Source organism: uncultured Roseobacter sp. (assembly GCF_947501835.1).
Lineage (GTDB): Bacteria > Pseudomonadota > Alphaproteobacteria > Rhodobacterales > Rhodobacteraceae > Roseobacter.
Genome location: NZ_CANMXR010000001.1, coordinates 678,233 through 734,780 on the forward strand (window position 1 = coordinate 678,233; position 56,548 = coordinate 734,780).

The window sequence follows — 56,548 nt, forward strand, 5'->3', positions numbered from 1 at the left end:
GTGGAGCTGCTGGGCAACCCTCTCAAGTTTTCGCGCACACCGGTGCAATACCGGCGACCACCACCGCGTTTCGGTCAGGATACGAATACGGTTTTTGAAATGTTTGACATCAAGCCAAAGACAGATTGAAACAACTGCCGAAAATCAGCTTATTTCCGCCGGTTTTTGCGCGCTAATCCTGAAACATATGCAGAATCTTAACACGCGCCTTCACGTTGGCGTGTAACAACGCGCCCGAGCCTTCGCGCATGCTGATATTGCGGTAAAGAATTGTGCAATTCGCAGAATAAAGGCGCCATCTCAATGATGTATGATATTTGTAACTGCCCTGTTTCGCTCACCGATCCTGAAGCGCTGGATCACTGGAATGGCATGATCCGCGCGTTTCTGGCGCACAGCACTGCGACGCCAACCCATCTGGCCGCGGTGCTGGCCAGCCATCCGGATTTCGCCATGGGGCATGCGGCACGCGGGCTCTTTTCGCTGATGCTGGGCCGTGCGGAGATGGTTCAGACCGCCAAAGAGGCGGCGGTTGCGGCGCGTGAGGCCTGTGCAAATTCGAGACCGTCTTTCCGGGAGGCCGCTTGGACCTGTGCGCTGGATCATTGGCTGGAGGGGCGCCCCTCGAAAGCGGTGGCCGCCATGGAAGGCGTGTTGACGCGGCACCCCGAAGACACGCTCTCCGCCAAGGTTAGCCACGCTATTCGGTTCGTTCTAGGGGATGCCAGCGGCATGCGCTCTTCCATCGAACGGGTGCTGGCGGCGCATGGCGACGACCATGCCTGTCGCGGATATGTCCTGGGATGTCACGCCTTTGCGCTGGAGGAAACCGGCGCCTATGATCAGGCGGAGGCCGCCGGGCGCGAAGGTTTGCTGCTGGCGCCCGACGACGCCTGGGGTCTGCATGCCATCACCCATGTCTATGACATGACCGCCCGCCCAGACCTCGGAATAGACCTGATTGAAAGCCACACAAGTGCCTGGGATCATTGTAATAACTTCCGGTACCACGTCTGGTGGCACAAGGCACTGTTGCACATGGACCGTGGTCAGCTGGATGTCGCCCTGGGCCTCTATGACGCGCAGATCCGAGCGGACAAGACCGATGACTACCGCGACATCTCAAACGCCACATCGCTGCTGATCCGGCTGGAGCTGGAGGGTGTGGATGTCGGCCCGCGCTGGGAAGAGCTGGCGGATCTGGCGCAGAAGCGCACGGACGATGGCTGCGTCGTCTTTGCCGATCTGCACTACATGCTGGCCCTGACCGGCGCAGACCGTCCGGACGCCAAGGCGGCCATGACGCGCCGCTTCGCGCGGGATGCGGCGAAGCCCGGCGAGATGCCGCAGCGCTATGCCGATCCGGGTTGCGCCGCGCTGTCCGGCCTGAATGCCTTTGCCGAAGGGCGTTACGATGCCGCCTTTGCTGATCTGACCGCTGCGCGACCTGCAATGCAGACAATCGGCGGCAGCCATGCCCAGCGCGACGTTTTTGAACGGATCACAATTGACGCAGGATTGCGCGCAGGACGTTACGAACAGGCTGAGGCGGTCATATTGGACCGTCTGGCACGCCGCGCCGGCCGCGAAGATCGTTTTACCACAACACGTCTGGCCACTATTCACGAGGCCCGGCGGATCCCCGCACAATAGCATAGCCCGCATAATGACATTTCTTTGGACAACGCATAAAGACCGGCCATGACACTTGCCGACCCAACACAAATAACGCCCACCGCTGCCGCTTCTGCGGCACAAGCGGCACCTGTGGCAAAGCAACGTGATGTGCGTCTGGATTTCTTCCGGGGCATCGCGATGTTCATCATTCTGTTCGCCCATACGCCGGGCAATTTCTTTACCTCCTGGATCCCGGCGCGCTGGGGCTTTTCAGACGCCACGGAGATTTTTGTTTTCTGTTCCGGCATGGCCTCGGCCATTGCCTTCGGCAGGGCCTATGACACAGTTGGCTGGCGACTGGGAACGGCGCGGGTCAGCTTCCGCGTCTGGCAGGTATATTGGGCGCATATTGGGCTGTTTTTTGCCGTGGCCACGCTGCTTGCCGCCATCGACATGACAGGGGCCTACGACAAGGTCTATATCGGCTCTCTGAACCTGTGGAAGTTCTTTAACGAGCCGGGACCGCCGCTCGTGGGGCTGCTGACATTGACCTATGTGCCTAATTATTTCGACATCCTGCCGATGTATATGGTTGTGCTGCTGATGATGCCGCTGATCATGGCGCTCTCCCGCGTCCATCTGGGTCTTGTTGCGCTTTTTGTGATCGGCGTCTGGCTCTTTGCGCAAAACCTCGTTCTGGCGAAGGTCGGTCTCGAAAATTATCACCTGGGCCTGCCCGCCGAACCCTGGTCTGACCGCAAGTGGTTCTTCAATCCATTTGGCTGGCAGCTGGTCTTCTTCACCGGCTTTGCCTTCATGCGGGGATGGCTGCCCAAGCCGCCGGTCACGCCGATGCTGATCGGTCTGGCGACGGCCCTTGTGCTGATCATTGTGCCGCTCTCCAATATCGGTGTGCGCGAATTCGGCTTTGAATGGGCGCGCGACTGGCGCATTGCCAACAAGGTCTGGATCACCAAGTCCGATTTCGGCTTGCTGCGCTATGTGCATTTTCTAGCGCTGGCCTATCTCTGCTGGGTCGCCGCAGGAGACAAAGGCGCAAGACTGCTCGCCCATGGCACCAGCTTTCTGGCGCGGACCTGGCAGAATATTCTGGCGATCATCCTCAAGGTTGGCCAACAATCGCTCGCCGTTTTCATCGTCAGCATGTTCACCGCGCGCGTCAGTGGTTTCGTGATGGACAACATCGGGCGGGATACCTGGACCGTGGTTGCAGTCAACTTTGCGGGGATGGGCGTGCTGGTCCTGACGGCCTATGGCGCGGGTTGGTACAAGTCGCAACCCTGGCGCAAGAAAGCGGTGCACTGATGCTTCGTCGTGATGTTCTGAAATCCCTCGCCGCGCTTGCCGCTATTCCCTCAGCCGGGTTTGCCAAGGAACCCGGCCTGCAGCTGGGCGATGCGCAACCCTTTGACGCAGACACCGTACGCATGCGAGCCATGGAACTGGCGGCGACCGATTACACGCCACGTCCGCTGATCCCGGAAAGCTGGCGCAACCTGAGCTATGACCAGTACCGCAAGATCTGGTTCGACGGTCGCAATGCCCTGTGGCAAGGATCAGACAAACCGCAGCGCGTTGATGTCTTCCCGCCCGGCCTCTATTTCCCGCAGGCGGTGGAAATCAATGTGGTGGAAAATGGCGCGGCTCGACCGTTGGCCTTTGACATGGGCGTTTTCGACTCCACCGACAAATTCCCTGAAGTCGAGATCGATGCCACGCTGGGATATTCCGGCCTGCGCCTACGTGCCGAACTGAAACAGGCGGGCATCTTTCAGGAATATGCAGTGTTTCAGGGCGCCAGCTATTTCCGCGGCATCGGCACCGGCGAGACCTACGGCCTCTCCGCCCGCGGCCTCGCGCTCAAGACCGGCGATCCGATGGGGGAGGAATTCCCCGATTTCACCGCCTTCTGGATGGAAACCCCTCAGCCCGGCGCTGGCTCCGTTGTGCTGCACGCGCTCTTGGACAGCCCCAGCTGTACAGGTGCCTACCGCTTCGACATCGCCCATGGCGATACGCTGCGCATGTCCGTCTCCGCCGAGGTTTTTGCCCGCGCGGACATGACCCATGTGGGGATCGCGCCGCTGACCTCGATGTTTCTGTTTGACGAAACCATGCGCCATCGATTTGACGATTTTCGCCCCGCCGTGCACGACAATGATGGCCTGCTAATCCACAATGGCGCCGGCGAGGTGATCTGGCGCCCGCTGGCCAATCCGCTGACGCTTCAGATCAGCGCGTTCTCCGACACCAACCCGCGTGGCTTCGGCCTGATGCAGCGACCGCGCAAGTTCAGCGATTACGCCGATCTGGAGGCGCTTTATCACTCGCGGCCCGCCGCCTGGATCACCCCGCAGGAAGACTGGGGGCAAGGCTCGGTGACACTGGTCGAAATCCCGGCCGATCTGGAAATCTACGACAACATCGTGGCCTACTGGCGCCCATCGGAGCCAATATTGGCGGGCCAAAGCCACAAGATGAGCTATTTGCTCGATTGGGGCGAAGATCCGGCGCCCAAGCGCGATATGCCCCTGCGTGTGCTCAGCACGGCCATTGGTGGACGCCCCGAGGGCGGCAAGATCGTCACAATCGATTTCGAAGACGGTGCGCTGGTGCCCGAAGACCTCAATCGGCTGGATATCGTCCTGCGCGGCAGCGGCGGTTCGCTCACGCCCGGCCTGGTGCAAAGAAACCCTGAAACCAATGGGCCGCGACTGGCGTTTACATTCAAACCGGAGGACGCTCGTTACATCGAATTCCGCGCGCAACTGCGTCTGGATGGCGCGCCTCTGAGCGAAGTTTGGCTATACAGGTGGACAACTGGGTGAAGGATAGTTCGGACAACATAGACACGGTCGCCATGACCATGCCGCCTCGCGCGCCCTTGAGCATGCGGGTGCAGGACCTGTCCGCCTGTCCGGAAGACAACCCCTCGCGCATGTCCGAGCATGCCTTTGGCTGGCGTGTGGCGCTGTTTGTGCCTGCGCTGATCGCAACGCTGCTTCTGGTCTCCGGCATGCACGGATGGTTGGCGGAAATGGGCATGACCGGGCTCGAATGGGTGCTTTTGACCCTGATTGGCATCACTTTCATCTGGGTCACCCTGTCGGTCAGCACGGTTGGGGTGGCCATTGCGGGCCTGTTGGCGCGCGAGACGGCGCAGACCCGCCGACGGTCCGAAGTCGTGCCGATGGATGTGGCTCTCTTGGTGCCGATCTATAACGAAGTCCCCTGTGACGTCTTTGGCAACGCCACCGCGATGCTGGATGACCTGGCGCGCCGCGGCAGTCCACACCGCTATACGCTCTTTGTGCTGTCCGACACCCGCGACGACATGATCGCGGAGGATGAGCTGCGCGCCTTTGCCGCTCTGGAGGCCTCCGCGCCCGCAGGTTTTGCCGTCCACTACCGCCGTCGGGAGACCAATTCCGACAAGAAGGTTGGCAATCTGGTCGATTGGATCACCGGTTGGGGCGCGGCCTACGAGGCCATGCTGGTACTGGATGCCGACAGCCTCATGACCGGGCGGGCCATTGACCGGCTGGCCGACGAGTTGAGCGTCGATCCGCGCGCCGGCCTGATCCAGACCTTCCCGATGCTGATCGGGGCGGAGACGGTGTTTGCCCGGTTGCAGCAATTCTCCAACATTGCCTATGGCTGGTTGCTGGCCGAAGGTCTGGCCAATTGGGCGCGCAGCGAGGGCAACTACTGGGGTCACAATGCGATCATCCGGACAAAGGCCTTCGCCGCATCCGCCGGCCTGCCCTATCTGCAGGGCCGCAGGGGCAAGGCGGAACTGATCCTGAGCCATGATTTTGTCGAGGCCGGGCTTTTGCGCCGCGCAGGCTGGTGCGTCCGCTTCCTGCCGCGCGTCACCGGCAGTTTCGAGGAAACCCCCGGCACGCTGATCGATTATGTGCTGCGCGACCAACGCTGGTGTCGGGGTAATCTGCAGCACCTTCGCCTCCTGCGCACCGCCGGGCTGCATCCTGTCTCGCGCTACCACCTCTTCCACGGCGCCGTCAGCTATCTGTTGTCGCCAGCGTGGTTCTTCCTGCTGGTCGTCTGGGCCCTGCTGGGCGTGGATTCCGAAACAAATGTGGTGCGCTATTTCAACGAGACCAATCCGCTGTTCCCGGACTGGCCGCCCGAGATGAGCCATATCGATTCCGCCGTGTTCCTGATCATCATGTACGCGATGTTGCTGACGCCCAAGATGGTGGGCGCAGGGATCATTGCGCTGCATCCCAAGGCCACGCGGGTCTATGGCGGGCGCGGCGCCTTCCTGATGGCATTTGTGGTCGAGATCATTCTGTCGATCGCCTACGCCCCCATCCTGATGATCCAACAGACACGCGCGGTGCTGCGGGCATTGCTCGGACGGTCCGATGCCTGGGTGGCGCAATCGCGGCATGCCCGGGCCTATCCGCTCGGCACATTGGTCCGGTTTCATTGGGCCGAGACAACCCTTGGCCTGCTGCTGCTGAGCGGGCTGGCGGCGGGTCTGGTGTCTTACTGGTTGATCCCGATTGTTGTCAGCCTGTGCCTCGCCGTACCCCTTTCGGCGCTAAGTGCTGTGCCGCTGTCGCGGTCCCTGCCCGGGGGTCTGCGCATGCAAAGCCCCAATACCATTCGTGAACCGGCCATTGTCGCGCGCGCGCGTGTGGAGCGGTCACGCCTGCGCGATTTGTTGAACGCATCCCGGTTTCCGGCTGAATAATCCTCCGGCCCCAAATTCGGCCCAATTGCGCTTGTTCAACCGGTCTTGCGCAGTGCGTCACGATCATGTTCGCGCGTGATATGACTTAGAAAGCGAGTCCGTAAGGCGCTATAAAGATGGCGCTTTGGTCAGAGCCCCTCATACCAGTCCAGCATCATATCCGCCCAGCCCTCCGGCACCACATGCCCGCCGGGAAACAGCGCGAACTCCAGCGCCGAGCCTTCGCTGCAACGATCCCAGGCCCGGCGCATGAAGTCCCCTTTGGTGACATATCGGTCCGCGCGAAGCTGGTGACACGCATTCACCTCGCGCCACATCCGAAGGGTGTAGAAGATGTCGCCCTGCATCAGCGCCTGCGGATCGGTCGCATCGTCACCCCGCAGCACACGGCCCTCCAAAGGCACCGTGCTGTCCGTCCATCCATGCGTGTGCAACAACCGCACAGGTCCCGCACAATCGGTCGGGTGTGGTCGCCAGAACCCGCCCGCGACGGGCGCATAGGCGGCGAAGCTTTCTGGCCTGCCACAGGCCAGATAGGAGGTCATCGATCCGCCGATGGAGAAGCCACTGAGGATCACCTGATCGGCAGAGAACCCAAACCGTGCGGCGGCATCGTCGCGCACCGCACTCAGAAACGCAGGCTCATCGCGCAGTTTCGGGCGCCCCGGGATAAAAGACCATCCGCGCCCCCGGCCTTCGGCGTAAGGCAAGCCATCCGGTGCGATCAGCACGTAGCCGCGGTCAAGCGCGGTATCGACCCAATCGTTCGGGCGCAGCGCGCCATTGCCCGTGCCACCAAACCCATGAAGATAGAGGATCGCCCCTTTGACCGGACCATCCGGCACGCGCGCGTGGTAGGTGCCCAAATCGACCGCGCAGGCGTCGGCGCTCTCGCCGCACCCGGCCTGCGCAGCGCCCGCCGCGTTGATCATCGCAGCGGCAAACAACGCCAAAAATCGGTTCACGTCAGCTCTCCTTGTGCAGCGGCAGACCGCGCTTGATCCAGCCGGGACCCGCGCCCGAGCCCAACATCCCTTCGGGCACATCGATGATACGGGTGAAGCCCGCCTCAGCTAACCGGGCCCCGAGGCGCCGCGACCGGACGCCCCGTGCGCAGATCAGCGCAATGGGGCGCGCGTGGTCACCGTCCACCCGTCCGCTGACATCGGCGATGAAGTCCTTGTTGCGCATGTCGATGGGGACGGCTCCCTCCCCCACGCCGGTTAGCGCCCATTCGTCAGGGCGTCTGATGTCGATCAGCAGGATTGCACCTGACACCGCAGCCTCATGCGCCTCCGGCGCGCTTAGCGCACCTTCTCCGGTCTCCGCCCAGATGTTGAACCAGCGCGCCGCCCCGGCACCAACCGTCACGGCACAAACGCCTCCCAGCAGCAAAAAGCCCCGCCGCGACAAGCGCGCCGGAGCCTTTGCAGGGCGAGAAGGCATGTCCTTCTCAATCATTGTCATTCAACCGGGGCAGAGCTTTCGAACTGCGGAATTGGGCGGTCGGAAGCGGGGTCCGCTTCGATGTTGACCCAATTGGCTTCAGACAGCTGGATGTTGCCCGGAATGTCCTCTTCCCAGAACCCCACCACATTTTCGGTGATGTTGAGATAAAGCTTGCCATCAAGGATCCGCCACAAGTTCGGGTTACCGGGGACTTTACCACCCTTGGCCACGCCGTAGGCACAGTGACCATCGTATTGTGGCAGATATTTCTCCGGGTTGGCCTCAAATTCCGCCTTGTTGGCTTCGGTCGAGAACGCAAAGGTTGCGCCATTGTAAGTGGTGGTGATGTCCTTGTCACCTGGCACCGCCGCAGGCTGCGCGGAGCCGACCGGGTTCTGCTCCAGGTCAAAATAAGCAACCACATCATAGCCGGATACGGCAAAGCCGGTGGGATCGACGTATTGGTCACCTGCCCAGGCTTGCGACGCCATGGTCAGGGCAATGGCAACACCGGCGATTTTCAGAGGGAAGCGGTTCATTTAAAACTCCAATTTTCTTAGGCACGCTATGTGGCGGTTTCTCTTGCCCCCAACACTTAGGGTGCAAAAGCCGCCCTGTGCACCCATTGAAGCATGCTCTCGCGGCCTTGTGAAAATCGGCGGGCTCCGCGTGATCACCCGTGATTTTTGGGCAGTGGGGTTATCGCAGACGGGGCGGTTTGTCCGGGTCCGATCCCGGCGCGGCAACCGGGTGCAGCACGGGCTCCTGCGCTTGCGGCAGATCGAACCGCAGACCGACCCGCTCCATGCTGGCGGTCAGCAGATCAGAGGCACGGAAAAACCCCACATCCATTGCGCCTGCTTCGATGCCTGAAAACGTCAGCGCTTCTGCCGCCGCTTTCGCCAGGGCCTCCTGCGCTTCCGGGACGGCGCCAACGAAGGCCAGCAGGTGACCGCGCGCCCCGCTGTCATATGCTATGCCAACCAGATACGCGCAATGCGCCAACCCCATGGCCGTCGCCAGCTTGCCATCAAGGGCGGAGATCAGGCTTTCCGGCAGGCCTGCGGGCGGAAAGACCTCTGCAATATGCGCGGCCACTTCGTCGGGCGTGTGATCCAGCGTGTCTTTCAGCCAGGCAACGGCCGTGTCGGGCAGCAGGATCGCGGACGGTGCCACGTCGAGGTTCACCCCAAGCCCAATGCCCTGCCCCGCAAGCATGCCCGCGATGACACGCCCCGAGAGCGCAACATAGGGCGTCGGTTGGCCGGCAAAACGCGACAGCCGTTCTTCGCGGTCAAAGACCAGCACGTAACGCGCGTCGCCCAGATCAAAAACTTCGGGCGTGATCTGATCGTCGTCTGAGGCGTCCTCCGCCAACATCAGAAACAGCTCACTTTCCGCCAGCCTTTCGAAAAACCGCAATCGGGCCGAGTCATCCTCTGGCGCGGCCTCCATCCCGGCATGGGCCTGATCGAGCGGCGTGATTTCCGTCATCTCAATACCTCTGCCACCCGGGCGCTCAACCGTGGCAGCACGTCCTGCTCAAACCAGGGGTTCTGCTTGAGCCACCGGTTGTTTCGAGGGCTTGGATGCGGCAGCACAAAGACGCCGTCTTTTCCCTCCGCAGCGCGCCTGACCGCCTCGACAACCGATTTGCCTTTGAGATCGGGGAGGTGCCAGGCGATTGCATAGGCGCCCAGAACCAAGGTCAGTTCAACCTTTTCAAGCCTGTCCATAACAGGCTGGCGCCATGTGGTTGCGCAGACTTTGGGCGGCGGATTATCCCCGCCAGCCCCACCGCCTGGAAAACACAACCCCATCGGGAAAATGCCAACTCTGGGATCCGAATAAAACGTCGTCCGATCGATCCCCAACCAATCGCGTAGGCGGTCTCCCGAAGGATCGTCAAACGGGCGTCCCTTATGGTGCGTAATGCGGCCGGGCGCCTGTCCGACGATCAAGATCCTGGCGTCCTGGTCCAGCTGAAAAATCGGATTGGGGCCAAGCGGCAGGTCCTGGCAAAGGGTGCAGGCAAGCATTCCAGATTTCAGTGTTTCCAAATCTTCCATCACACCCAGCTCTCAAGACGCCCCTTGCGTTACATCCAGTCTTTAGTTTCAATTTTGGGCGCGCTCGGCAAGCTGCTTCAGATCACTTCTGTTGTTTTCTGAAAAGTGATTACGCGTTTTGGTCGCTTGCGGCACATTGGAGGGCCAAATCCAAGCGCATGGGCACGCCACGAGGCCGCCCATGCGTTTAATGGATGCATCTGAAGCTGTTTTTCCGCTTCAAGCCAATGAAAAACCTCATTTCATTGAGCTGATGCCAAACATGTTTCCTTCCGTGTCCAAACACAGGGAGACCCACCCAAACTCGCCAATGGAAAACTTCGGCCTTGCGACCTTGCCGCCCGCCGCTTCAACGCGCGCCTCTTCAACGGCGCAGTCTTCGGCGGAAAAATACACTACGGTGCCGCCGACCCCGGGCGACGCATGCGCCGATTTGGACAGGGCGCCGCCAGCACCATAGGCGCTCATATCCGCAGGAAAGCTCATCATCTGGTTTTCGCCGGTGGGATCGCCAATGGGTTCACATTTGCATCCCAGCACAGTTTCATAAAACGTAACCGCCCGGTCCAATTCGTCCACATAGATATCAAACCATCCAACCGCGTTCATCTTCGACATTTTTCCAACTCCTGTTTTTTGTCGCCAATGCCGATGATCTACCAAGCCGATCCGGGCCCGTATTGTAGATATCAGACATCGAACTTTTTGGAGTATCTTGCCGGGGTGTATCCCGTCGCCTTCCGGAAAGAGTGGATGAAATGGGACTGATCCGCGTAAGACAGGGAGGGCTCGCCAAGCAACGATTGCTGCAAGCGAAGGACCTTGAGAAAATCATGCGGCGCAAAACCCGTCGTGTTTTTCAGCACCCGTTGCAATTGACGTGGTGACAAACCTGCCGCTGCCGCCATATCGGCAACCGAATGAATTTCATCCATCTGCCTGAATATTTTCTGCGTGACGGGGTTGGCGATCACGATTTCGCGTGAGAGCAGATCCTCCACAAAATGAATGAGCGTGGACTGGAGCGCCGCGAAATCCTGCCCCAAAAGGGATTGGTTGAGCGCGATCAGGGGCAGATCGCCTGAATAGGCCTCTTCCACCAAGCCATGAGACACCTGCGCGCGGTCCCCCTGCCAAACGCCCGGGAGGAACCGAATATTGATGAAGTGAAAACTCCTGCCCAGATTGAGTTCCTTTGAAGAGGCGCGGAGCCGCGTGACCCCGGCAACTTTCGGATTGAGCTGATCCAAGATCACATAGGTGCAGGCATCCGGCAGGGCATGAAACCGATAGTCTTCCTCCAAAGGCACTTGGGTCTTCAGGTCGAGGAACCGATGCACGACGCTCCGGAGATGCTGGGGCGGTTCAACCTCAAGAAATTGCACCGTATCGACCCTGCGCTCTTTGCCGTTTCCCTTTGGATCGTACATCTGTGTCGCACCCGCCTCATTCGTGATCCCCTGCCGGTCACAGATCTTAAAGGTTTGATACTGAAAGAAAAGGCTTGTGGGTTTTGGTGGCCCGTCGCCTTGGATCTGCAAAGCAGACACGCCTTCGGCAGGCCATACCTGCTGGCTCCTTGCCGCGCTCTTACGGCTTTAGTCGGTTGCAGTCGGTCAGCCCAAATGGACGTTGGCTTTAGAGGGAGGCGATGAATACGGGGCTTGGTTGTCACCACGGAGGTGTTATAGCTCCGTGCGTGAACCACAAATAAGCAGCAGAGCCGGGGCGACTTCTCCATGACAGCCAGCAAACGCATCGTACTTTCCAGCGATCACGCCGCCATTCAGCACAGGCAGGCCGTTGCCGCTCATATTGCGGCGAAGGGTTGGGAAGTGGTCGATATCGGACCGACAACGCCGGAGAGCACGCATTATCCCAAGCATGGCGAAGCTGCGGCGCGGCGTGTTGCTTCCGGCGACTGCCAGCTTGGCATCATCCTGTGCGGCACCGGCCAGGGCATCATGATGGCGGCAAATAAGGTGAAAGGCATCCGTTGCGGCGTCTGCACCGATACATTCTCGGCCCGCATGATCCGCGAGCACAATGATGCCAACATGCTCTCACTCGGCGCGCGCGTGGTGGGCGAAGGGCTGGCGCTGGACATCGTGGATGCCTTCCTGGCCGCCCGCTTCGAGGGTGGACGGCATGCGCCGCGGGTAGAGATGATTAAGGCGCTGGAAGGGTAGCGCCCCCCTCTGTTTTCGCATTTGGTTGAATTCAGGCAGCAAGTTGTCCTTGGAAGATGATGCACTCGAATATGCCCATGCGTTCCCCTGAATTTGGTCGCTTACATAAGGTGAGCAGTTTTGGAGGTCAGCGTTAAGGCCACTAAACCAAACGGCTTTGGCAACCCGTCGAAATTACCCCATGGGAAGAAGCCAGGGCAACTTTCAGGTAGCGCTGGAAAAACAGTCGCCCACAAATCGGGGGCGGTCAAACCGGACTGTCTTCTACCGGTTCGCTTGCAGGGCTGGTGAAATAGCTTGAAACATACGAAAGAGCCCCTCCAACAACCTGCCACGACCAACTCTTCGGCTCTGACGACGCATCGCTGCTGCTCTCGCTGCCCATAGCACTTGCATAGCTATCCTCACTTCCTGACGAACTGTCTAAACTGGCACCGCTTTCTGAAGCGCTTGGGTCGTCGCCGCCGACACCTAAAGCGCTATGATAACTGCCGCTGGCGCTGGACGCGCCCTCAAGATCGCTTTCGGAGCCATTTTCGCTGGCCCCTTCGCTGCCTGAGCCACCATTGTCGCTCGAAAAACTATCGTAATTCATGTCACTACTCGAAGCCCCACCGGAACTGCTATCATCGCTGTCCGGCAAAGGCGCAGGCGGGTTCAGGGCGGCGCGCGCCGAACTGATGCTTGCCTCAAAGGGATTTGGCGGCAGTGCCGATGATCTGCCAGCCCAACCATCGACAGCCTTTTGAACAAGCGGCGCGAATACCGTCAGCAGCGCAAGCAGCGTCGAAAAATCCGGGCCAAAACTTGTGCGCCAACTATCATGTTCAAGTGGGAAAGCTAAAATGGCTGCATAGGCCAGCATGACCCCCGCGCCGCTGGCAATCACAGAGGCAACTCCCGCCTTTTGTGTTTTTATCACTTCGACAAGCTCTGCATAGACCCTCTGACCCTCATCGCGGATATCGGATGCGATGGCCAGATCGGCATCATTATGGAGATGGTTCAAAAGCGCGGTATTGTAGCTTTGGGCCAGTTGCCGGAGCCGTGCCTTTTTCCGGCTCACCAAATCAACCGATCTATACGCCACCCGGGCGTTTTTCATGAAATAGGACAGCTGGGCCGCAAATCCTATGATCGCCGGTATGATCGTGTTCTCTCCGGCAGGTCCCTCGCCGAAGTAGTTGTTTATGCCCCAGATCGCTGTTTCGATCGCCAGGGCCAGCGCCGTCAGACTTGCAAAGGTCATGCCCACCAATTTGCTACCAGCGGCAAAGGCCCCGTATTTGCGGACATCCCCGAGGAATTTGCCCAGAGCCCCCCAGCCAACGCCGTCGCCATCCTCGTCCCGCTGCAGCACATCCACGGATTTGCGCTGTGTCAGGATCGACGACCCGCGCAAAGCCGTTAGGTGATCAGGGCGGTTCGCGGCGTTAAAGGGCTGCACCGCGGGCCAAAGCGCGGCGGAGAAAGCCGCACGGCGCAGTTGATGAACCGTATCGCCCGGGCTGCGCCATGGGTTGGTCACTTCACCAGCAAGGCCCGTTTCCATCCCATCCGAGGAGCGCGACTTAACGCTGCCTGGGCTCCGCTCCGGTTGCAGACGGTCGCCTTCATCCTGCTCTCGATCAGGAACGTGGCGCTGAAAATCCGCCGTCGCTGGCGCAAGCGCTGCACTGGTTGCGCGGCGTTGCAACGCGGCCAGTTCTTGAACCTGGGCGGTCGTGTCTGCAGCATCCTGATAGCCCGCGAGCCGCGAAGTTGGTCGAGAGACAAGTTCCGAAGGCTGTTCGCCAAGTGACCGCGACGCTGGGTGCTTGTGGTCAGCCCTTGGCTTCAGCGGTGCCCTGACGGGTTCAGAAGCGACGACCATAAGTGGCACCTCCCAATATTTTTTTGACCGATCACTTAGGCGCCGAAGATTGCGACACTCGAAAAAAAGATGCGACGTCAAACCTTGTCAAACAAAGTGCTTTATCGATGGGCAGGACTCAACTCACCGAAATCAGATTGTCCGAAATACAAACACATTTGTCCCAAATCATACAAATCAACTTGCGGGCTGCGAACCGCGACATGGTTTTAGATCCTACACGAATTTCAGGGCACCGGCATCTTCTTGCGGCCAAAACGCTGCCACCTGCTGTTTCGCACTGGTCGACCGGGATCTTTTTTGATGGAGACGGCGGGCGCGACAATCACGAAAGGACCGCATGTGACCTTCGTTCAACAAAGTGAGACACAGAGCCAAGGAGATCCGGAAAATCTATCCCAGATATCATCTTCCAAAGATTGATTTGATCGCGCCGACCATGTCGGCAATGGGCCAACTGCCGGTGTTCCAGTTCTTGAACGCCCGTGCAGAGAACCCGCTTGATGACGCCGGGTGCCAGTGTCGATGCGATACCTGCTGACCCCGGACCACCAGCTCGCCCAAATTATTCTGCCGCTCGATCAGCTGTTTCACCGAGCGCCGCCCCGACCGTTTGATGAACTGGGTTTGCATCAGGTAGTAGGGCGAGGACTTATATCTTCGGTTGAAAAAGTCGTTCGCGTGGTCGTTCGTGGCTGTATAGGCAATCGGACCGTCGGTCTTGCCCTTCTCCTTGAGGTCCCAGAAACCGAAAGCCGCGACGGACTCCCCAAAAAGGCTGATGATCCTGAAAAAGAACTTGTCCACCCCGATGACCTCATTCTTCATTGCGCTGGAACAAAGCTGCAGAAATGGCACGGAGTGGCTGGTTGTGGAAATGCGTCCGACCACCTCGAAACCGTAATGCACATCCCCTGACAAAACGATCAGCGGACTGGACCCCGCGTCCAGAAAGAGATCGAAAGCATCGATGAAATTGCGCGGATTACTGGACCAGCCTTCCAGATCTGCTGTGGTTGCCGACACGCCGCCGATCTTACGCTGAACCCATTCCATCGGCGGGAAGCCAAAAATCGGCGCCGCAGCGACGATGATGAGCGGCTCACCCGAGGTGGCGTGTTTTGCAATCATTCCGCTGAGCCGGGCGCGTTCGTCCCCATCCAGAAGGCGGGGCGCCTCTTTGTTGCGACGGGTCGACAACGATATCCCCTCAATCACACGGGTGCCGACCCGGTCAATATCCGAGACCGTCGGGGATGCCTCGCGTTTGGTCCGCGTATCCAGAAACACAGCAGGCGGTGACGTTGGTGCCACGAAGGACCAATCGGTCTTGATAAGGGCCGACCACGCGTTTTGGGTGCCCTTGCCACGCGATTCCGCAAATCCTCCTATTGTCGCGCGGTAGGTCTCGTCAAAGGCCGCCGGGTCATTGCCCCACCCCTGGAAGGCCCAATAGGCGGCCATGCCATTGGTGAGGATGCGCAGCCCGGAGTCGAATTTCGTCGCGTTCAACTGCCATTCCGGGTTGAGAAACCAGTCGTCCGTCACCTCGTGATCATCGAAGATCATATAGCAGATCGTGTTTGCCAGCACCCGCCGGGCACTTTTTGCACCCTGCGCCCCATCGAGGACTCTCTGGCCGATGATCCGGTTCGAGAAATCCGCGCTGCCCAGATCTGAAAACCGACCCGCTTTCAGAAGCGGGTCCCAAAGATCCCCGTTCCACGCCATAATGTAGGTCGCGGCATATTCCGCGAAGGTCAGCAGGTGATGCGGCATATGGGTTGAGGTGAAAAAGGATTCGAGAAATTCCGAGCGGTCGATGGTGTCGCCGAGCACGGCCGGGCTGAGCCCCGGAATTGTTTCGCGCTTTCCCCCATATAAGGCATCGCGCAGCGGGCGGGTCAGAGTCAGCAACTGGTTGTCGACATCGTCGGCATAGACCTGATCCCCCCCCATGAAGAAATACTGCGGCCGATTGTCGTCTGAGGCGTTTTGCAGAACCTCCTCGGCGGCTTTCATCATGTCGGGATTTGGCCCGTGAAGCTTTCGGCACGACCCGTAAAGCGCATGCAGGTTATTGTTGCCTCTGGCGCCCAGCATGAAGGTCGGCAGCCGATTGCCTTTCAGCAGAAACTGCCGATAGTCGTCGGATTTGAACAGCGGCCGCGTGCCATTGAGGCGAACATCGTAGAAATAGGTTCTGCCCCGGTCCAGCGGTGTCTCCGGGATCGCGCATAACATATAGATCCACAGATTATCGGCCACAGCGACCGGGTAGTATTCGATGCTGGCCTTTACCGGCCCCGGAGAGGACGGCGTGTTCCCATTGGTGAAGAGCATCAGATGCGGTGGATCAAGCAATTCGCGGGTTGCCAGCCACACCCAGACCTTTTCAGGCGTGGCGCGCCGCACAATCGGACCGGCAAGGATCAGCGGCAATCGCATCTCAACACCTCGGGCGATGCATCCGACACCTTCCGTCCTTTTCACATTGCCCGGCGTTCCGGTCCGCGTGGTGCCGGTTACGGGTCAAGGGGGTCGACCGGATGCCAGCGGCCATCCTCATCCTTGGCCCACTCAGGCAGGGCATTGTCCTGGCGCAGTTTGACAAGGGTCGTAGGTACACGGATTTCCCAGGGGTCGCCAACGGCAATCTCTCCAGCACCTTCCGGCGTTTCCAAGGGCGATTCACTGGTTTCCCTGTTTCGCGCGGCCTCGACCTCATCGAGCATGGCCGCGTATTCCTCCGATGTGACGCTGGGCTCATCGCCCCCCTCCCACACACCACCCGTTTCCAGGAAATGTAGCACGGCGGCCTCATATCCGGGAGAAACGGCAAAGCGCACCATGGCCGCCCCCGCGCTTATGAACTCGGCATGCAGCGGATCGCTGTCTTCGTAGAGCATACGCGCCCAAGTGTCCCGGGAGGTCCAGAAATAGGGCAGCAGCTCCCATTGCAGCTCGTTCCACTGAATCGCCTTCTCCCAGAATCCGGCGTAAACGCCGGCACGCTCGGCCGCATCGAAGTTGAACTCCGCGGCCTGCGGTGACAGGTGCACCCCGGTCTTTGCAAAATGCTGCCCGGTCATCATCGCAATCGCAAGACGTTTGATTTCGCGCCGCTCGATCAGGCGATTTTGCCCGGGGTTCCGGCCCTCAGGCCCCGCACTTGCGCGTTCCGCCTTCAGGATCGCCAGCTTTTCCTCATAGCGCGCGCGTTGGGCCTCATAGCCGCGCAGCAAAGCATCATAGGTCTCGACCTGCCACTTCTCAAATGCGGTCTGGGTATGGACACAATGGATGGTCACCGTGGCGGTGCAATTGAGCACGTTGACCGCATAAAAAGCGACCGGCACCTCCCCCGCGATTTCCGGCAGCGTATCGTGGTAATCGCTGGTATCCGGCAACGCGGACCCATCGGCGCGCTTCTTCTGGAACAATGAATTCGAGCCGACCGACACATAGGCCCGCCGCGTCTGATTGGTATTGCCATAAAGCAGTATTGAAGCGCTGCAGGAGGTCGCCTTGAACCCCTCCGGAACGTTCAACAGTGCCTCTGACGTGTTGTCTTCAGGCTCCCCGCTTTGCGAGGTGAAGGTGAAGCTCTTGCCGATCCGGGTCGCAAACTTCGGCGGCGGCTGGATCCCTTCGGCCTCATAAAGTCTGACGTATTGTCCATAATTCGTGCGGGTCAGATGCCCGGGCCCGAAGGAGGGTTTGGTTGGTGGGGTCAGCCCCTCCGGCTTGCCGATCTGATGTTCGATGGCGCGCAGCAGCAAGGCCGAGGGTTCCGGGACCACGAATTCAAAGAGCACCCGCAGCCCGTAGTTATAAACCTGAAGTTCATAGACCCGGTCCAGCCACTGATAGATGCCCGACAGATGCTCGGTGCCTTCAGTGTTATCAAACCCGTGCTGGTTCTTTTCCTCGAATTCCTCGATGGTCTTGCGCGTCTGTTCCCGGCGGGTCCTGAGGGCAACCTTGGAGGCGGTCCTTTCGGTCACTTCCTTTGCATAGCTTGTCGCCAGCTTGTTGATCTGCTCCTGCGAGGTGCCCGTTTCATAGGCTGAGGAGACCTCGACCTGCACGAAAGGACCATATCCCGCTGAAACCGAGCCACCGATGTTGAATTGCTTGTCCTCGCGCAGCGTGTTCTGGACCTCGCTCTGCATCTCTAGGCGTTCGGTGGTCTGCAGGTCGCGTTCTTCCTCCTTCTTTTCCTCCTCCTCAAAGATGAATGTTTCCTCGGTTCGGCGCAGCCGTCGCGTTTCGCGGTTCCGGGATTCCGATTGCAGGACATTTTCAACATGCGAGATTTCGCCCGCTTCATAGCGCTTGATCTGTTGCCGGGTGACCAGCAGATCGCCCACACCAATGGGTTTGATCGGGCCAACCGTGGTCGGCGGCAGGCTTGACGGATCAAGAATTGTGCCCATGCCCGGAACAAGCGGGCTGGCCGTCCCGGCAGCGGGCATGACGGCCGTTCCCGTCCGCAACCGCGGCTGGGCTGTTTCCGCCGCCTCCGTCCCCACAAGCCTCAGCGTTGCAATTTGGTGTTCTACTTCAATCCGGTCCAGAACCTCGTCATAGGGCAAGCCGGTGACGTCCAGATCCAAGTCATCCAGCAGCTCCCGCGTGTCCGATGAAAGACGCGCCACCGCCGTCTCTGAAATTCCAATAAAGGAAACCTCATCAGGCAAATCATCTGCGTCATCGTCCGCACGTGCCGCAGTGATCGTGGCGCTCTCAGGCTCCGACGTGGCCGTGCGTCCTGGTGCGCTCAAATCGTCGGGACCGCCGGGCGTGCGCGGATCCGATGACCCGGTGCTGCGGCGCATCCGCTCAATGCCAGATCCCGACAGGCTCACAATCTCCACCGCGGCGAATTCGAGGCGTTTGGCACGTTCGGCGATGTCTTCATCCGTCGGATCGTCGTCCGGCGGGTCGGTGTCGGGGTCCAACTCGACGGGATCTGCGGGGGGAAATAACTCACGCGGCAGCGCGATGACGGCTTTCAAGATCGCCGATGTTTCATCGAGGTCGAGACTATCGGGATCCTCGACCAGTCTCAGCAGCAATTCAGCCGCCCTCAACATGTCAGAGGTGCGCCGGATCGGCAGGGCTTCTTTCAGAACCGCGAGCTTCAGCGCGATCAACAGATCACGCAGCGTGTCGCGCGCGGCATTGAACTCAGGATCCGAGATGATCGCCGTCACAGGCCGGTCAAAAATCGTTTGCACAAGGGCCAGTGCTGCTTGCAGGGTCGTCGGCTTTTCGCTTTCCCAGGCTTCGAGGAAACGCTGCAGCGGGAAATTGCGCTCGATGTCGTCCAAGCGCTCGGTCGCGACATTGTCTGACAGATGCGCGCGCGCCAGCGTCCGAACGGATACCCTCGCATCCGGCAGGGTCACCGCCGCCAAAACCTCACGGGTAAAATTGGTGTTGAGTTCCGCGAGAACAAACCGCAAGACCTGCCGTCGCGGTCTGGGTGCTCTCCCTACAAAATATCGAAAAAGCTCAATTGGTGCGACCATCGGAATACCATTTTTTGAAACAATGCAGAAAATCTACACCGAGCGCAGATTCTCGCAAAGGTTGTCGGTGGATTGCGGCCCGTTGAGCGGATTTTGACCAACGAACTGCTGTGCTGTGAACCGTGGCAGCAGCCGATCAAGGCGGGCACACCATCGCCTTGGGGATACCTAAGTGTCTGCTTAGGAAAGTAAAAATTTGATCTGAAAATTAATTTCGATAATCATCGAAACATTTCTTGCGCCAGCGCCATAGATTCGATATTTCTAGAATCATGAAAATAAATTCTGTGGAAAATCTGGACCTGACCGTTGCCGCCGCCCAGTTCGCGGCGCTTGGGTCGGAACAACGGCTGAGTGTGCTGCGGACTCTGGTCAGAGCGGGCCCCGAAGGGCTGAGCATCGGGGAGTTGGGTGCGCGCACTGGCGTGACCGGCTCGACCCTGACCCATCATATGAAGATACTGGCCTCTGCCGGGCTGGTGACGCAGGCCAAACAGGGGCGCAGCATCATCTGTGCTGCCGTGGCCTATGACGATGTGCAAGCGTTGTCAGAGTTTTTGTTAAACGAATGTTGCGCGGACAGTGCGACCAAGGGCGAGGACCATCACCATGGCTGACACAACGCAGGCGCAACCCGCGCCGCGCCGCTTTCCAAAACCCGGGGCCTGGGCCGCGACGGCCGCATTGCTTTTGCTCATCGCCGTCTTTGATTGGGCGCAGTTTACACCGACCGTCATCTTTGCGGCAAAAGCGCTTGCGCATACCGCGCCGTTTATCCTCTTCGCCGTCTTTGCGGTCGCCTATCTCAAGGCCTCGGGCGCCGAGACGCTGATTGCCAAGGCGTTTTCCGGCAATCAGGTGCGCATGATCGTCATGGCGGCCCTTCTGGGGGGTCTGTCACCGTTTTGCAGCTGCGAGGTTATCCCCTTCATCGCGGCGCTCCTGGCGGTTGGTGCCCCCCTGGGCGCGGTCATGGCCTTCTGGCTGGCCTCACCGCTGATGGACCCGGCGATGTTTGCCATCACGTCCGGCACGCTTGGCTGGGAATTCGCAACCGCCAAGGCATTTGCCGCCATCGGTTTGGGCATGCTGGGCGGGTTTGGCACCATGCTCTTTGCCCATACACCGGTCTTTACCAACCCGCTGCGCGAGCGTCCGGCGGTGGGCGGTTGCTGCGGTGTGAAAAAACCCTTCAGCGGTGCGCCGGTCTGGCGCTTCTGGCAGGAGGCGGATCGGCGCGGCACCTTTCGCGACACCGCGCTCGAAAACGCGCTTTTCCTGATCAAGTGGCTGACGCTGGCCTATGTGATCGAAGCGATGATGCTGGCCTATGTGCCTGCCGAGATGATCGCGGGCCTGCTGGGCGGCACCGGTATCTGGCCAATTCTAATGGGCGCTTTCGTCGGCGCGCCAGCCTATCTCAATGGCTACGCCGCTGTCCCGCTTGTGGATGCGCTGCTGGCCCAGGGCATGGCGCCGGGGGCCGCAATGTCCTTCGTGATTGCCGGTGGTGTGAGCTGCATCCCCGCCGCCATCGCGGTCTGGGCCTTGGTGAAGCCGCGCGTGTTCGTGGCCTATCTGTCCTTTGCCCTGGTGGGCGCCGTGATTGCCGGTAGCCTCTGGCAAGCCATCGCCTGACCCCGTGCCTTGGCGATGGCATCCGCCGATGTTGGCGCCCCACCAACATCGACCGGATCATGCTTGACGCGCGAGGTCTCTGCATCATCGCGCGATTTGCAGGTCGAAGGCAAACACAACCTATCCGCGGAGAGCGCAAAACCCAAGGTTGTACAAAACGCAAATTCCGCCCGATTTGACGGCACGGCACCTGAGTAGCCGTTGTACTTTTGTTTAAAATTAAGACATAATATCGCCAAACACGGTAGATAATCCGTAAATAACCTCTGTTAAACGAGGACAGGCAGGCCCGTTTCCGGGTCAACGCGTAACCGGAGCAGGTATGCTGGCGTTCGAGAATGTATCGAAGTCCTTTTGGACGGGATCCCAACACAAGGTGATCCTGGACAAGGTCTCGTTCAAGGTCGAACTGGGCAACTCTTTGGGCATCCTCGCGCCAAATGGCACCGGCAAGACGACGCTGATCAACATGATGGCAGGCCTTGAAAAACCTGACGACGGAGAAATTCGGCGCGAATGCAACATCTCCTTTCCGCTGGGCTTCATGGGCGGCGTGGTGACCAAGGTCTCGGCGATGGAGAATTCCCGCTATATCGCCCGTCTCTACGGGCTCGACCCCGATTACGTCGAGAGCTTTTGCCGCTGGCTTTGCGGTTTGGGCGAGTATTTTGACCAACCGCTGGGGACCTATTCCGCGGGCATGCGATCGCGGTTTTCTTTTGCGCTGATGCTGGCGCTCGATTTCGACATGTACCTGATCGACGAAGGCATGCCCGGGACAACAGATGTGGACTTTAACCGCAAAGCGGGTGAAATTCTGCAGGAACGGCTCCGCACAACCACAATCATCATCGTGTCACATCAGGCCAAGACGCTTGAAAAATTTGCCAGATCCGCCGCCGTACTGCTTGGCGGGCAACTGCACATGTTCGACACTCTGGAAGAAGCGAAACAGCTTTATGACTACCAAACCGACAGCTAGAAAATTCCGCATCAAGCGGACATCCCCCGGGCTGAGTGCGGATAAGGCCAACCCCTCGGAGCGCCCGCTTGCGCCCCAGACGGGTCAAGAGACGGGAAAAGCTGCGGAGCCGCCGCGGAAAGCCCCCAAAGAAGGGGCCCCAGAGAAAGGCAATGTTGCTGTGGAGCTTGATGCGATCCGCCGCGAAGGCCTCACCGGGCGTCAATTGCGGATGGCGCGCCGCGTGGCGCATAAACACGAGCTGGCCCCCACGTCCGATTTCGATGCTGTCCGGTTGTTGCGCAACAAGGGCATTGATCCCTTCCAGCGCTCCAACATGCTCGAACTTGTCGTTCCCAAAACGCCCACAGATGATGAGATCGCAGACCCAGGCACGGAAGGCAGCGACGCGGCCAAAAAGAAAGGGCGCGTGCAACTGCCGCAGACCATGCCGCTCAACCGCGAGACCTTGCCGTCAACAGAGCTTAGCCCCGCAGAGATGCGCAACCGGCAGATCTCGGAAATCCAGCGGGACATCAGCAGACGTCGCCGCCGGAAGCTCGGGATGCTGTTGGCGCGACTGTCTTTTTTCGTGCTGTTGCCGACGCTGATTGCCGGGTGGTATTTCTACGCCGTAGCAACGCCGATGTATTCCACGAAATCCGAGTTCCTGATCCTGCAGGCCGACAATCAGGGGGGTGGCATTGGCGGCTTGCTCTCAGGCACCCAGTTTGCGACCTCTTCTGACAGCATTGCGGTGCAGGCCTTCCTGTTGTCCAAACCAGCCATGCTGCGGTTGGATGAAGAGATCGGGTTCAAATCGCATTACGCCCAGCCCAGCATTGACCCGATCCAGCGTCTTCCTGCGGATGCGTCGAACGAACAGGCCTACAAGACCTACAAAAAGAACGTGAAGGTTGGCTATGATCCCACTGAAGGTTTGATCCGGATGGAAGTCATCGCGGCAGATCCGAATGTCAGTGCGGAGTTCAGCCGGGCGCTGGTCAGCTATGCTGAGCAAAGCGTCAACGGGTTGAGCGCGGAAAAGCGCGATGACCAGATGGCCGAAGCGCGCGCGGGCTTTGAAGTCGCGGAGAAAGAGCGCCGCGCGGCACAGGAGGCCTTGGTCAATTTGCAGCTTCAGGGCGCGACCCTCGACCCGGAAGCGGTGATTGCCGGCTTACGGGCGCAGATCAATCAGGTGGAACTGCAACTGCTTGAGAAAGAGCTGCAACTGGCCGCGCTTTTGGACAATGCCCGTCCCAACCAGTCCCGCGTCGATGGTGCGCGTGGGGATGTGCGTCGCCTGAACGAGCAACTGACCGAACTGAACGCGCGCATGACCGATGCCAGCCAGGGTGAGAATTCCCTGGCGCAATTGAGCGTCCGTATCCAGATGGCGCAGGCCGATCTAGCAACCCGCGATATGCTGCTGCAGTCCGCGTTGCAACAGATGGAACAGACCCGCATGGAGGCCAATCGCCAGGTGCGCTATCTGACCATCAGCGTGAAACCTGTACCCTCCGAAGAAGCGAGCTATCCCCGCAAGTTCGAGAATACCATCGTGGCATTCTTGATCTTTTCGGGTATCTACCTGATGATCTCTTTGACGGCCTCCATCCTTCGTGAACAGGTAACCTCCTAATATGACGCATGTCTCTGTCGGCGATCTGACGATCGGTAACGACCTGCCCCTGACCATCATCGCGGGCCCCTGTCAGCTGGAAAGCGCGGATCACGCGCAGATGATCGCGGGCCGGATGAAAGAAACCTGCGATGCCGTCGGGGCGCAATATGTGTTCAAGGCCTCCTATGACAAGGCCAACCGCACCTCGCTGGACGGCGCGCGCGGCATGGGCATCGACGAAGGCCTGAAAGTCTTGCAGTCGGTGGGAAAAGCCAATGGCGTACCGGTCATCACCGACGTCCATAGCGAGGCGCAATGCGCCCTTGCCGCAGAGGCTGTCGACATCATCCAGATCCCTGCCTTCCTCTGTCGTCAGACCGATATGCTGCTCGCAGCAGGAAACTCCGGAGCGGCAATCAACGTGAAGAAGGGTCAGTTTCTGGCGCCCTGGGAGATGGCCAACATCGTCACCAAAATCGAGTCGACCGGGAACAAGCGGATATTACTGACCGAGCGCGGCACGACCTTCGGCTACAACACATTGGTGGTGGATATGCGCTCGCTGCCGCAAATGGCGCAGACAGGATATCCCGTCGTCATGGACGCCACCCATTCGGTGCAACAACCCGGCGGGCGTGGCGGCTCTTCGGGGGGGCAGCGCGAATTTGCGCCCGTCATGGCCCGCGCCGCCGTTTCTGTGGGCGTGGGGGCCGTCTTCATGGAAACCCATCAGGATCCGGACAACGCACCCTGTGACGGGCCGAACATGATCTATCTGGACAAGATGCCAGCGCTTCTCGAAACGCTGATGTCATTCGACAAGCTGGCCAAATCCAAGCCGCTTGAATTCTGACCCACGGGCAAGACGCGCTGCGCTAGTCGAAAAGCTTGCGCAAGAGCTTGTCTTTCAACTCATCCTTGACCGCATCTTCGGTGGATTGACCTTCCTGTTTGCGCACGCCCAGTTTCTCGTTCAGCTTTTCCTTGGCCTTGTTTTCCAACTCATCCACCTTGGCATCGACCTCCGCGTCGATCACAGCCTCGAAGTCCGGGCGGATCGATATATTGGACCAGGGCCCGGTGAAACGCACCGGAATGGATACCCCCTGCCCGCTGTTGGCCCGGAGCGCGACCGGGGTTGCGGTGTAATCCACGGTTTGCGTGCCCAGCCCCACCACGCCCGCACCTGACGCCTGATAGTTTTTCAACTGCAACAGCAGGTCGTTGTTCGACAAAATACCCGACGCGATGGTCCAGGTGCCGTTGAGGCTGTCGAAAACAGTTGTGCCGCCGCCCGTATCGCCCGAGCGCATCAGCCGGTCCAGGTCAATGCCAAGGATCGTGCCACGGCCAATGTTGATCGACCCATCCCCGGAAAGCGAACGCATGATCGCATCGACCGATGTGCCAGACCCGAGGAATGTCAGCCTGGCATCGCCCTGCCCGGTCAACCGGTCCAGATCGGCCGCATCGGTCAGCAGCGGTTGCATCTGGATGCCTGCCGCAGTGAGGCCGCCGCCCACGGAAAGGCCGGAGCGGTTGTTGATCACGAATTCACCAGCCACATTGCCGCCGTAGGCCTGCACATCGCGCAGCTCAAACACCATGCGGGACCGATCATTGCGCAGCAGCGCCTGGGTGGCGCCCAACTTGAATTGGCCAAGATCGATGCTGTTGGCGGAGAGTGCAATTTCGCCGTTGAAAGCGGCCAGCCCGCTGGCATCGATCTGGGTCTTTGGCCAGCCGCTGCTGGGTGTCCCCGCGCTGCTGCCGCCACCGCCGGACCCGGAACCGCCGCTGGCTGCCGGGCTCTCAGAACTCAGAACAAAGTCGCCCACGTTCAATTGCGCGTTGATCTGCGGGACGCCGTTCAGCGCAATATCTGCAGCCCCGCTGACTTTATTGCCACCCAGGTCAACAATCAGGTCGCGCAACGCCAGTTTGCGATCAGGTGTCAGCGTCAGCGCGGTGGCCATATCGATGCTGCGCCCGAGATTTTCGGGCAGATCAGCACCGCTCAAGCCCAGGGCCCGCAGGAAACCATCCGTGCTGCTTGTTTTGAGCGACAATGCACCTGCAACCGCGCCCGCCGTGCTGGCCTTGCCGTCAAAGGACAAAGCGCCTGCATCCGTGCTTACGCTTGCGCGCAATGTCTGGGTCTGCCCTGTGATGAAACCCGCAAACCCATCGATGACCGCCTCCACGGCCACCTCGGATCCCGCCGGTTGCAGGGAGGCGGCAATCTCGGCCGGGCCCAAAAGATCCGGCCAATCCAAGGCAAGGTCGACCCCTTCGTAGGAGATCAGATCGCTGCCCTCGGCGTCATAAATCAGTGTCGCATCGGTGATCTTGACCTTTTCAATACTAATCGTGCGCGCCGGAGCGGCGGGTGCTGGCGCAGTTTCGGTCTGAACCTGAACCTCGCCACTGGCGTCAGAGAATTGCCAGCTCGCCCGACCATCGGCGCGTTGTTCCAACCTGACGGTGGGGCTTTCAGCCTCGATATTGGTGATCCTGATGTCGCCCTTCAGAAGGGCCATCGCATCAACGCCAATCGCGGTGTTGGCGGCCTGCAGCATCGGCCCTTGCTCCGCCCACTCCGCATTGCCCAGCTCAAGCCCACCGACGCGCGCGCCCAGAACCGGCCAGAAGGTCAGCGCCACATCCCCGGTGATCGAGACATCGCGCCCGGTAGCAGTGCGCAATTGCTCGGCAGCGATCCGCGCAATCCGGTCTGCTGGCAGAAACAGGATCGAGACCACCGCAACCACCAAAAGCACAACAACAAGCCCAACGAGACGCAAAATCCATTTCATGATGCACCCATACCTTTGCCCACTAGCCCTTTCCGGGCCTCCTCACTTCCACTATAGCGCAAGTCATGAGCACAAACCCACCCAATCTGCGCCCCGATCTCGCGCCAAAGGCGCGGCTAGACGGCCTCGCGGCGCAATCCAAGATGCGCGATACGGCCCGCCCCGGTCAGCCCACCATCGGCATGGTCAGCCTAGGCTGTCCCAAAGCGCTGGTCGACAGTGAACGCATTCTCACCCGCCTGCGCGCAGAAGGCTACGGTATTTCGCCCGATTATGCAGGGGCCAATGCCGTGATCGTGAACACCTGCGGATTTCTTGACAGCGCCAAGGCCGAAAGCCTTTCCGCCATTGGCGAAGCCTTGCAGGAAAACGGGCGGGTGATCGTGACCGGCTGTCTGGGCGCCGAGCCCGACTACATCACCGGCGCCCACCCGAGCGTTCTGGCGGTGACCGGGCCGCATCAATACGAACAAGTGCTGGATGCCGTACATGACGCTGTGCCGCCGAGCCCCGATCCCTTTGTGGACCTGCTGCCTGCCTCAGGTGTTAGCCTCACCCCACGACACTTCAGTTACCTCAAGATTTCAGAGGGTTGCAACCATAAGTGCAAGTTCTGCATTATCCCCGATATGCGGGGACGGCTGCAATCCCGCCCTGCCCATGCCGTCCTGCGTGAGGCCGAAAAACTGGTCGAAAGCGGCGTCAGGGAGTTGCTGGTCATCAGCCAGGACACCTCTGCCTATGGCGTCGACATCAAACACGCGACCGATCGCGGGCACAGGGCACATATCACCGATCTTGCGCGCGATCTGGGCAGCCTCGGGGCCTGGGTGCGACTGCACTATGTCTATCCCTATCCGCATGTGCGTCAGCTGATCCCGCTGATGGCCGAGGGGGTGGTGCTGCCCTATCTGGACATCCCCTTCCAACACGCGCATCCGGATGTGCTGCGCCGGATGGCCCGGCCCGCGGCGGCAGCCAAGACACTGGATGAGATTGCCGCCTGGCGCGCCGTTTGTCCTGATCTGACGATCAGGTCGACGTTTATCGTCGGCTACCCGGGCGAAACCGAGGCGGAATTCCAGACCCTGCTAGACTGGATGGACGCGGCCCAATTGGACCGGGTGGGTTGCTTTCAATACGAAAACGTCGAGGGGGCCCGATCAAACGCCCTGCCCGATCATGTCGCTGAGGAGGTCAAACAGGACCGCTGGGAACGTTTCATGGCCAAGGCGCAGGCCATTTCGGAGGCAAAGCTGGCCGCGAAGGTGGGTCAGCGCATGGAGGTCATCATCGACGAGATCGACGATGAGGCCGCGACCTGCCGCACCAAGGCTGACGCTCCGGAGATTGACGGCAACCTGTTCATCGACGAGGGGTTTGAAAACCTGTCCGTCGGCGAGATTGTTGCCGTCGAGGTGGATGAGGCGGGTGAATACGATCTGTGGGGCCGTCTGCTCGGATAACGCACCAGACAGGCCCGCGCCTTGGGGCAATCGCAGTGGTCCGCGCCCCTCCGCGACCTACGTTTTGACCCGTTGCCGGTTGCGACCGAACCATAAGCCTATGTCCCCAGCCACCTTTTGAAGGAAAGCCAGACAATGACCGACGCCCCCAAAATCGCCCAGAAATCTCCCTACCCGGTCGAAGTGACCGCGGGAAAATCCTATTTCTGGTGCACCTGCGGCCGTTCTTCCAAACAACCCTTTTGCGATGGGTCCCACAAGGAAACCGGATTTGCGCCGATGAAATATGAGGCGGAAGCGGACAAAACGCTGTTTTTCTGCGGCTGCAAGGCCACGGCGAATGCGCCGCTTTGCGACGGAACGCACTCCAAGCTCTGAGCCGCCCTCGCCGACATCTTGAATATGTTCTCCTTATGTTCTATATTAATTGGAACAGATGGAGGAATACGCAATGTCCTTTGAACCCAAGTTTCCCGGTCTTTTCACGCCTGAACAAGACGCCTTGCCGATCCAGGACCCGCAGCCCGCAACTGAGAAGCAGGTGCGTTATGCGCAGTCGATTGCGCTCAAAACCGGTGCCACAATTCCTCGGAGCGCTTCAAGCAATCGCGCGGCTCTCTCTGAGTGGATTGACGCTCATAAACCCAAGGCGCCGGGTGGCAGGTTTGCAAACTACCCCTCCTCCAAACAGGTCGCCTTTGCCGAGCGGATTGCGCGGATCAAGCACCGCGAGATTCCACGCGAGTGTTTTCAGGACAAGGTGATGATGTCGAAATGGATCGACGGGAACAAACCACGGTGATCTGCGACAATCCGGCCCATGGGGTGATCACCACGTCGCGCTAACTGCTGAGCATGAGTAAAACTGATGTCCTTTACAACGCCGCGTGCAGCGTTTGCAGCCGTGAGATCGACCACTACGCGCGGATCAGCGCTGACCAAGCACTGCCGCTGCAATATGATGATCTGAACGATCCCGAGACGTTGCGGTATTGGGGCGTATCCGCGGAGGACGCAGCCAAACGCCTGCATGTGCGGAAAGATGGCCAGATTTACAGCGGCGTGCCGGCCTTCATCGTCTTATGGCAGGCCCTGCCCAGATATCGCTGGCTGGCAAAGCTCATGAGCCTGCCGGGGGTCTATCGATGTGCCACCTGGGTTTATGATAGGCTACTGGCACCAACACTGTACCGTCGACACCAAAAACGGATCACGAAGGCTGCGGCGCCAGCGGAGTGATAAACGCCACCCGGTCCTAAGACATGCGTGGTTCGATCAAAGGCCAGCCGCTGTCCTGCGCACTGTTTCCAGGCGCTGATTGTTAGGCGGATGTGTTCCGAGGAACTTATCGCCGGGGTCCGGAATGCGCGCGAAAAACTGCGCGCCGCGCAGTGGATCGTACCCGGCGCGTGCCGTGATGATCGTGCCCAAAGCATCCGCTTCCAGCTCAAAATCCTTGGAATAGGTCCGCGCGCCAACCTGTGCGCCCGTCCTTTGCGCGGCTTCCACAGCCTCCGCCGAGCCCCCCAAAAGCACCACCCCGAGGCCTGCGATCACGGCACCTGCCGCGGCATTTTGCTGCTGGCGTGCGATATGACCGGAAATATGGTGGGCTGCCTCATGCCCAAGGACAAAGGCCAGTTCATCCGCATTTCGGGCGTCATCGATCAGTGCCTGCGTAAAGGCGATGATTGGACGGCCTGACTTATCCAGCGTCTGAAAAGCGTTAGGCGGCTGGTTGGGACGGTTGTCCACCACTATCTTGAAATCACAATTGACCCGCGCCGTGCGTGCGCGGCACTCCCGCTCCGCCACCGGTTCAAGCGTTCTGACAACCTGCGCAAAGGATTGGGCGCCACGCTGAGACCCCTGAGCCGGAGCGGATGTGGATATCGGACCAGAGGCGGTCGTCACTTCGCAACCTGCAAGCCCTAGCACGGCAATGACCATTGCAAGTGATTTCCATCGCATTCGGCGCATTCCTCTATCGCACTTTCACAACGGACGACATCTTAGCACCTTCCGCGGCAGCGACCACCCCGATCACGCAGCTTTGTGCCCTTGCATCACACGCGGCTTCCCGTAGTCTGGCCGCATGTTTACGATCGAGCACGAATTTGACGCCACCGTCGTGACCCTGGTGGATGATGGCAAGGCGCCGCTGCAGGAGGATGTCACCGTCCACGCGACAGAAAGCGCCATTCTGCTCAACCAATACGATCCCCGAACCGATCGCACCGTCTCCATCACGCTCTCGCCCGAGCAGTGGCGTGATCTGACAGCTGCACTAAACCTGCCCGAAGGTGTCTACCGCGCACCCTAGGCCATCTTTATGGTGGTGGCGCAGATGGGCCACCTTTCCCGGAGCCCCTATCCATGAGCATTGGCACAAACATCTCCACCTATTTTGACGGGCGCTGGCACCGGGGCGACGTGCCGATCATGCGTGCGGCGGATCATGGCAGCTGGCTTGGCACCACGGTTTTCGACGGCGCGCGGTTTTTTGCCGGGCGCACGCCGGATCTGGCGCCGCATTGCGCAAGGGTCAATCGCTCCGCCGAAGCGCTGATGATCCGCCCCACGATCAGCACCGAGGATATGGTGGAGATTGTCCGCGAGGGTCTCAAGCATTACGGGCCTGAGGATGCTGTCTACATCCGCCCGATGTATTGGGCGATCCACGGGGACGCCACGGCAATTGTGCCGGATGCAGAGGAAACAGGTTTCGCGATCAGCCTGGAGCAGGTCTCGATGGCCCCTGCAGATGCGGCCGCAACGCTTGGCCTCACACGGTTCCGCCGCCCGGTGTTGGAAAGCAGTGTGGTGAACGCGAAAGCGGGGTGCCTTTACCCCAATAACGCCCGCATGCTGACCGAAGTGCGCCGCCGTGGGTTCAGCAACGCGCTGGTTGCAGACGCCATGGGCAACGTCGCTGAAACGGCCACCGCCAATATCTTCATGGTCAAGGATGGCGAGGCCTTTACCCCGATTGCCAATGGTACGTTTCTGGCCGGGATCACCCGCGCGCGTCACATCTCGAACATGAAGGCCGATGGCATCAAGGTGCACGAAAAGGTGCTCACCTTTGACGATTTTCACGGCGCGGACGAGGTTTTTATGACCGGGAACATGTCCAAGATCACCCCGGTAAAGGCCTTTGAAGATACGCAATATCAGGTTGGCCCGATGGCGCGCCGCCTGCGCGAAATGTATTGGGACTGGGCCGCGTCCGAGCCGTTATGACCCTTCGGCTTCCGCCGATCTGATAAAGATAGACCGAACGTCCCGGATCGTTGCGGACTTTAGCGCGCCCAGGTGGATTTCCAGCGGCGACCACATCCAGCTTTCGGCCGGATCATGTTTCATGGCCCAGGTTGGAAACAGCCTGTCGTTGACCGGTTCCTCCACCAGTTTGGTGACATCCACGTGCCGGTCATCCAGACAGATCCGCTCAAAGGTGGAGAGCACAAACCCCGCAGGCCCTTCCAGCAATTGCAAAAAGATATCCGCGCGGCAGATCAGGGCACCGGTGATGTCATCGCGGGCGTTGCGGGACCGCGATGTTGCCAGAATGCTTGCCAACATGTTCAAGTCGTAGCCAAAAGGTCGCGACGCATAGATAAGCTGAAGCATGGGCATTTGATTTGCCCCCCTTGCTCAATAGCATCGCGCTTTCGGCCCTTTCTGTCCAGTAGGGTGCTCGCGTAGATTGAGATTGCACCCTCTCTCATCTGCGGTCATGATCTGCTCAAAAAGGGGGACATCGAAAGATGCGTAAGTTTCTGGTCGTCTTGGACGACAGCCGCGAGTGCCTGAATGCCATGAGGTTTGCGGCCATGCGCGCTGCCCACACGGGCGGTGGCGTCGAAATCTTGTCGGTTATTCCGCCGGATGAATTCAATCACTGGATCGGCGTCGGCGCCGTGATGCGTGAAGAGGCCCGCGAGCGGATCGAAGTGCACTACGAAGTCTTTGCGAAATGGATGCGGGACCGGCAGGGGATCGACCCCGAACTGGTGATCCGCGAAGGCCCGCCGGTCGAGGAAATCCTGGCCCAAATCCACGAAGACCCGGAGATCGGCGTCTTGGTGCTGGGCGCGGGCACCGACAAAAAGGGCCCCGGCCCGCTGGTGACGCAGCTGACCAAAAGTGCCGGCAACCTGCCGATACCAATTACCATCGTGCCGGGCGACCTGAGCAAGGAAAAGCTCGAAGCGATTACCTGATCAATTTTGTCGTGGAATCCGCCTGATCTGCAGATTAGAATGATTCCAAACCTTGACTTAATGTCGGCGGGTCCGCATATCTGAGCCATCCTCAGGAGATACCTCATGTTCATCCAGACAGAATCGACCCCAAACCCTGCGACCCTGAAGTTCCTGCCCGGGCAGACCGTGCTGGAAATGGGAACAGCTGATTTTCCGACCGCAGACACGGCGGATAAATCGCCGCTGGCGACACGGGTCTTTGCTGTCGAGGGCGTGACGGGCGTGTTTTTCGGCACTGATTTTGTGACCGTGACCAAGGCGGATGCGGTGGATTGGGATCATATCAAGCCTGCATTGCTGGGCGCGATCATGGAGCATTTCCAATCCGGCCAGCCGGTCATGGCAGGGGATCACGAACCCGCCTCCGGCCACGCCGAGCACAGTGGTGAAGATGGCGCAATCGTCAATCAGATCAAAGAGTTGCTCGACAGTCGCGTGCGGCCTGCCGTGGCGCAGGATGGCGGTGACATCACCTTCCACGGGTTTGATCGCGGCGTTGTCTATCTGCACATGCAAGGCGCTTGCGCGGGCTGCCCTTCGTCAACGCTGACGTTGAAAATGGGGATCGAGAACCTGTTGCGGCACTATATCCCTGAAGTGACTGAGGTGCGCCCCGTCGCAACCTGACCGGCAGGCAACCATGACAGCGCAGGCCCACCCCGCAATCACTGGCAGGTGCTATTGCGGCAAGATGAGGTTCGAAGCTCAAACACTGCCGTCCATCGTCAGCTATTGCCATTGCTCGGATTGTCGTCGGGTGAGCGGGGCGCCGGTGGCCGCTTTCGCCGCCTTTGATCATAAAGACCTACAATTTACGCCCGCGCCCGGCCCGCCGGTGTCTCATCACCCCGGTGTGACACGGTGGTTCTGCAAGGAGTGCGGATCGCCGCTGGCCGCGCAATTCGACTATTTACCAGGGCAAACCTATGTGCCGCTCGGTCTGATCGATCAGGCGGCAGAGCTACCACCGACCCTGCACAGCCATGCCCAATCACAGCTACCGTGGTTGCATATAAGCGATGATCTGGCGCAATTGTCCGGCAGCGCGCGCGCATCGCTGCAGGCCAAGAAGCCGTAAAGATGGGCAGCCATATCATAGAGTCTCGAAACGACAGCTCCCCCGCTATTCTGGCTTTTGACACCTCCTTTGCACATTGTGCCGCCGCTGTGCTGCTGGGGGACGTGGTGGTCGCGCAGGCCGAAGAACCCATGGCAAAGGGACAGGCAGAACGTTTGTTGGTCCTCTGCGAGGAGCTGCTGGCGCAGGCGGGTGTTGCCTATAATGAACTCTCGGCCATCGGCGTCGGTACGGGTCCGGGAAATTTCACCGGCATTCGCATCTCTGTCTCTGCCGCGCGTGGTCTTGCCCTGGGATTGGGGATCCCGGCCGTTGGTGTCTCGGTGCTGGAGGCCCTGCGGTTTGGCATCGACGGTCCCTGCGCCAGCGCCATCGATGCGCGACGCGCGCAGGTCTACCTGCAGGTTTTCGACGGAGAGGTTGCGCATGACCCGGTTCTATCCGCTGCGGATGACCTGCCCCCCTTTGGCGGGCCGCTGATCGGCCTGCAGGAGAACCCTCCCGCCCAACCTATCGCGGAAGCCATCGCGCGGCTGACGGCGCAGAGATACCGAGACGCCCCGCAACGGCCTGCGCCATTGTACCTGCGCCCAGCAGATGCGGCCCCGGCACGCGATGCGCCGCCGGTGATCCTGCCGTGACGCCCCAGCAGCTTGCCGCTCTGCACGATGCGGCCTTTGTCTTGGAAAGACCCTGGTCGGCGCAGGAATTCGAAGATCTGCTGTCCAGCCCGCATGTCACGCTCTTCGCCAAACCGGGCGGGTTTGCCCTGATCCGATCTGTGGCGGTTGAAATCGAACTTCTGACGCTTGCGGTGGACCCGGCGCATCGGCGCGCAGGGGTCGCGGATCAGTTGATGCGGGATTGGATGGGCGCGGCGATGGGCGAGACGGCCTTCCTCGAAGTTGCCACCGACAACACCGCCGCCCGTCAACTCTACACAAAACATGGATTCGCAGAAACCAGCCGCCGGAAGCGATACTACAAGCGCCCGAATGGCTCCGCGGTCGATGCGGTGCTGATGACGAAAGCATTGACCCGCCGTTAGGCCCCTGAATCCGCACCATATCCTTGAAAAACCGGTTGACCCTGCCCGTCAGCTAGGCCCTAAATTGCGCAGGAACAGAAAATATCTGCTCACTTGGGCGGCGAAGGGCTGTGAAAAGCTCCGCAAGCGCTCCAAAATCACAACCTGGGAGACACCTGAATGACCCTTATGCATAAACTTCTTGGCGCAACTGCGGCATTGGCCTTGTCGGCGGGCGCGGCACTGGCCGAGCCCGCGCTGATCTTCGATCTTGGTGGCAAGTTCGATAAGTCCTTCAACGAGGCCGCGCACAACGGTGCCTCCCGCTGGGCAGAGGAAACCGGCGGCACCTACCGCGAGATTGAATTGCAATCCGAGGCCCAACGTGAGCAGGCGCTGCGCCGCTTTGCCGACGCTGGCGCCAATCCGGTCATCACCATGGGCTTTGCCATGGCCGATCCGCTGGCCACCGTCGCACCTGACTATCCGGACACGAAATTCGTGGCGATCGACGTGACCTGGCTCGACACGCCGAACGTCCGCCAGATCGGCTTTGCCGAGCACGAAGGCTCCTACCTCGTCGGTATGATGGCGGGCATGGCGTCGGAAAGCGACACCGTCGGTTTCATCGGTGGGATGGACATTCCACTGATCCGGCATTTTGGCTGCGGCTACGCACAGGGTGTGAAGGCCGTGAAACCTGACGCCACAGTAATCGCCAATATGACCGGCACGACCCCTGCGGCGTGGAATGACCCTGTGAAGGGGTCCGAACTGACCAAAGCTCAGATCAGCCAGGGCGCTGACGTGGTCTATGCCGCGGCGGGCGGCACGGGCGTGGGCGTTCTGCAGACGGCTGCGGACGAAGGCGTGCTCTCCATCGGTGTGGACAGCAACCAGAACCACCTGCATCCGGGCAAAGTGCTTACCTCCATGCTCAAGCGCGTGGACGTCGCCGTTTATGACGCGCTGAAAGCCGGGGCCGACCTTGAAACCGGCGTCTTCACCCTGGGCCTTGCCGAAGAAGGCGTGGGCTACGCGCTGGACGATAACAACGCACCGCTGGTTTCCGACGAAATGAAGGCCGCCGTGGACGACGCGCGGCAGAAGATCATCGACGGTGAATTGGAGGTTGTCTCCTACTACGCGAATGACAGCTGCCCCGCGCTGCAATTCTAAGCATTGAAAAACATAAGCCGCGCCCCTCGTGGGCGTGGCTTATGCAAGACGAAGGGGGTGGTGCATGAACGAGCAGGCACCGGCGATTGAACTCAAAGGCATTTCAAAGGCCTTCGGACCCGTACAGGCCAACAAGGACATCTCGATCCGGGTCATGCCCGGCACGATCCACGGAATTATTGGCGAGAACGGCGCGGGTAAATCCACCCTGATGTCGATCCTCTACGGCTTTTACAAAGCCGATAAGGGCGAAATTTTCATCAGCGGCAAGAAGACCGAAATCCCCGACAGTCAGGCGGCGATTGCGGCGGGCATCGGCATGGTGTTCCAGCACTTCAAGCTGGTGGAAAATTTCACGGTGCTCGAAAACATCATCCTTGGGGCAGAAGATGGTGGTTTGCTGAAACCGTCACTGGCCAAGGCGCGCAAGACGCTGCTGGAGCTGGAGCATGAATACGGGCTCAACGTCGATCCGGACGCGGTAATCGAAGATCTTGGCGTGGGCATGCAGCAGCGTGTCGAAATCCTCAAGGCACTCTACCGGCAGGCGGATATTCTCATTCTGGACGAGCCCACCGGCGTGCTGACCCCCGCCGAGGCCGACAAGCTCTTTCGCATTCTCGACCGGCTGCGCGAAGAGGGCAAAACCATCATCCTGATCACGCATAAACTGCGCGAGATTATGGAGGCCACCGACACCGTCAGCGTCATGCGGCGCGGCGAGATGACGGCAACGGTCAAGACCTCCGACACCTCCCCGGCAGAGCTGGCGGAATTGATGGTGGGCCGCAAGGTCCTGCTCCGCGTCGACAAGACCCCGGCGACACCGGGCGAGGTTGTGCTTGATATCAAAGGCTTGCGCGTCGTTGACGAAAAGGGCGTCGAGCGCGTCAAAGGCATCGATCTGCAGGTGCGCGCCGGGGAAATCGTCGGCATTGCCGGGGTCGCGGGCAACGGACAATCCGAACTGCTCGAAGTGCTGGGCGGCTATGCCGATGGCACCGGCAGCATCCAGGTCAGCGGCCAGCCGCTTGATCTGAGCGGTGCGAAATCAGACGGGCGTACCCGCCGGGCACGGGGCATCGCGCATGTGCCCGAAGACCGCCAGCGCGAAGGGTTGATCATGGATTTCTCCGCCTGGGAGAACACCGCCTTTGGCTATCATCGCGATCCCGGGTATCAGTCCGGTATGCTGCTGAACAACGCGGCCATTCGCGCCGATACCGAGGCCAAGATGGAACGGTTTGACGTGCGCCCGCCAAACCCGGCACTGGCGGCGAAGAACTTCTCTGGCGGCAATCAGCAAAAGATCGTGCTGGCGCGGGAAATCGAACGCAACCCTGATCTGCTGCTGGTTGGGCAGCCCACGCGCGGCGTGGACATCGGGGCCATAGAATTCATTCACCAGCAGATTGTCGCCCTGCGCGACAAGGGCAAGGCCATCTTGCTGGTGTCGGTGGAGCTGGAGGAGATCCTTGGCCTCGCCGACCGCGTCGCGGTGATGTTCGACGGGCACATCATGGGTGAGCGGTTGCCTGCAGAGACCGATGAGAAAGAACTCGGCCTGTTGATGGCCGGTATGGAGACCTGAGCGATGGAAGTGATGCCAAAATGGGCCGAGGTCATCCTCGTACCCCTGATCTCGCTGGTGCTGGCCGCCATCCTCTCCGCGCTGGTGATCCTTGCGATTGGCGAGGACCCGGTCGAGGCGGTCAACCTGATGGTCACCGGCGCTCTGGGCAGCACCTATGGCTGGGGCTACACGCTCTATTACGCGACCAATTTCCTCTTTACCGGGCTGGCGGTTTCCGTCGCCTTCCACGCGGGGCTCTTCAACATTGGTGGCGAAGGTCAGGCGATGCTGGGGGGCCTGGGTGTCGCACTGGCCTGCCTGCTGATCCCCTGGCCGCATTGGACGCTTGCGCTTTTGGGCGCAACGGTGGCCGCAGCCCTCTTTGGCGCGGCATGGGCGGCGATCCCGGCTTTTTTGCAGGCAAAGCGCGGCAGCCACATCGTGATCACCACCATCATGTTCAACTTCATCGGGGCGGCCGTGTTGAACTATGTCCTTGTGAACGTGATGCGCCCGCCGGGCAGCATGGACCCGGCCACCGCGCGCTTTCCCGAAACGGTTCACCTGCCCACCCTGCACGAGATGCTCGCGCCGATTGGCGTCAATTTCTCCAAGGCGGCCCCGGCCAATGTGACGTTTGTCATTGCGCTTCTGGCCTGCGTACTCGTCTGGTTCCTGCTCTGGCGCACATGGCTCGGGTATGAAATCCGCAGCTATGGCAAATCGGAACCCGCCGCCAAATACGGTGGCATTTCGCCCGTGGCCATCACCATGATCGCGATGATCATTTCCGGGGCGCTGGCGGGCATGATGGCCATCAACAACGTGATGGGCGAAGCCGAACGCTTGGTCCTGAACGCGGTCGAGGGTGCAGGGTTTATCGGGATTGCCGTGGCGCTGATGGGACGCAGCCATCCCTTTGGCGTCTTTCTGGCCGCCATTCTCTTTGGGTTCCTCTACCAGGGCGGTGCCGAGCTGGCCTTGTGGACCTCCATCCCGCGCGAGCTGATCGTTGTCATTCAGGCGCTGGTGATCCTGTTCACCGGGGCGCTCGATAACATGGTGCGCATGCCGCTGGAGCGGCTGTTCCTGATGCTGCGCCGGGGAGATGCCTGATGGATTTTCTCACCCTCATCCAATTGCTCGACAGCACCGTCCGTCTGGCCACACCGCTGTTGTTGGCCTGCCTTGCCGGGTTGTTCTCTGAACGGGCCGGGATTTTTGACATCGGGCTGGAAGGCAAGATGCTGGCGGCCGCATTTTTTTCCGCCGCCATTGCGGCCCTCACCGGGTCGGTGTGGATCGGCTTGATGGCGGGCATCGCCGCTTCGATGGCCTTCAGCCTGTTGCATGGGCTGGCCTCGATTACCTTCCGCGGCAATCAGCTGATCTCGGGCGTGGCCATCAACTTCCTCGCCGCCGGGTTGACGGTTCTGATCGCGCAGGACTGGTTCAGCCAGGGCGGGCGTACGCCCTCGCTCATGGGCGGCGCGCGGTTTGAGCCAATCACCCTGCCCTTTGCCGAAGCTTTTGGTTCCGTGCCATTGATCGGGCCAATTTACCGGGAGCTGATCTCCGGCCACTCGATCCTTGTCTACATCGCCTTTGCCATGGTTCCGCTGACCTGGTGGATCCTCTTCCGCACCCGTTTTGGGCTCCGCCTGCGGGCCGTGGGTGAAAATCCGGCAGCCGTGGATACCGCCGGTGTCTCCGTTGTCGGCCTGCGCTATGCCGCCGTGATGATCTGCGGTCTGCTCTGCGGGATCGCGGGTGCCTATCTCTCCACCGCGCTTCAGGCGGGTTTTGTCAAAGACATGTCAGCGGGCCGCGGTTTCATCGCCCTGGCCGCCTTGATCTTTGCCAAATGGCGGCCCTGGTACGCGCTTTATGCCACGCTGCTCTTTGGTCTCTTCGGCGCGCTGGAAACCCGCCCTGATGTGATCCAGGCGATTTTCGGCATCAAGGTGCAGGGGGCTCTGCTGGGCGCGTTGCCCTATGTAATGACCGTCATCATCCTAGCCGGGTTCGTCGGTAAGGCGATCCCGCCACGCGCGGGCGGTGAACCATACGTGAAAGAACGTTAGGCGCATAAGGCCAGATTTGCGCATTGTGTCGGTCCTGATTGCTGCAGGGCAGCAAGGGGCATTGATTTTAGGTACGCCTGTGCTCTAACAGGGGTCATGCAAGTCTACCTCCCTATCGCCGAAGTTTCGGTCAACGCCTTCTTGTTGCTGGGCCTTGGCGGCATTGTGGGCATTCTGTCCGGTATGTTCGGTGTTGGTGGTGGCTTCCTGATGACCCCGCTGCTGTTCTTCATCGGCATCCCGCCTGCGGTTGCGGTTGCCACTGAGGCGAACCAGATCGTGGCCTCCTCTTTCTCCGGCGTGCTGGCCCATCTGAAACGAAAGACGGTGGACCTCAGGATGGGCACGGTATTGCTCATCGGCGGGTTGGTCGGGGCAGCCCTCGGTGTGGTCGTCTTCAACTACCTCAAGGCGCAGGGTCAGGTCGACCTGCTGGTCAAGCTTTGCTATGTGGTGTTTCTGGGCGTGATCGGCGGGCTGATGTTCATCGAAAGCCTGAACGCGATCCGCAAAACCAAATCCGGCAAACCGCCTGCACGCAAGAAACACAACTGGATCCACGGCCTGCCCTTCAAGATGCGGTTCCGCGTATCGGGCCTCTATATCTCCGTGATCCCGCCCCTCCTGGTCGGGGTATCGGTTGGTATTCTGGCGGCCATCATGGGCGTCGGCGGCGGCTTTATCATGGTGCCCGCGATGATCTACCTGCTGGGTATGCCCACCAAGGTGGTCGTCGGTACCTCGCTTTTCCAGATCATCTTCGTGACCGCCTTTACCACGCTGCTGCATGCCACAACCAACTTTACAGTTGATATCGTGCTTGCGGTTCTGCTGCTCGTTGGCGGCGTGATCGGGGCGCAGGTTGGCACGCGCATCGGCGTGAAGATGAAGGCGGAACAGCTGCGCATTCTGCTGGCGATCATGGTGCTCGCCGTCTGCGGCAAGCTGGCGCTGGATCTGCTTTTGATGCCGTCAGAGCTCTACTCTGTCGGCGCGTCGGACGGTCACTGATGCGCGCGCTGGTCCTTGTTTTCGTACTGCTCGTCACGCTACCCGCGGCCGCCGAGGACATCGTGCTGGGGCTGAGTAAGGATACCGTCTCCATCAACACCAGCTTTGACGGATCGGAAATCCTGGTCTTCGGGGCTGTCAAACGCGAGGCCCCCATCCCGGATGACCCGCGGCTGCAGGTCATCGTGACGGTGGCTGGCCCAGACGAGACAGTTACCGTTCGGCGTAAGGAAAAAGTCCTGGGCATCTGGGTGAACACCGATGCGGTAGAAATCGACCGCGCCCCCAGCTTTTACGCCGTATCGACCAGCACGGCACTGGGTCTTTCGCTGAGCAATACAGAGGACCTTCGCCACCGGGTGTCGATCCCCCGCGCCATCCGGTCGGTTGGTGCGCCAGATACGATCGCGGACGCCACTCGTTTCACCGATGCTCTGATTCGGATCAAGTCGCGCTCCAATCAATACCAGCTCAATGAGGGGACGGTCAGCGTTGACGAACAAACCCTCTTCCGGACCGCAATCGAGTTGCCCGCGGCCCTGACCGAGGGCGACTACCAAACCCGCATTTTCCTCACGCGCGGCGGCAAGGTCGTCTCGAAGTACCAGACCAGCATCTATGTGCGCAAAGTCGGGCTGGAGCGTTGGCTCTTCAAAATGTCACGCGAAAATGCTCTGCTCTACGGGATCATGTCGATTGGGATTGCCATCGCCGCGGGCTGGGCCGCCTCTGCTGTCTTCCGCATCTTCCGGGCCTGAGGGCGGGGTGGCCTGAAAGCCCACCCTTGATCACCCGCGCCCGATGTAGGGCATATTCGTTGCCATCACCGTCATGAACTGGACATTGGCCTCCGGCGGCATATGCGCCATGTGCAGCACCGACCGCGCCGCATTTTCCACATGCATGGTATCCGTGCCGGGTTGCGATTTCTTCAATTGTGCCAAGAGCTCAGTTTCCGCATTTCCGATGTCAATCTGCCCGCAAGCGATACCGAAGGGACGCCCATCTAGTGACAAGGTCTTGGTCAGCCCCGTCACCGCGTGTTTGGTGGTTGTGTAGCAGACGGAATTCGGGCGCGGCACATAGGCCGAAAGCGATCCGTTGTTGATGATCCGGCCCCCTTGCGGCTCCTGCGCGCGCATTTTCGCAAAGGCCAGGCGCGCGGCGATGAACATTCCGCCGATATTGACCTGCATCACCTGCGTCCAGGCATCCAGGTCGATCTCGTCAATCGTGGCCGCAGGCCCGAAGAGCCCGGCATTGTTGAACAGCACGTCCAGATGGCCAAAGGCCTCAAAAGCGGCCTGCATCCCGGCTGCATCTGTCACGTCGGCAGGCAGCGGCACGGCAGTGTCATACTGATCCGCCAGCGCTTCCAAACGGTCGGCACGGCGCGCGATGAGGCCTACCCGCCAGCCTGCGTCCAGAAACATCTCGGCCGTGGCATGACCAATGCCGGAGCTTGCCCCGGTGATGATGATCGATTTCATGTGTGATCCTCCGATTGGGGTTCCGCCAGCGTCAGAGGCGCTGCGGGCAACGCGCGCAAGTCGTCCACCTGCAACGGTCCCGTTGGCATCGACAGACGGTTGCGCACAACCCAGATGAGCCGTTCCTGCGCGCGGGTGATGGCGACATAAGCCAGTCGCTTCCACAACGGCTGCCCGGCCTCTGAGCGGCCCATACGTGCCGCGGCATAAAGGTCGGGCGCAAAAACCTGAACGGTATCCCACTGGCTGCCTTGTGCCTTGTGTATCGTGACCGCGGCACCGTGCAGGAAGGTCGCACCCATGCGCGCAGCAAAGGGGATAAAGGGCTCTTCTTCGTCGGGTTTTTCGATCTTCACAATCGATGCGGCTGAGACCTGCGGATCCTCCGCGCCCATCACATGCAACCGGCTGAAGCCGGGTTTGCGCCCCTCGCCCAGATAGATCACCTGTGCGCCCTTGATCAGGCCCCGCGCCTCCAGATCCAGCCGTTTTTTGCGATGTTTCAGCGGCAGTTCCAGCCCGTCACAGATCAGCGGCTCACCTTCGAGCAGCGCGTCTTCCGGCGCGCCATGCACCTGCCGGAACGCATTGATCAGCCGGATGCGGGTGGCATTACGCCAGACCAGCACCGGGCTGCGCGCCATCAGATCCACCTCGACCCGCTGGCCCCAGACAACCCTTTCATCGCGGGCCGCCGCCTGTTCCACCATCCGCTCAAATTGCTCAAACCCAAGATCGGGATCCCCCAGCGCATGGGCCAGGTCGAGGATCGGGTTGTCCGCTTCCTGCCGGTGAATGCGGCTCAGGCTCAGCACGCGGGTCTCGGGCAGTTTTTCGAAAACCATCGTCCCGGATTGATTGACCGGCGCCAGCTGCGCCGGGTCACCGAACAGCAAAAGGGTGGGAAAGATCTCTTTCAGATCTTCGAACTGCTTGTCATCGAGCATCGAGGATTCGTCAACGAATCCAATATCCAACGGCTCTTCGCGACGTTTCCACCCGGTGATGAAATCGGACCCCCTCAATCCCGCGGCCGCCAGCGCGCCGGGGATCGATTTATTTGTCGCGTAAAAAGCCACCGCACGATCAAGCGCGATGTCTGTCAGCCCTTCAATCTCGGGCCTTTCGTCACTTCCTGTTGCCAGCCATTCGGCCAGACGCTCGTATTCCGGATCATAAACCGGCGTATAGAGGATGCGGTGGATGGTGGTGGCGGGAACCCCCCGCAGCCGCAGGACACTGGCGGCCTTGTTGGTTGGTGCCAGAATTGCCAAGGTCCGTTTATCGCGCCGCTTGCGAGATTCGTAATCGCCGGAGACAACCTCAACCCCTGCCCCTTCCAGCGCCTTGTAGAGCTCCGCCAACAACAGCGTTTTGCCGGATCCGGCCTTGCCCGTGATCGCCATGACAGAGGTGGCAGCGCTTTTCGGGGGGGTCAGCAGCTGGTCATCCAGATCGATGCCCGCACTGCGCAAAACATCCGTCACGCTGTCAAAGGCGGAAGCCTGATCGTCCGAAAATGTCAGCGCGGGAATGTTCATGGCGCGACCCTACAGGGGCCGCGCGTCAGGGACCAGATGTGATGGGCGTGGAATTAGCCCGCGCAGGCCAGAGTGCGCTGAGATGCCTGGCCAAAAGCGCGTTCGAACCACAGGCGCGACAGTTCCAGAGAAACCCCTGCGCGGGTCGCAACCTTGGCCTGCGCCTCCGGGGCGAATTCCCACAAGCCAATGCTGATCGCATCGCGGCCTTTTCCTTCGCTGCCCAGCACTTCAGGAGAAGAACCGATCATACGGTAAATGCGGACCATCCGGGCGTCGAAGACACCAACGAAGTGCCGAACACCGAAACCGTTCATGATCTCTCCTCCGCCGAGCATCAGTGCTGCGGCAACACGGCTTGGAGCGTCACGGTTTAGGCAAAAACGGGTGCACTCCCAGATCGCCGGGCTGGTGATGGTGCCACCGCCCATCAAATGCGTGAAGTGGTCGTTGACCATCGTCTGTTCGGTTGTCGGCAGGAAGCGCATGGAGCCGCCATGCGTGCCGTCAGGCATTTCCCAGATGACATAGAGCGGATTCATCGCATCGTATTCATCGCGCTCAAAACCCGCGCCATCGACGGACACATCCCACCCCAATCTGGTTTTGAATTGATCCGCGCGATCTTTAAACATCGTCTTTGCAAGTTTCGGATATTGATTGAGCTGATCTGCGTAGATGTAACGGAGCATTTGAAATTCCTTTGGTCAGGTCGAGGCGTGAACAAAGGATTACCTTGAGGATGTTTAACGTCAGCCAACCCGCACGTGCGTGGTGGTAACGATTGGCTCCTCGGATTGCGCTAATTTAGACGACAATAAGCCCGCGGCTGAGCGCTCTGGCGACCGCGTGCGTGGTGTTTGACGCCCCCAATTTGAAGCGTGCGCTTTCAATATAGACGCGCAGCGTGTGCTCAGAAATCGAAAGCGTTTCAGCAACTTGCGCTCTGCTATAGCCTATCGCCAGCAGCGTCATGGCGTCGATCTCACGCGGTGACAGCGGCTGCGATTGTTCGGGCGTTCGATTCGGTTCGAACTCGAGCGCCTTTTGGTTAAAATAATGCGCGATCAGGATCAGCTCGCGCCGGTTCGTTTCAGTGAATTCCTCCCATTCTGCATCCTCGCAGGTGTGATTCACGGTAAAGAGGGCGAACTGCCCATTAGGGCCCCTGATCGGAATTGAATACCCCTGATTGCCGATGCCATGCGCGATTGCCTCTGCCTGAAAAGCGCGAACCGCCTTGCCCGACCAATCCAGTTTTTTCCAATCGACCGGATGGAAGCGTTTGTAACATCCGGCAATGACCGGATCGATGCGGATATAATTCTGTTCCTGATAGTGCGCGGCCCATTCCAGAGGATAGGTGCCGTAGCCATATTGTTCCCCGGCGCTGTCGACCCAATGGTACACCATGTTGTCGACCTGAAAGTATTTCTGAAGCTCAAGTATAGCTCCCTGGATGGCCTCAAGCGTGTCCGCCTGCTCCAGCTCCGCCAAAACCTCCTCCACCGTCGCGTTCGTTGCCATTTACCGTGCCTTGCGTCCTATCGTGAAGAGCGGCGATCTCGGCAAGAGCAACAATTGCGGTGTCATCCAACTGCTCGGCAAGTACCGGCAAGTCGTTTGCAGTCGCAAACGTTTTCAAGTCCGTCAGAACGTCCAAAATCCAATCACTTCGCATAGCAGACTCGCCTCTTAAAGGTTAATGAATGATTAACACAACCATAACATGTACTAACAGGCGCTGAAAATTCGCAGTTATTTACTCCCCAGAAATAGTGAGTGTCGGATTTGTAACCCATTGATACTAAAGAGCGACACACGCATAACGGGAAACGCCCGCTGAACCATTACCTGATTCGCGGGCGTTAGTCTGTGTAAAAGCGACTCGTAAAGGTGTTAACGACGCACCTCAAGAGCGTCTTCAAACGTGCGCAAACCTGTCGTTGGCGCCTGCACCAAAACCGACATATTCCCCGGTTTATGCTCGTTGCGCATCATCTTCATATGCGCCTGTGGCAGGTCAGCCCAGGTGAAAACCTCGGACATACAAGGGTCAAGGCGCCGCTCCAGCATCAGCTTGTTCGCTGCCGAAGCCTGCTTGAGATGGGCAAAGTGGCTGCCCTGCAAGCGCTTCTGATGCATCCACATATAGCGCACGTCGAACGTCAGGTTGAAGCCGGTGGTCCCCGCGCAGATCACGACCATGCCGCCCTTTTTCACCACAAAGGTCGACACCGGGAAGGTGGATTCTCCAGGGTGTTCAAACACCATGTCCACATTCACGCCCTTGCCCGTGATGTCCCAGATCGCCTTGCCGAACTTGCGCGCCTCTTTGAACCACTCAGCATATTCAGGCGTGTTCACCGTGGGCAGTTGACCCCAGCAGTTGAAATCCTTGCGGTTCAGGACGCCTTTGGCGCCCAATTCCATCACGAATTCCCGCTTGCTTTCGTCCGAGATTACCCCGATGGCATTGGCACCTGCAGTATTGATCAACTGGATTGCGTAAGACCCCAGGCCACCCGATGCGCCCCAAACCAGAACGTTCTGGCCCGGCTTCAGATCGTGCGGCTCGTGTCCAAACAGCATCCGGTAGGCGGTTGCGAGCGTCAACGTATAGCAGGCCGCTTCTTCCCAGGTCAGATGCTTGGGCCGCGGCATCAGCTGCTGGCTCTGCACCCGGGTGAACTGCGAAAAGGATCCGTCAGGGGTTTCATATCCCCAGATGCGCTGGCTCGGGGAATACATCGGATCACCACCGTTGCACTCTTCGTCGTCGCCATCGTCCTGATTGCAGTGGATGACCACCTCGTCGCCGACCTTCCAGCGTGTCACGCGGTCACCCACCGCCCAGACAATGCCAGAGGCATCGGAACCGGCAATGTGATAGGGCTGCTTGTGACCGTCAAACGGGCTGATCGGCACGCCAAGCGCGGCCCAGACACCATTGTAATTGACCCCTGCGGCCATCACCAGAACGAGCACGTCCTGGCTGTCGAGTTCCGGCACGTCCACAACTTCCTGCAACATCGCCTTATCGGGGTCACCGTGGCGTTCGCGACGGATTGCCCACGCGTACATCTGTTTGGGCACATGGCCCATTGGGGGCATTTCCCCCATCTCATAGAGGTCCTTTTCCGGCGCCTCATAATGCGCAATGCTCGTGTCCAGTGCCATGTCAATCTCCAGCGTAGATCGTCGTACCCATTCAAACATGCCGCAATGCAGAATCGCGGCGCTACTTGGTTTGAATAGGCACTGTTGCGCAATATTGCAACATCTTGAGCTTCATTTTTGTAATTTTATGACCGAGCAGTCGCAGAATTTATGCTGCGGTCGCATCATCCCGAAAGCGGTGCGTGATCGAATTCGCGTAGAACGATAAGACATTCATCTGATCCGGGATCACCTGCCAGCCGCTGGCAGTTTCCTCGATCACCTGGTGTTTCTTCATCTGCATCAACGCCTGCGCGACAGCTTGCGGCAGGTTTTGCGATGTGTCGTTTGGCATTTGATCGCTGACAGATGTCGCCGCCTCCTGCACCTGGGCTGTCAGATCCTCCTGGGACATCGGCCCCGTCTGCTGTGACATTACATGGGCCACCAAGGGCACTGCAAGAACAGGCATCGCATCTTCTATCCGCTGCATAAGACGCGTCGCCAGGGTCTCAACGGGTTCATCCGCACCAAAGCTGCGCAGCGACAGGGGCTCGCCAAAGACAACGGCAGCTGTCCCGAAACGCGTGATCCGCCCGCGCAGCCCCTGCCAGAACTTCCCGAGGATAAATTTTACCACCACCGAAATACGCGCGCCAAATCGGCGATCCCCCCGCGCCGCTGCCGCGATCAGCACCCGGTCTTCGAGCACACGATCATAATTGATGGCCACCGGGACAAAGACAACATCGCGCCCCTCGGGATCACACCCTTCCAAAACATAGGTCAGCAGGCCCATGCGCGGCGGCATCAATCGCCCGTTCAGGCTCAACCCGCCTTCGGGAAAGATTGCCTGCGCCACACCGCCTGCGGTCGCCATCTGGACGTATCGGGCCAGCACCTGGCGATAGAGCCCGCCCCGCGACTTGCGCCGGATGAAATAGGCGCCCATCATCTTGATCAGGCGGCTCAGCGGCCAGACCCGCGCCCATTCACCGACTGCATAGGACAAGGCGGAGGTTTGCGCCGCCAGATAGGTCACCAACACGTAATCCATATTGGAGCGATGGTTCATGATGAAAACCACAGTGGCGTCCTTGGGGATGGACTGGATCACCTCGTCGTTTTTTGGCCCCGTCCAGACAGAATAGATCGACCGGACCAGTAGGCGCGCCAGACGCGTGCCAAATCCAAAATAGGTAAAGGCGCTGAAGCTCGGCACGATCTCGCGCGCGTAGACCCGCGCCCTTTCAAAGGCCACGTTTTCCGGCACGTTATTGGCCTTGGCGTGATTGACGATCTCGCGGGTCACCTCAGGGTCATAGATCAGGCGCTGGATCATGTCGTAGCGCCGGGCCAGCTTGAACGGCTCGATCGGGCGGGTCAGACGTTCGTTCAGCCGCGCCACCGCGCGTTCCAGCCGACGCCGGAAAAACCACCGCACGGAGGGAAACAAAAAGTGGGAGGCAAAGGTGACGGCCGCAAAGAGCACAATCAGCACAAAGAGCCAAAGGGGAAGTTCAACGACCTGCGTCATGGGCCGACCCTTGCAGGACCGGAGGGCAAGAACAATATTAAAAGGATGGAATACGCGATCTCTCGGGGCTTTGCGCCGCATGAACGCAGCACCGTTGCAACACTTTACTGGCAGGCTTTCGGGTTCAAGCTCGGACGTGTCCTGGGACCGGATGTCAGGGCAAAACGGTTCCTGTGCCGCGTTCTCAACCCGGACTTCGCCCTTGTCGCGCGCGATGAGGCGGGTAGCATTCTGGGCGTTGCCGGGTTCAAGACGCGGCAAGGGGCCTTGGTCGGCGCCACCTACGAAGACATCAGGGCGATTTATGGTGCTTGGGGTGGATTGTGGCGCGGGACGGTTCTGTCGATCCTCGAACGTGACCTTGATCCGGGTATCCTTTTGATGGACGGCATTTGCGTTGCAGAAAACGCCCGTGGTCTCGGTCTGGGCACAGCCCTGCTGGAGGCGATCAAGACGGAAGCCTGCGCCTTGGGGAAATCCGGTGTGAGGCTGGATGTCATTGACGGCAACCCGCGCGCCCGCGCGCTCTACATCAAACGAGGGTTCGAGCCGCAGAAGACCGAAACGACGGGTCTGTTTCGGTATTTATTTCGGTTTGATGCTGCCACACAGATGCTTTGGCGCGATACCTGAGAATAACCGCCTTCGCCGCAACGCAGCGAATTGACATAGGCATAATATTCCAAGTATCAGTCTTGTGACGAAATAAAATTACCAAGTTGATTCACGAGGTCCGCATGTCAGACGCCCGCAAAGACCGCCCCTGGTTGATCCGCACCTACGCGGGACATTCAACCGCGCAAGCTTCCAACGCGCTTTATCGTTCCAATCTTGCCAAGGGGCAGACCGGCCTTTCCGTCGCCTTTGATCTGCCAACGCAGACCGGTTACGACAGCGATCATGTGCTCAGCAGAGGTGAAGTGGGCAAGGTCGGCGTGCCCGTCGGCCATCTGGGTGACATGCGCACCCTCTTTGACCAGATCCCGCTGGAACAGATGAACACCTCGATGACGATCAACGCCACGGCCCCCTGGCTGCTGGCGCTCTATATCGCGGTGGCCGAAGAACAGGGCGCCGATGTCTCGAAGCTGCAGGGCACCGTCCAGAATGACCTGATCAAGGAATACCTCAGCCGCGGTACCTATATCTGCCCGCCCGCCCCCAGCCTCAAGATGATCGCGGACGTGGCCGAGTATTGCTATTCGAACGTGCCCAAATGGAACCCGATGAACGTCTGTTCCTACCACCTGCAAGAGGCAGGCGCGACGCCGGAGCAGGAGCTGGCATTCGCACTGGCCACGGCCACGGCGGTGTTGGACGCCCTGAAACCCCGCGTGCCTGCAGAGGATTTCCCGGCGCTGGTCGGTCGGATTTCGTTTTTCGTGAACGCGGGCATCCGTTTCGTGACCGAGATGTGCAAGATGCGCGCCTTTGTGGACCTCTGGGATGAAATCTGCCGCGAGCGCTACGGCGTCGAGGACCCGAAGTTCCGCCGCTTCCGCTATGGCGTACAGGTGAACTCGCTGGGCCTGACCGAACAGCAGCCTGAGAATAATGTCTACCGTATTCTGATCGAGATGCTGGCCGTGACGCTCAGTAAAAAGGCCCGCGCCCGCGCGGTGCAGCTGCCCGCGTGGAACGAAGCGCTTGGCCTACCCCGCCCCTGGGATCAGCAATGGTCGATGCGGATGCAACAGATCATGGCCTATGAAACGGACCTGCTGGAATTTGACGATCTCTTTGATGGCAACCCCGCCGTTGACGCCAAGGTCGAAGCGCTGAAAGACGGCGCACGTCATGAGTTGGCAACTCTCGACGGCATGGGCGGCGCCATTGAGGCGATCGATTATATGAAAGCGCGGTTGGTCGACAGCAACGCCGACCGTCTGGGCCGGATCGAGGCGGGTGAAACCATCGTCGTTGGGGTGAACAAATGGCAGCAGGGCGAGCCTTCGCCGCTGATGACCGGCGATGGTGGCATCATGGTGGTCGACCCGGCGGTTGAGGCGGAACAGATCGCGCGGCTAGACGCCTGGCGCGCAGATCGTAACGCGAAGGCCGTCAAGACAGCGCTCGCCGATCTGCGCGCCGCGGCGGCAGAGGGGCGCAACGTGATGGCGCCCTCAATTGCGGCAGCCAAGGCGGGTGTGACGACCGGCGAATGGGCGGCGCAGATGCGTGCCGTACATGGTGAATATCGCGGGCCGACCGGTGTCTCTGGCGCCCGCTCCAACAAGACCGAAGGGCTCGATGATCTGCGCGATGCGGTGGACGTGGTTAGCGACAAGCTGGGGCGACGGCTGAAATTCCTCGTGGGCAAGCCGGGCCTCGACGGCCATTCCAACGGCGCCGAACAGATCGCCGTGCGCGCGCGCGATTGCGGCATGGACATCGCCTATGAAGGCATCCGCCTGACACCCGCAGAAATCGTGACCGCAGCACAGGAAGATGAAGCCCATGTGGTGGGCCTGTCGATCCTGTCGGGTTCGCATATTCCACTGGTCGAAGACCTGATGGCGCAAATGCGCGCGGCAGGGCTGGGTCATATCCCGGTGATTGTCGGCGGCATCATCCCTGACGATGATGCGGACCGGCTGCGCGCGATGGGCGTCGCCCGGGTCTACACGCCCAAGGATTTCGAGCTGAACACCATCATGATGGACATCGTGACGCTGGCCGATCCGCAGGCTGTTGCCGCCGAATAACCTGCCCTGAAAAACGCGTTGAGCGCCAGGCTCTTGTATCCTGTCGGGAGATAGTTGTATCAACCGCCGACTATAAAGGGGAATGGGCCGTGGCGAACCTGACTAAAATGAACCGCAAACAGCTGGAAAAAGTGATCAAGGATGCTCAGAAAGCATTGAAAACGCTGGAAAATAAAGAGCGTCGCGAAGCGAAAAAAGCCGCTGAAGCGGCAGCAGCAAAATTCGGCTTTAGCCTTGCGGACCTGACAAACGGCGCTGCGTCATCGCCGAAAAAGAAAGCAAAGACCGCTCCAAAGAAGGTGCGTGAGCCGAAATATGCCAATCCGGCAGACGCGGCTCAGACATGGAGCGGGATGGGGCGTCAACCCGCTTGGTACAAAGACGCGGTAGCAGGGGGCGTTGACCCCAAAACCCTGGAAATCTAACCGGATGACGATCCATATTGGCGCCGCCCCCGGCGATATCGCCGAAACCGTTCTGATGCCCGGCGATCCTTATCGCGCGCGATGGGCGGCGGAGACCTTTTTGCAAGATGCCAAGCTGGTCAATGAGGTACGGGGCATGTTGGGCTTCACCGGCACCTATAAGGGGAACCACGTAACCATTCAGGGCTCAGGCATGGGGATGCCGTCGCTCTCGATCTACGCGAATGAGTTGATATCGGAATATAGTGCCCAGACCCTGATCCGCATCGGATCTTGTGGCGGGATGCAGGCGCATGTGGCGGTGCGCGATGTGATCATCGCCATGTCCGCCACGACCATCACCTCGCCATCGTCAGGCATTTTCAAGGAAGTGAATTTCGCGCCGACTGCCAATTTTGATCTGCTGTCCGCCGCCGTTGCCGCAGCCAAGGCCAAGGGCACCACAACCCATGTCGGCGGCATCTATTCATCAGATGTGTTTTACGCGGAACGGCCCGATCTGGACGAACAGATGGTGCGGCACGGTATCCTCGGCGTCGAAATGGAAGCGGCTGAGCTTTACACATTGGCTGCACGCCACGGGCGTCGGGCCCTTGCCGTTCTAACCGTAAGCGATCACCTGCAAACGGGCGAGGCGCTCCCGGCGGCAGATCGCGAAAAGACCTTCGGCGATATGGTGGAGATTGCGCTCGACGCGGCCTTTGCCTGAGGTCATGCCCCGTGTGATTGATCGTAGCCGTTGATGGCGGGTGGTTGCCACCCCGACAATGCCCCCTCAGCGGGGGCAAAAACCTCCACCAGCAGCGGATGGCAGGCGGCGGTATCGCTTGAATGCTCGGAGGAACAATCGCCCCCCGGGCAGGCGCTCAGATTGCCAAGCAGGTCAATCTCCGCGAAAAACTCCAGATAATCCCCCGGGCGCACCGGTGACGCCTTCATGAAATACTGCCCTGTGTCCCGGGTAAAGCCGGTGCACATGAAAACATTCAGCACATCATGCACATGCGGCTCGGCCTCCGCCTCTGAAACATCCAGATGATCGGCCAGGGCACGGGTCAGGTTGGAATGGCAGCAATGATGGTACTGCCCGCCGGATAGCAGGTTGTGGGTATAGGGATCACACCGTGTCCCGATCACATCGTGCACGGACCCGCCGAAGGGATCGATCCCATACCAGCCAAGCGTGTCGTGCGTCACGGTTGCCATCGGGCGTAAATGCGGAAAGCCAGACCACATGCGGTGTCCGGTGGTGATGTGGGTGCCGTGCAGCGCGCGGGTTTTGCCGGAATAGAACCGCTCGTTCACATCACGCGCGTTGAAAAGGTTCAGGTCGCCGACTTGCGGCCCTTCGACACTGGTGATGCGAAAGAAGTGCCCTGCAGGCACCTGAAAACAGCGGGCCTCACGCGGCGGGACCCGCACTTCATCCAGCTTTTGCATTGCGCTCCGCGCGCGGTGATACAGCGCCATATCAGGTGCAGGCAGGGTGTCCACCGGATAGCAGATAACGGGTTTGACGGCGCGGCGCGCCTCGGCATCGGCAGGTTCGGTCAAAACGGACACGTCCTTTTACAAGATTTACACCATCAAACAGGCGGCAAATGGGATTTGCAATCGCGCGGCGGCCCTTTCTGCGCGGTGTAGGCTTCGGCCCCGCAGGCGGCGCATTTATATTTGCGAAGGTTCCCGCGGTCGCCGGTGCGGTCTTCACGCCAGCGGCATCTGCGTGTGGCCCGGTTGCGTCGTGCATAGAGCGCGACGACGATAAAAGCGACGATCAGACCGATGACAATGTGCATAACGCCCTCAGATCAACATATGCCCGGCGAGTCCGACACTAAACCCCAAGATCGCGCCCAACGGCGGCAGCATCGTGTTCTCCAGCGGGACTTCCGGCGCGATGTCCTGAAACATAAGATAGATGATCCCGCCTGACGCCAGCATCATGACCGCACCGATCACCGGATCATAGGTCGCAGGCAGCAACAAACCGATACAGGCCGCCAGGGGACCAAGGGGCACCATCAGGAAAAACAGCCACAAAGGCGGGTGTTTTCCTGACGCCTCGGACATTTCCCGCATCGCGTTGAACCCCTCGGGCAGGTTCTGCAACGCGATCAACAATGCCACCAGCAGCGCTGTCTCAAGGTTGCCGGTGATCAGCGCCCCCAACGCCATGGCTTCGGGCAGATAGTCCATCATCATCGCAAGGAACTGCGCGAGCTTGCCGCCGCTGGCGGCGACGGCACGGTCAATCAGCGCAAATCCAATGCCGCCCGCGAGGAACCAGCCAAGGGCCGGCAAAGCAGACAGGCGCGCGCTGCCTTCGGGCAGCAAAACGAGCGCGACAGCAGCCAGCAGCGCACCGGCGCCAAAGGCGATCACACCGTGGCGAAGTTCACTCCCGAGCCACTCTGGGAAAACGTTGAACCGCACCACCGCCAGGCTGGCGCCCAGCGGGATCGACAGCCCTGCCAGCGTTGCAAGCCCCAGCGCGGCCCAATGCGGCGCAATCTCCAAAGGTCAGACCCGGCGTTCGACCATCATTTTCTTGATGTTCGCGATCGCCTCTGCGGGGTTCAGGCCCTTGGGGCAGGTTTTGGCGCAGTTCATGATGGTGTGACAGCGGTAGAGCTTGAACGGATCTTCCAGATCGTCCAGACGCTCGCCCGTGGCCTCGTCGCGGCTGTCGATGATCCAACGGTAGGCGTGCAATAGCGCCGCTGGGCCGAGATAGCGGTCGCCGTTCCACCAGTAGCTCGGGCAAGAGGTGGAGCAGGAGGCACACATCACGCATTCATAAAGCCCGTCGAGCTTCTTGCGGTCTTCGATGGACTGCTTCCATTCTTTCGCCGGACGGTTTGTCTTGGTCTCCAGCCACGGCATGATCGAGGCGTGCTGGGCGTAGAAATGCGTCAGGTCGGGAATGAGGTCCTTGACCACGGGCATATGCGGCAGCGGGTAGATTTTTACATCGCCCTTCACCTCATCCATACCGTAGATACAGGCGAGCGTGTTGATCCCGTCGATGTTCATCGCACAGGAGCCGCAGATGCCTTCGCGGCAGGAGCGGCGGAAGGTCAGGGTCGGGTCGATCTCGTTCTTGATCTTGATCAGCGCGTCCAGGATCATCGGGCCGCAAGCATCCAGATCGACGAAATAGGTGTCGGTGCGCGGGTTTTCCCCGTCATCCGGGTTCCAGCGGTAGATTGTGAACTTCTTGAGGTTGTTCGCGCCTTCCGGTTTGGGCCAGGTTTTGCCCTTGGTCATCCGGGAATTCTTCGGCAGTGTCAGTTGAACCATGTCGGGTCTCCTGTGTGAACTATAGGGTCGCCAGGGCGGCGGGGGCAGCCGCGCGCAGGCAATTTTGAGTTTCAACGCGCGCAAGCACCGATCTGATCGTATCGGCGGTGTTTTCATCCGCGCCGGTCACCGCGTCCGCGGCCAGAGATTGCACTTCGCTGGCATCCGCATTGTCGACCACGCAATTCGTGAAGGGCTGGAACAGTTGCTTGGGCACCTGCGGAAAATAGATTGCCAGCGCTTCGGGCAGCGCTGTTTTGGCGGCGTTACGCCCGGCTGTGTCGGTTGCCTGTTGCACATCAGCGCAAGCTGACAGGAGCAAAGCGGCGGGAAGAAGGAAACGGATCATGTGGTCCACCTTGTAAATAAGACATTCATAAAACGCGGATGCGCTTTCTTGCCGGGGCCGGACCCGGTGTGCAGCACATCGCGCCACTCCAACCCGGCCTCTGCAAGCAGCGCCACCGATTGTGACGGCAGCCCGACACCGGCGAAGCGTTGCGTGTTTGACAGCTTCAGTATCACAAAATCGCAACGTTTCAGAGTGTCCTGCGCGCCTTTCAGCACGTCGAGCTCGGACCCCTCTGTGTCGATTTTCAACCCCACACGCCCCGAATAGGCCAGGGCGATATCATCGAGCCGCTTGACCGGCACGTAATGCTTTTCGGTCTTGATGAATGTCGCCGCGGCAGGATCGGTGCGGCGCAGCAGGCTGGCCATGCCCTTTTCCTCGCCCTTGTCGGAATGCGGCACCATCAGCGTCGCCTTGCCTTCATGCGCGCCCAGCGCCGTGGCGTGAAAATGGAAGCTGTCCAGCACATCCCGTTCACGCACCTTTTCGGCACTGTGTTTTTGCGGGTCAACCAGCACAAATTGCGCATCCGGAAAACTGCGGTAGAGCCAAGCGGTGCCTTTATCAACGCCCACATCAAACACCACATCAGGCTTAAACTGATAGCTGCGCAGGTAAGGCGCACGCGTTTTGATGGGATGGGCGACCATCCCTTCAGATCTCAGCGTGCGGCGCAGGTCCTGGAGCATTCCGTGTCTATCCCGCTCAGCCCAGGCTGGCCGATTTGCAGGGGGCCACGGCGCGCGGCACCCTCGGCGAAAGCCACGCCGGGCGCAATTCTGCAGGGAACTGTCCGCCACAAATGCGCATCAAAAGGTCCGTTTCTTCGGAGCGATCTTCTTGGGATCTATGCCACCATCGTTGTGGCTGGTCAGCGGCTGTTCGTGCACACCGCGGTAGCCTAGTGACGCCTTGTTGCCCTTGAACCAAATGAGTGAGTGCTTGCGCCAATTCTTGTCGTCGCGCTCCGGGTGATCCTCATGGGCATGCGCCCCGCGACTTTCCTTGCGCGCTTCGGCCCCGGTGATCGTGGCCACGGCATTGGGAATGAGGTTGGCCAGTTCCAATGTTTCCATGAGATCGGAATTCCAGACAAGGCTGCGGTCGGTCACACCCACATCGGCCCATTTGCCCGCGACCTCATCCATGGCCTTCTTGCCCTCGGCCAGCGTGTCATTGGCGCGGAAGACGGCCGCGTCTTTCTGCATACATTGCTGCATCTCGAGCCGCAGTTCGGCAGTGGGCGTATGGCCCTTGGCGTAACGGGTGTTGTCAAAACGGTCGAGCGCGGCCTGCACCGAAGCGGCATTCGGTGTGGGGACCGCCGTTTCAGGATCGACAATTTTGCCCGCCCGGATCGCCGCCGCACGCCCGAAGACCACCAGGTCGATCAGCGAGTTCGACCCCAGACGGTTGGCCCCATGCACCGAGGCACAGCCCGCCTCGCCCACAGCCATCAGGCCGGGCGATACGCGGTCAGGATCATCCGATGTGGGGGCCAGCACTTCGCCCCAGTAGTTCGTTGGAATACCGCCCATATTATAATGCACAGTCGGCAGCACCGGAATCGGCTCCTTGTTCAGGTTCACACCCGCAAAAATCCGCGCACTTTCCGAAATGCCCGGCAGGCGCAGTTTCAGCGTCTCGGGCGGCAGGTGGTTGAGGTTGAGGTGGATGTGGTCGCCATTCTTGCCGACCCCCCGGCCTTCGCGAATTTCCATGGTCATGCAGCGGGAGACGTAATCGCGCGGTGCGAGGTCTTTGTACTGCGGCGCGTAACGTTCCATGAAGCGCTCACCTTCAGCGTTGGTGAGATAACCGCCTTCGCCACGC

Annotated in this window: 58 protein-coding genes (2 of these 58 cut by a window edge); 32 read left to right on the top strand and 26 right to left on the bottom strand. The window is 59.9% G+C overall.

Going from position 1 to position 56,548, the window contains the following annotated elements:
• From Q1A20_RS03290 to mdoH, 5 genes are all read left to right on the top strand, one after another.
• Nucleotides 1-129 carry the 3' portion of a CoA transferase gene (locus Q1A20_RS03290; protein ID WP_299915893.1) on the top strand. 1,077 nt of this gene lie to the left of the window's left edge, so only the last 129 of its 1,206 coding nucleotides appear in the window; its start codon lies beyond the left edge, outside the window; its stop codon occupies nt 127-129.
• A gap of 174 nt (nt 130-303) precedes the next feature.
• The gene (locus Q1A20_RS03295) at nt 304-1,653 is read left to right on the top strand and encodes a tetratricopeptide repeat protein (protein ID WP_299915895.1); all 1,350 of its coding nucleotides are present in this window, start codon (nt 304-306) and stop codon (nt 1,651-1,653) included.
• A gap of 48 nt (nt 1,654-1,701) precedes the next feature.
• Nucleotides 1,702-2,943 carry an OpgC family protein gene (locus Q1A20_RS03300; protein WP_299403578.1) on the top strand — a complete coding sequence of 414 codons (1,242 nt, stop codon included), beginning with the start codon at nt 1,702-1,704 and terminating at the stop codon, nt 2,941-2,943.
• Nucleotides 2,943-4,466 carry a glucan biosynthesis protein gene (locus Q1A20_RS03305; protein WP_299403575.1) on the top strand — a complete coding sequence of 508 codons (1,524 nt, stop codon included), beginning with the start codon at nt 2,943-2,945 and terminating at the stop codon, nt 4,464-4,466. Before Q1A20_RS03300 ends, Q1A20_RS03305 begins: the two co-directional genes overlap by 1 nt.
• Entirely contained in the window at nt 4,463-6,358 is a 1,896-nt protein-coding gene (gene mdoH, locus Q1A20_RS03310) for a glucans biosynthesis glucosyltransferase MdoH (protein WP_299403573.1), read from the top strand. The genes Q1A20_RS03305 and mdoH overlap by 4 nt, the downstream gene beginning before the upstream one ends.
• A 128-nt stretch (nt 6,359-6,486) precedes the next feature.
• Here mdoH and Q1A20_RS03315 read toward each other — a convergent pair whose 3' ends face one another.
• The 7 genes from Q1A20_RS03315 to Q1A20_RS03345 form a co-directional block, all read right to left on the bottom strand.
• The gene (locus Q1A20_RS03315) at nt 6,487-7,323 is read right to left on the bottom strand and encodes a polyhydroxybutyrate depolymerase (protein WP_299403570.1); all 837 of its coding nucleotides are present in this window, start codon (nt 7,321-7,323) and stop codon (nt 6,487-6,489) included.
• A 1-nt stretch (nt 7,324) separates the two neighbouring features.
• Nucleotides 7,325-7,804: a rhodanese-like domain-containing protein gene (locus Q1A20_RS03320; RefSeq protein ID WP_299403569.1), complete on the bottom strand. Its 480-nt coding sequence runs from the start codon at nt 7,802-7,804 to the stop codon at nt 7,325-7,327.
• A 17-nt stretch (nt 7,805-7,821) separates the two neighbouring features.
• Complete coding sequence (locus tag Q1A20_RS03325) at nt 7,822-8,346, bottom strand: YHS domain-containing (seleno)protein (protein WP_299403566.1); 525 nt, start codon at nt 8,344-8,346, stop codon at nt 7,822-7,824.
• Nucleotides 8,347-8,506: 160 nt separating this feature from the next.
• On the bottom strand, nt 8,507-9,301 hold the full coding sequence (locus Q1A20_RS03330; protein ID WP_299403564.1) for an SseB family protein: 795 nt from the start codon (nt 9,299-9,301) through the stop codon (nt 8,507-8,509).
• Complete coding sequence (locus Q1A20_RS03335) at nt 9,298-9,876, bottom strand: uracil-DNA glycosylase family protein (protein WP_299915898.1); 579 nt, start codon at nt 9,874-9,876, stop codon at nt 9,298-9,300. Before Q1A20_RS03335 ends, Q1A20_RS03330 begins: the two co-directional genes overlap by 4 nt.
• A 237-nt stretch (nt 9,877-10,113) precedes the next feature.
• The gene (locus tag Q1A20_RS03340) at nt 10,114-10,494 is read right to left on the bottom strand and encodes a VOC family protein (protein WP_298970264.1); all 381 of its coding nucleotides are present in this window, start codon (nt 10,492-10,494) and stop codon (nt 10,114-10,116) included.
• 71 nt (nt 10,495-10,565) lie between these two features.
• Nucleotides 10,566-11,306 carry an AraC family transcriptional regulator gene (locus Q1A20_RS03345; protein WP_299915900.1) on the bottom strand — a complete coding sequence of 247 codons (741 nt, stop codon included), beginning with the start codon at nt 11,304-11,306 and terminating at the stop codon, nt 10,566-10,568.
• A gap of 309 nt (nt 11,307-11,615) precedes the next feature.
• On the opposite strand from Q1A20_RS03345, the gene rpiB reads away from it, so the two are divergent.
• A complete protein-coding gene (gene rpiB, locus Q1A20_RS03350) occupies nt 11,616-12,065 on the top strand; it encodes a ribose 5-phosphate isomerase B (RefSeq protein WP_299915902.1) in 450 nt (149 codons plus the stop codon).
• Between the two features lie 247 nt (nt 12,066-12,312).
• On the opposite strand, the gene Q1A20_RS03355 is transcribed toward rpiB, so the two are convergent.
• From Q1A20_RS03355 to Q1A20_RS03365, 3 genes are all read right to left on the bottom strand, one after another.
• On the bottom strand, nt 12,313-13,938 hold the full coding sequence (locus tag Q1A20_RS03355) for a hypothetical protein (protein ID WP_299915904.1): 1,626 nt from the start codon (nt 13,936-13,938) through the stop codon (nt 12,313-12,315).
• A gap of 405 nt (nt 13,939-14,343) precedes the next feature.
• Nucleotides 14,344-16,386, bottom strand: coding sequence for a hypothetical protein (locus tag Q1A20_RS03360; protein WP_299915906.1), 2,043 nt, complete (start codon nt 16,384-16,386; stop codon nt 14,344-14,346).
• Between the two features lie 77 nt (nt 16,387-16,463).
• Nucleotides 16,464-19,409 (bottom strand): hypothetical protein, encoded by a 2,946-nt coding sequence (locus Q1A20_RS03365; RefSeq protein WP_299403548.1) that lies wholly within the window; start codon nt 19,407-19,409, stop codon nt 16,464-16,466.
• Between the two features lie 338 nt (nt 19,410-19,747).
• Here Q1A20_RS03365 and Q1A20_RS03370 point away from each other — a divergent pair, with 338 nt between their 5' ends.
• The 5 genes from Q1A20_RS03370 (at nt 19,748) to kdsA (ending at nt 24,554) form a co-directional block, all read left to right on the top strand.
• On the top strand, nt 19,748-20,092 hold the full coding sequence (locus Q1A20_RS03370; protein ID WP_298970274.1) for a helix-turn-helix transcriptional regulator: 345 nt from the start codon (nt 19,748-19,750) through the stop codon (nt 20,090-20,092).
• Entirely contained in the window at nt 20,085-21,113 is a 1,029-nt protein-coding gene (locus Q1A20_RS03375) for a permease (protein ID WP_299915908.1), read from the top strand. The genes Q1A20_RS03370 and Q1A20_RS03375 overlap by 8 nt, the downstream gene beginning before the upstream one ends.
• Before the next feature lie 322 nt (nt 21,114-21,435).
• Nucleotides 21,436-22,095, top strand: coding sequence for an ABC transporter ATP-binding protein (locus Q1A20_RS03380; RefSeq protein WP_298970278.1), 660 nt, complete (start codon nt 21,436-21,438; stop codon nt 22,093-22,095).
• Nucleotides 22,073-23,719, top strand: coding sequence for a capsule biosynthesis protein (locus Q1A20_RS03385; protein ID WP_299915910.1), 1,647 nt, complete (start codon nt 22,073-22,075; stop codon nt 23,717-23,719). Before Q1A20_RS03380 ends, Q1A20_RS03385 begins: the two co-directional genes overlap by 23 nt.
• Nucleotide 23,720: 1 nt before the next feature.
• On the top strand, nt 23,721-24,554 hold the full coding sequence (kdsA, locus tag Q1A20_RS03390; RefSeq protein ID WP_299403539.1) for a 3-deoxy-8-phosphooctulonate synthase: 834 nt from the start codon (nt 23,721-23,723) through the stop codon (nt 24,552-24,554).
• A gap of 22 nt (nt 24,555-24,576) precedes the next feature.
• Here kdsA and Q1A20_RS03395 read toward each other — a convergent pair whose 3' ends face one another.
• Nucleotides 24,577-26,517: an AsmA family protein gene (locus Q1A20_RS03395; RefSeq protein WP_299915912.1), complete on the bottom strand. Its 1,941-nt coding sequence runs from the start codon at nt 26,515-26,517 to the stop codon at nt 24,577-24,579.
• Nucleotides 26,518-26,582: 65 nt separating this feature from the next.
• Here Q1A20_RS03395 and rimO point away from each other — a divergent pair, with 65 nt between their 5' ends.
• The 4 genes from rimO to Q1A20_RS03415 all read left to right on the top strand — a co-directional run bounded on the left by rimO (nt 26,583) and on the right by Q1A20_RS03415 (nt 29,222).
• The gene (gene rimO, locus Q1A20_RS03400) at nt 26,583-27,983 is read left to right on the top strand and encodes a 30S ribosomal protein S12 methylthiotransferase RimO (protein ID WP_299915914.1); all 1,401 of its coding nucleotides are present in this window, start codon (nt 26,583-26,585) and stop codon (nt 27,981-27,983) included.
• A gap of 135 nt (nt 27,984-28,118) precedes the next feature.
• Nucleotides 28,119-28,361, top strand: coding sequence for a CDGSH iron-sulfur domain-containing protein (locus tag Q1A20_RS03405; protein ID WP_298970287.1), 243 nt, complete (start codon nt 28,119-28,121; stop codon nt 28,359-28,361).
• Between the two features lie 73 nt (nt 28,362-28,434).
• Nucleotides 28,435-28,785 carry a hypothetical protein gene (locus tag Q1A20_RS03410; protein WP_299915916.1) on the top strand — a complete coding sequence of 117 codons (351 nt, stop codon included), beginning with the start codon at nt 28,435-28,437 and terminating at the stop codon, nt 28,783-28,785.
• A gap of 53 nt (nt 28,786-28,838) precedes the next feature.
• On the top strand, nt 28,839-29,222 hold the full coding sequence (locus Q1A20_RS03415) for a thiol-disulfide oxidoreductase DCC family protein (RefSeq protein ID WP_299403528.1): 384 nt from the start codon (nt 28,839-28,841) through the stop codon (nt 29,220-29,222).
• A 36-nt stretch (nt 29,223-29,258) separates the two neighbouring features.
• Here the strand turns inward: Q1A20_RS03415 and Q1A20_RS03420 are convergent, their stop codons facing one another.
• On the bottom strand, nt 29,259-29,954 hold the full coding sequence (locus tag Q1A20_RS03420) for a M48 family metallopeptidase (RefSeq protein ID WP_299403525.1): 696 nt from the start codon (nt 29,952-29,954) through the stop codon (nt 29,259-29,261).
• Between the two features lie 124 nt (nt 29,955-30,078).
• Between Q1A20_RS03420 and Q1A20_RS03425 the strand changes: the two genes are divergently transcribed.
• The gene (locus Q1A20_RS03425; protein WP_298970294.1) at nt 30,079-30,306 is read left to right on the top strand and encodes a hypothetical protein; all 228 of its coding nucleotides are present in this window, start codon (nt 30,079-30,081) and stop codon (nt 30,304-30,306) included.
• 53 nt (nt 30,307-30,359) lie between these two features.
• Complete coding sequence (locus tag Q1A20_RS03430; RefSeq protein ID WP_299403522.1) at nt 30,360-31,226, top strand: branched-chain amino acid aminotransferase; 867 nt, start codon at nt 30,360-30,362, stop codon at nt 31,224-31,226.
• On the opposite strand, the gene Q1A20_RS03435 is transcribed toward Q1A20_RS03430, so the two are convergent.
• Nucleotides 31,221-31,622, bottom strand: a complete 402-nt coding sequence (locus Q1A20_RS03435; RefSeq protein ID WP_299499686.1) for a BLUF domain-containing protein — start codon at nt 31,620-31,622, stop codon at nt 31,221-31,223. The two genes, Q1A20_RS03430 and Q1A20_RS03435, sit on opposite strands and share 6 nt — an antisense overlap.
• A gap of 131 nt (nt 31,623-31,753) precedes the next feature.
• Between Q1A20_RS03435 and Q1A20_RS03440 the strand changes: the two genes are divergently transcribed.
• The 11 genes from Q1A20_RS03440 to Q1A20_RS03490 all read left to right on the top strand — a co-directional run bounded on the left by Q1A20_RS03440 (nt 31,754) and on the right by Q1A20_RS03490 (nt 40,961).
• Entirely contained in the window at nt 31,754-32,209 is a 456-nt protein-coding gene (locus tag Q1A20_RS03440; RefSeq protein ID WP_298970300.1) for a universal stress protein, read from the top strand.
• Between the two features lie 105 nt (nt 32,210-32,314).
• The gene (locus Q1A20_RS03445) at nt 32,315-32,878 is read left to right on the top strand and encodes a NifU family protein (protein WP_298970301.1); all 564 of its coding nucleotides are present in this window, start codon (nt 32,315-32,317) and stop codon (nt 32,876-32,878) included.
• 13 nt (nt 32,879-32,891) lie between these two features.
• Entirely contained in the window at nt 32,892-33,329 is a 438-nt protein-coding gene (locus Q1A20_RS03450) for a GFA family protein (protein WP_299403519.1), read from the top strand.
• A 2-nt stretch (nt 33,330-33,331) separates the two neighbouring features.
• Nucleotides 33,332-33,970, top strand: a complete 639-nt coding sequence (gene tsaB / locus Q1A20_RS03455; RefSeq protein ID WP_299403517.1) for a tRNA (adenosine(37)-N6)-threonylcarbamoyltransferase complex dimerization subunit type 1 TsaB — start codon at nt 33,332-33,334, stop codon at nt 33,968-33,970.
• Nucleotides 33,967-34,377, top strand: coding sequence for an N-acetyltransferase (locus Q1A20_RS03460; RefSeq protein WP_299403515.1), 411 nt, complete (start codon nt 33,967-33,969; stop codon nt 34,375-34,377). Before tsaB ends, Q1A20_RS03460 begins: the two co-directional genes overlap by 4 nt.
• 159 nt (nt 34,378-34,536) lie before the next feature.
• Complete coding sequence (locus tag Q1A20_RS03465) at nt 34,537-35,535, top strand: BMP family ABC transporter substrate-binding protein (RefSeq protein WP_298970307.1); 999 nt, start codon at nt 34,537-34,539, stop codon at nt 35,533-35,535.
• Between the two features lie 64 nt (nt 35,536-35,599).
• Entirely contained in the window at nt 35,600-37,126 is a 1,527-nt protein-coding gene (locus Q1A20_RS03470) for an ABC transporter ATP-binding protein (protein WP_299403512.1), read from the top strand.
• Between the two features lie 3 nt (nt 37,127-37,129).
• The gene (locus Q1A20_RS03475; RefSeq protein WP_299915921.1) at nt 37,130-38,224 is read left to right on the top strand and encodes an ABC transporter permease; all 1,095 of its coding nucleotides are present in this window, start codon (nt 37,130-37,132) and stop codon (nt 38,222-38,224) included.
• Nucleotides 38,224-39,192 carry an ABC transporter permease gene (locus Q1A20_RS03480; protein WP_298970313.1) on the top strand — a complete coding sequence of 323 codons (969 nt, stop codon included), beginning with the start codon at nt 38,224-38,226 and terminating at the stop codon, nt 39,190-39,192. Before Q1A20_RS03475 ends, Q1A20_RS03480 begins: the two co-directional genes overlap by 1 nt.
• A 96-nt stretch (nt 39,193-39,288) precedes the next feature.
• A complete protein-coding gene (locus Q1A20_RS03485) occupies nt 39,289-40,203 on the top strand; it encodes a sulfite exporter TauE/SafE family protein (protein ID WP_298970315.1) in 915 nt (304 codons plus the stop codon).
• Nucleotides 40,203-40,961 carry a TIGR02186 family protein gene (locus Q1A20_RS03490; RefSeq protein WP_299915923.1) on the top strand — a complete coding sequence of 253 codons (759 nt, stop codon included), beginning with the start codon at nt 40,203-40,205 and terminating at the stop codon, nt 40,959-40,961. The genes Q1A20_RS03485 and Q1A20_RS03490 overlap by 1 nt, the downstream gene beginning before the upstream one ends.
• A gap of 30 nt (nt 40,962-40,991) precedes the next feature.
• Here Q1A20_RS03490 and Q1A20_RS03495 read toward each other — a convergent pair whose 3' ends face one another.
• From Q1A20_RS03495 to Q1A20_RS03520, 6 genes are all read right to left on the bottom strand, one after another.
• The gene (locus Q1A20_RS03495; protein WP_299915924.1) at nt 40,992-41,693 is read right to left on the bottom strand and encodes an SDR family oxidoreductase; all 702 of its coding nucleotides are present in this window, start codon (nt 41,691-41,693) and stop codon (nt 40,992-40,994) included.
• The gene (locus tag Q1A20_RS03500) at nt 41,690-43,234 is read right to left on the bottom strand and encodes an AAA family ATPase (RefSeq protein ID WP_299403500.1); all 1,545 of its coding nucleotides are present in this window, start codon (nt 43,232-43,234) and stop codon (nt 41,690-41,692) included. The genes Q1A20_RS03495 and Q1A20_RS03500 overlap by 4 nt, the downstream gene beginning before the upstream one ends.
• Nucleotides 43,235-43,287: 53 nt before the next feature.
• On the bottom strand, nt 43,288-43,926 hold the full coding sequence (locus Q1A20_RS03505; RefSeq protein ID WP_298970323.1) for an acyl-homoserine-lactone synthase: 639 nt from the start codon (nt 43,924-43,926) through the stop codon (nt 43,288-43,290).
• A 115-nt stretch (nt 43,927-44,041) separates the two neighbouring features.
• Complete coding sequence (locus tag Q1A20_RS03510) at nt 44,042-44,761, bottom strand: LuxR family transcriptional regulator (protein WP_298970325.1); 720 nt, start codon at nt 44,759-44,761, stop codon at nt 44,042-44,044.
• Nucleotides 44,762-45,133: 372 nt separating this feature from the next.
• A complete protein-coding gene (ccrA, locus tag Q1A20_RS03515) occupies nt 45,134-46,414 on the bottom strand; it encodes a crotonyl-CoA carboxylase/reductase (protein ID WP_299403494.1) in 1,281 nt (426 codons plus the stop codon).
• 148 nt (nt 46,415-46,562) lie between these two features.
• The gene (locus Q1A20_RS03520; RefSeq protein WP_299915928.1) at nt 46,563-47,930 is read right to left on the bottom strand and encodes a 1-acyl-sn-glycerol-3-phosphate acyltransferase; all 1,368 of its coding nucleotides are present in this window, start codon (nt 47,928-47,930) and stop codon (nt 46,563-46,565) included.
• 45 nt (nt 47,931-47,975) lie between these two features.
• Here Q1A20_RS03520 and Q1A20_RS03525 point away from each other — a divergent pair, with 45 nt between their 5' ends.
• From Q1A20_RS03525 to deoD, 4 genes are all read left to right on the top strand, one after another.
• Entirely contained in the window at nt 47,976-48,563 is a 588-nt protein-coding gene (locus Q1A20_RS03525; protein ID WP_299915930.1) for a GNAT family N-acetyltransferase, read from the top strand.
• 104 nt (nt 48,564-48,667) lie between these two features.
• Nucleotides 48,668-50,635, top strand: coding sequence for a protein meaA (locus tag Q1A20_RS03530; protein ID WP_299915932.1), 1,968 nt, complete (start codon nt 48,668-48,670; stop codon nt 50,633-50,635).
• A gap of 89 nt (nt 50,636-50,724) precedes the next feature.
• Entirely contained in the window at nt 50,725-51,060 is a 336-nt protein-coding gene (locus Q1A20_RS03535) for an H-NS histone family protein (protein WP_299403483.1), read from the top strand.
• Nucleotides 51,061-51,064: 4 nt separating this feature from the next.
• Nucleotides 51,065-51,769, top strand: coding sequence for a purine-nucleoside phosphorylase (gene deoD / locus Q1A20_RS03540; protein WP_299403480.1), 705 nt, complete (start codon nt 51,065-51,067; stop codon nt 51,767-51,769).
• 2 nt (nt 51,770-51,771) lie between these two features.
• On the opposite strand, the gene Q1A20_RS03545 is transcribed toward deoD, so the two are convergent.
• The 7 genes from Q1A20_RS03545 to sdhA all read right to left on the bottom strand — a co-directional run.
• Nucleotides 51,772-52,614 (bottom strand): DUF1989 domain-containing protein, encoded by an 843-nt coding sequence (locus tag Q1A20_RS03545; protein WP_299405112.1) that lies wholly within the window; start codon nt 52,612-52,614, stop codon nt 51,772-51,774.
• Between the two features lie 32 nt (nt 52,615-52,646).
• Complete coding sequence (locus Q1A20_RS03550) at nt 52,647-52,859, bottom strand: hypothetical protein (protein WP_298970334.1); 213 nt, start codon at nt 52,857-52,859, stop codon at nt 52,647-52,649.
• A gap of 7 nt (nt 52,860-52,866) precedes the next feature.
• Entirely contained in the window at nt 52,867-53,580 is a 714-nt protein-coding gene (locus tag Q1A20_RS03555; protein WP_299403476.1) for a hypothetical protein, read from the bottom strand.
• A gap of 3 nt (nt 53,581-53,583) precedes the next feature.
• Nucleotides 53,584-54,363 carry a succinate dehydrogenase iron-sulfur subunit gene (locus Q1A20_RS03560; protein ID WP_298970339.1) on the bottom strand — a complete coding sequence of 260 codons (780 nt, stop codon included), beginning with the start codon at nt 54,361-54,363 and terminating at the stop codon, nt 53,584-53,586.
• Nucleotides 54,364-54,382: 19 nt separating this feature from the next.
• Nucleotides 54,383-54,712 (bottom strand): hypothetical protein, encoded by a 330-nt coding sequence (locus tag Q1A20_RS03565; RefSeq protein WP_298970341.1) that lies wholly within the window; start codon nt 54,710-54,712, stop codon nt 54,383-54,385.
• The gene (locus Q1A20_RS03570; RefSeq protein ID WP_299915936.1) at nt 54,709-55,404 is read right to left on the bottom strand and encodes an FkbM family methyltransferase; all 696 of its coding nucleotides are present in this window, start codon (nt 55,402-55,404) and stop codon (nt 54,709-54,711) included. Before Q1A20_RS03570 ends, Q1A20_RS03565 begins: the two co-directional genes overlap by 4 nt.
• Before the next feature lie 120 nt (nt 55,405-55,524).
• A protein-coding gene (sdhA, locus tag Q1A20_RS03575) for a succinate dehydrogenase flavoprotein subunit (protein ID WP_298970345.1) crosses the window boundary here: on the bottom strand, nt 55,525-56,548 show its 3' portion. Its footprint extends 782 nt past the window's final position; the window shows 1,024 of its 1,806 coding nt (coding positions 783-1,806); the start codon falls outside the window, past its right edge; its stop codon occupies nt 55,525-55,527.

Coding starts and splice junctions, on each gene's coding strand:
- Q1A20_RS03450 (WP_299403519.1), top strand. CDS start 32,892: ATGACAGCGCAGGCCCACCCCGCAATCACTGGCAGGTGCTATTGCGGC.
- Q1A20_RS03495 (WP_299915924.1), bottom strand. CDS start 41,693: ATGAAATCGATCATCATCACCGGGGCAAGCTCCGGCATTGGTCATGCC.
- Q1A20_RS03525 (WP_299915930.1), top strand. CDS start 47,976: ATGGAATACGCGATCTCTCGGGGCTTTGCGCCGCATGAACGCAGCACC.
- Q1A20_RS03565 (WP_298970341.1), bottom strand. CDS start 54,712: ATGATCCGTTTCCTTCTTCCCGCCGCTTTGCTCCTGTCAGCTTGCGCT.
- Q1A20_RS03440 (WP_298970300.1), top strand. CDS start 31,754: ATGCGTAAGTTTCTGGTCGTCTTGGACGACAGCCGCGAGTGCCTGAAT.
- Q1A20_RS03470 (WP_299403512.1), top strand. CDS start 35,600: ATGAACGAGCAGGCACCGGCGATTGAACTCAAAGGCATTTCAAAGGCC.
- Q1A20_RS03435 (WP_299499686.1), bottom strand. CDS start 31,622: ATGCCCATGCTTCAGCTTATCTATGCGTCGCGACCTTTTGGCTACGAC.
- Q1A20_RS03520 (WP_299915928.1), bottom strand. CDS start 47,930: ATGACGCAGGTCGTTGAACTTCCCCTTTGGCTCTTTGTGCTGATTGTG.
- kdsA (WP_299403539.1), top strand. CDS start 23,721: ATGACGCATGTCTCTGTCGGCGATCTGACGATCGGTAACGACCTGCCC.
- Q1A20_RS03485 (WP_298970315.1), top strand. CDS start 39,289: ATGCAAGTCTACCTCCCTATCGCCGAAGTTTCGGTCAACGCCTTCTTG.
- Q1A20_RS03375 (WP_299915908.1), top strand. CDS start 20,085: ATGGCTGACACAACGCAGGCGCAACCCGCGCCGCGCCGCTTTCCAAAA.
- Q1A20_RS03560 (WP_298970339.1), bottom strand. CDS start 54,363: ATGGTTCAACTGACACTGCCGAAGAATTCCCGGATGACCAAGGGCAAA.
- Q1A20_RS03335 (WP_299915898.1), bottom strand. CDS start 9,876: ATGGAAGATTTGGAAACACTGAAATCTGGAATGCTTGCCTGCACCCTT.
- Q1A20_RS03345 (WP_299915900.1), bottom strand. CDS start 11,306: ATGTACGATCCAAAGGGAAACGGCAAAGAGCGCAGGGTCGATACGGTG.
- Q1A20_RS03355 (WP_299915904.1), bottom strand. CDS start 13,938: ATGGTCGTCGCTTCTGAACCCGTCAGGGCACCGCTGAAGCCAAGGGCT.
- Q1A20_RS03300 (WP_299403578.1), top strand. CDS start 1,702: ATGACACTTGCCGACCCAACACAAATAACGCCCACCGCTGCCGCTTCT.
- Q1A20_RS03480 (WP_298970313.1), top strand. CDS start 38,224: ATGGATTTTCTCACCCTCATCCAATTGCTCGACAGCACCGTCCGTCTG.
- Q1A20_RS03395 (WP_299915912.1), bottom strand. CDS start 26,517: ATGAAATGGATTTTGCGTCTCGTTGGGCTTGTTGTTGTGCTTTTGGTG.
- Q1A20_RS03305 (WP_299403575.1), top strand. CDS start 2,943: ATGCTTCGTCGTGATGTTCTGAAATCCCTCGCCGCGCTTGCCGCTATT.
- Q1A20_RS03405 (WP_298970287.1), top strand. CDS start 28,119: ATGACCGACGCCCCCAAAATCGCCCAGAAATCTCCCTACCCGGTCGAA.
- tsaB (WP_299403517.1), top strand. CDS start 33,332: ATGGGCAGCCATATCATAGAGTCTCGAAACGACAGCTCCCCCGCTATT.
- Q1A20_RS03320 (WP_299403569.1), bottom strand. CDS start 7,804: ATGCCTTCTCGCCCTGCAAAGGCTCCGGCGCGCTTGTCGCGGCGGGGC.
- Q1A20_RS03340 (WP_298970264.1), bottom strand. CDS start 10,494: ATGTCGAAGATGAACGCGGTTGGATGGTTTGATATCTATGTGGACGAA.
- Q1A20_RS03445 (WP_298970301.1), top strand. CDS start 32,315: ATGTTCATCCAGACAGAATCGACCCCAAACCCTGCGACCCTGAAGTTC.
- Q1A20_RS03325 (WP_299403566.1), bottom strand. CDS start 8,346: ATGAACCGCTTCCCTCTGAAAATCGCCGGTGTTGCCATTGCCCTGACC.
- Q1A20_RS03500 (WP_299403500.1), bottom strand. CDS start 43,234: ATGAACATTCCCGCGCTGACATTTTCGGACGATCAGGCTTCCGCCTTT.
- Q1A20_RS03430 (WP_299403522.1), top strand. CDS start 30,360: ATGAGCATTGGCACAAACATCTCCACCTATTTTGACGGGCGCTGGCAC.
- Q1A20_RS03415 (WP_299403528.1), top strand. CDS start 28,839: ATGAGTAAAACTGATGTCCTTTACAACGCCGCGTGCAGCGTTTGCAGC.
- Q1A20_RS03490 (WP_299915923.1), top strand. CDS start 40,203: ATGCGCGCGCTGGTCCTTGTTTTCGTACTGCTCGTCACGCTACCCGCG.
- rimO (WP_299915914.1), top strand. CDS start 26,583: ATGAGCACAAACCCACCCAATCTGCGCCCCGATCTCGCGCCAAAGGCG.
- Q1A20_RS03550 (WP_298970334.1), bottom strand. CDS start 52,859: ATGCACATTGTCATCGGTCTGATCGTCGCTTTTATCGTCGTCGCGCTC.
- rpiB (WP_299915902.1), top strand. CDS start 11,616: ATGACAGCCAGCAAACGCATCGTACTTTCCAGCGATCACGCCGCCATT.
- Q1A20_RS03475 (WP_299915921.1), top strand. CDS start 37,130: ATGGAAGTGATGCCAAAATGGGCCGAGGTCATCCTCGTACCCCTGATC.
- Q1A20_RS03570 (WP_299915936.1), bottom strand. CDS start 55,404: ATGCTCCAGGACCTGCGCCGCACGCTGAGATCTGAAGGGATGGTCGCC.
- Q1A20_RS03385 (WP_299915910.1), top strand. CDS start 22,073: ATGACTACCAAACCGACAGCTAGAAAATTCCGCATCAAGCGGACATCC.
- Q1A20_RS03420 (WP_299403525.1), bottom strand. CDS start 29,954: ATGCGATGGAAATCACTTGCAATGGTCATTGCCGTGCTAGGGCTTGCA.
- Q1A20_RS03410 (WP_299915916.1), top strand. CDS start 28,435: ATGTCCTTTGAACCCAAGTTTCCCGGTCTTTTCACGCCTGAACAAGAC.
- Q1A20_RS03330 (WP_299403564.1), bottom strand. CDS start 9,301: ATGACGGAAATCACGCCGCTCGATCAGGCCCATGCCGGGATGGAGGCC.
- Q1A20_RS03465 (WP_298970307.1), top strand. CDS start 34,537: ATGACCCTTATGCATAAACTTCTTGGCGCAACTGCGGCATTGGCCTTG.
- Q1A20_RS03370 (WP_298970274.1), top strand. CDS start 19,748: ATGAAAATAAATTCTGTGGAAAATCTGGACCTGACCGTTGCCGCCGCC.
- ccrA (WP_299403494.1), bottom strand. CDS start 46,414: ATGGCACTGGACACGAGCATTGCGCATTATGAGGCGCCGGAAAAGGAC.
- Q1A20_RS03510 (WP_298970325.1), bottom strand. CDS start 44,761: ATGGCAACGAACGCGACGGTGGAGGAGGTTTTGGCGGAGCTGGAGCAG.
- Q1A20_RS03530 (WP_299915932.1), top strand. CDS start 48,668: ATGTCAGACGCCCGCAAAGACCGCCCCTGGTTGATCCGCACCTACGCG.
- Q1A20_RS03380 (WP_298970278.1), top strand. CDS start 21,436: ATGCTGGCGTTCGAGAATGTATCGAAGTCCTTTTGGACGGGATCCCAA.
- Q1A20_RS03425 (WP_298970294.1), top strand. CDS start 30,079: ATGTTTACGATCGAGCACGAATTTGACGCCACCGTCGTGACCCTGGTG.
- Q1A20_RS03295 (WP_299915895.1), top strand. CDS start 304: ATGATGTATGATATTTGTAACTGCCCTGTTTCGCTCACCGATCCTGAA.
- Q1A20_RS03360 (WP_299915906.1), bottom strand. CDS start 16,386: ATGCGATTGCCGCTGATCCTTGCCGGTCCGATTGTGCGGCGCGCCACG.
- deoD (WP_299403480.1), top strand. CDS start 51,065: ATGACGATCCATATTGGCGCCGCCCCCGGCGATATCGCCGAAACCGTT.
- Q1A20_RS03505 (WP_298970323.1), bottom strand. CDS start 43,926: ATGCTCCGTTACATCTACGCAGATCAGCTCAATCAATATCCGAAACTT.